Annotated in this window: 62 protein-coding genes and 2 tRNA genes (2 of these 64 only partly in view); 27 read left to right on the top strand and 37 right to left on the bottom strand. The window is 56.7% G+C overall.

Features of this window, described 5'->3' with window-relative positions; translation table 11 throughout:
• The 4 genes in view from L2I46_RS08300 to dolP are tightly spaced (at most 25 nt apart) and all read left to right on the top strand, a layout consistent with a single transcriptional unit that may run on beyond the window.
• On the top strand, nt 1–2,011 hold the 3' portion of the coding sequence (locus L2I46_RS08300; protein WP_236947735.1) for a penicillin-binding protein activator. The gene continues 98 nt to the left of window position 1, outside the view; only the last 2,011 of its 2,109 coding nucleotides appear in the window; its start codon lies off the left edge, out of view; the stop codon is at nt 2,009–2,011.
• The gene (locus tag L2I46_RS08295) at nt 1,969–2,355 is read left to right on the top strand and encodes a YraN family protein (protein ID WP_023291104.1); all 387 of its coding nucleotides are present in this window, start codon (nt 1,969–1,971) and stop codon (nt 2,353–2,355) included. The genes L2I46_RS08300 and L2I46_RS08295 overlap by 43 nt, the downstream gene beginning before the upstream one ends.
• A 25-nt stretch (nt 2,356–2,380) precedes the next feature.
• Nucleotides 2,381–2,971 (top strand): DnaA initiator-associating protein DiaA, encoded by a 591-nt coding sequence (gene diaA, locus L2I46_RS08290; protein WP_002918211.1) that lies wholly within the window; start codon nt 2,381–2,383, stop codon nt 2,969–2,971.
• 9 nt (nt 2,972–2,980) lie between these two features.
• Nucleotides 2,981–3,556, top strand: a complete 576-nt coding sequence (gene dolP, locus L2I46_RS08285) for a division/outer membrane stress-associated lipid-binding lipoprotein (protein ID WP_023291105.1) — start codon at nt 2,981–2,983, stop codon at nt 3,554–3,556.
• 120 nt (nt 3,557–3,676) lie between these two features.
• Here dolP and L2I46_RS08280 read toward each other — a convergent pair whose 3' ends face one another.
• On the bottom strand, nt 3,677–4,717 hold the full coding sequence (locus tag L2I46_RS08280; RefSeq protein WP_023291106.1) for a permease: 1,041 nt from the start codon (nt 4,715–4,717) through the stop codon (nt 3,677–3,679).
• Nucleotides 4,718–4,792: 75 nt separating this feature from the next.
• On the bottom strand, nt 4,793–5,440 hold the full coding sequence (locus L2I46_RS08275; RefSeq protein WP_032454169.1) for an NAD(P)H-binding protein: 648 nt from the start codon (nt 5,438–5,440) through the stop codon (nt 4,793–4,795).
• Nucleotides 5,441–5,568: 128 nt separating this feature from the next.
• On the opposite strand from L2I46_RS08275, the gene L2I46_RS08270 reads away from it, so the two are divergent.
• Complete coding sequence (locus L2I46_RS08270) at nt 5,569–6,105, top strand: type 1 glutamine amidotransferase domain-containing protein (RefSeq protein WP_236947733.1); 537 nt, start codon at nt 5,569–5,571, stop codon at nt 6,103–6,105.
• On the opposite strand, the gene L2I46_RS08265 is transcribed toward L2I46_RS08270, so the two are convergent.
• Nucleotides 6,067–6,510, bottom strand: coding sequence for a YhbP family protein (locus tag L2I46_RS08265; protein ID WP_023291108.1), 444 nt, complete (start codon nt 6,508–6,510; stop codon nt 6,067–6,069). The two genes, L2I46_RS08270 and L2I46_RS08265, sit on opposite strands and share 39 nt — an antisense overlap.
• A 49-nt stretch (nt 6,511–6,559) precedes the next feature.
• Here L2I46_RS08265 and L2I46_RS08260 point away from each other — a divergent pair, with 49 nt between their 5' ends.
• Complete coding sequence (locus tag L2I46_RS08260) at nt 6,560–6,850, top strand: GIY-YIG nuclease family protein (protein WP_032429219.1); 291 nt, start codon at nt 6,560–6,562, stop codon at nt 6,848–6,850.
• Here the strand turns inward: L2I46_RS08260 and L2I46_RS08255 are convergent.
• Nucleotides 6,837–7,340 carry a GNAT family N-acetyltransferase gene (locus L2I46_RS08255; protein ID WP_023291110.1) on the bottom strand — a complete coding sequence of 168 codons (504 nt, stop codon included), beginning with the start codon at nt 7,338–7,340 and terminating at the stop codon, nt 6,837–6,839. The two genes, L2I46_RS08260 and L2I46_RS08255, sit on opposite strands and share 14 nt — an antisense overlap.
• On the bottom strand, nt 7,334–7,858 hold the full coding sequence (gene ubiT / locus L2I46_RS08250; protein ID WP_002918231.1) for a ubiquinone anaerobic biosynthesis accessory factor UbiT: 525 nt from the start codon (nt 7,856–7,858) through the stop codon (nt 7,334–7,336). The genes L2I46_RS08255 and ubiT overlap by 7 nt, the downstream gene beginning before the upstream one ends.
• 221 nt (nt 7,859–8,079) lie before the next feature.
• Between ubiT and ubiU the strand changes: the two genes are divergently transcribed.
• The 3 genes from ubiU to L2I46_RS08235 all read left to right on the top strand — a co-directional run bounded on the left by ubiU (nt 8,080) and on the right by L2I46_RS08235 (nt 11,110).
• The gene (ubiU, locus tag L2I46_RS08245) at nt 8,080–9,075 is read left to right on the top strand and encodes a ubiquinone anaerobic biosynthesis protein UbiU (RefSeq protein WP_004206164.1); all 996 of its coding nucleotides are present in this window, start codon (nt 8,080–8,082) and stop codon (nt 9,073–9,075) included.
• Between the two features lie 5 nt (nt 9,076–9,080).
• Nucleotides 9,081–9,959, top strand: coding sequence for a U32 family peptidase (locus L2I46_RS08240; protein ID WP_023291112.1), 879 nt, complete (start codon nt 9,081–9,083; stop codon nt 9,957–9,959).
• A 143-nt stretch (nt 9,960–10,102) separates the two neighbouring features.
• The gene (locus tag L2I46_RS08235) at nt 10,103–11,110 is read left to right on the top strand and encodes a luciferase-like monooxygenase (RefSeq protein ID WP_017899898.1); all 1,008 of its coding nucleotides are present in this window, start codon (nt 10,103–10,105) and stop codon (nt 11,108–11,110) included.
• A 44-nt stretch (nt 11,111–11,154) separates the two neighbouring features.
• On the opposite strand, the gene mtr is transcribed toward L2I46_RS08235, so the two are convergent.
• The 12 genes from mtr to L2I46_RS08175 form a co-directional block, all read right to left on the bottom strand.
• A complete protein-coding gene (gene mtr, locus L2I46_RS08230; RefSeq protein ID WP_032454170.1) occupies nt 11,155–12,399 on the bottom strand; it encodes a tryptophan permease in 1,245 nt (414 codons plus the stop codon).
• Nucleotides 12,400–12,542: 143 nt separating this feature from the next.
• Nucleotides 12,543–14,474 carry an ATP-dependent RNA helicase DeaD gene (gene deaD, locus L2I46_RS08225; RefSeq protein ID WP_023291114.1) on the bottom strand — a complete coding sequence of 644 codons (1,932 nt, stop codon included), beginning with the start codon at nt 14,472–14,474 and terminating at the stop codon, nt 12,543–12,545.
• Nucleotides 14,467–14,547: a protein YrbN gene (yrbN, locus tag L2I46_RS08220; RefSeq protein WP_085903200.1), complete on the bottom strand. Its 81-nt coding sequence runs from the start codon at nt 14,545–14,547 to the stop codon at nt 14,467–14,469. Before yrbN ends, deaD begins: the two co-directional genes overlap by 8 nt.
• Nucleotides 14,548–14,651: 104 nt before the next feature.
• On the bottom strand, nt 14,652–15,536 hold the full coding sequence (nlpI, locus tag L2I46_RS08215; RefSeq protein WP_004206169.1) for a lipoprotein NlpI: 885 nt from the start codon (nt 15,534–15,536) through the stop codon (nt 14,652–14,654).
• Nucleotides 15,537–15,644: 108 nt separating this feature from the next.
• Entirely contained in the window at nt 15,645–17,780 is a 2,136-nt protein-coding gene (gene pnp / locus L2I46_RS08210; RefSeq protein ID WP_023291115.1) for a polyribonucleotide nucleotidyltransferase, read from the bottom strand.
• A 242-nt stretch (nt 17,781–18,022) separates the two neighbouring features.
• Complete coding sequence (rpsO, locus tag L2I46_RS08205; RefSeq protein WP_002918244.1) at nt 18,023–18,292, bottom strand: 30S ribosomal protein S15; 270 nt, start codon at nt 18,290–18,292, stop codon at nt 18,023–18,025.
• A gap of 147 nt (nt 18,293–18,439) precedes the next feature.
• Complete coding sequence (gene truB / locus L2I46_RS08200) at nt 18,440–19,384, bottom strand: tRNA pseudouridine(55) synthase TruB (protein ID WP_023291116.1); 945 nt, start codon at nt 19,382–19,384, stop codon at nt 18,440–18,442.
• Complete coding sequence (rbfA, locus tag L2I46_RS08195) at nt 19,384–19,785, bottom strand: 30S ribosome-binding factor RbfA (protein WP_002918248.1); 402 nt, start codon at nt 19,783–19,785, stop codon at nt 19,384–19,386. The genes truB and rbfA overlap by 1 nt, the downstream gene beginning before the upstream one ends.
• A 102-nt stretch (nt 19,786–19,887) precedes the next feature.
• On the bottom strand, nt 19,888–22,578 hold the full coding sequence (gene infB, locus L2I46_RS08190; protein ID WP_023291117.1) for a translation initiation factor IF-2: 2,691 nt from the start codon (nt 22,576–22,578) through the stop codon (nt 19,888–19,890).
• A gap of 24 nt (nt 22,579–22,602) precedes the next feature.
• Entirely contained in the window at nt 22,603–24,090 is a 1,488-nt protein-coding gene (nusA, locus tag L2I46_RS08185; protein ID WP_002918252.1) for a transcription termination factor NusA, read from the bottom strand.
• 27 nt (nt 24,091–24,117) lie between these two features.
• Entirely contained in the window at nt 24,118–24,570 is a 453-nt protein-coding gene (gene rimP / locus L2I46_RS08180) for a ribosome maturation factor RimP (protein ID WP_002918364.1), read from the bottom strand.
• 208 nt (nt 24,571–24,778) lie between these two features.
• Nucleotides 24,779–24,855: transfer RNA gene (locus tag L2I46_RS08175), tRNA-Met, on the bottom strand.
• Between the two features lie 307 nt (nt 24,856–25,162).
• On the opposite strand from L2I46_RS08175, the gene argG reads away from it, so the two are divergent.
• From argG to L2I46_RS08160, 3 genes are all read left to right on the top strand, one after another.
• Nucleotides 25,163–26,506 carry an argininosuccinate synthase gene (gene argG / locus L2I46_RS08170; protein ID WP_065805101.1) on the top strand — a complete coding sequence of 448 codons (1,344 nt, stop codon included), beginning with the start codon at nt 25,163–25,165 and terminating at the stop codon, nt 26,504–26,506.
• A 172-nt stretch (nt 26,507–26,678) separates the two neighbouring features.
• Entirely contained in the window at nt 26,679–27,308 is a 630-nt protein-coding gene (locus L2I46_RS08165; protein ID WP_023291118.1) for a winged helix-turn-helix transcriptional regulator, read from the top strand.
• Between the two features lie 348 nt (nt 27,309–27,656).
• The gene (locus tag L2I46_RS08160; protein WP_032454172.1) at nt 27,657–28,208 is read left to right on the top strand and encodes a YfaZ family outer membrane protein; all 552 of its coding nucleotides are present in this window, start codon (nt 27,657–27,659) and stop codon (nt 28,206–28,208) included.
• A 42-nt stretch (nt 28,209–28,250) separates the two neighbouring features.
• Here the strand turns inward: L2I46_RS08160 and L2I46_RS08155 are convergent, their stop codons facing one another.
• The 7 genes from L2I46_RS08155 to rlmE all read right to left on the bottom strand — a co-directional run bounded on the left by L2I46_RS08155 (nt 28,251) and on the right by rlmE (nt 34,390).
• The gene (locus L2I46_RS08155) at nt 28,251–28,499 is read right to left on the bottom strand and encodes a hypothetical protein (RefSeq protein WP_072420646.1); all 249 of its coding nucleotides are present in this window, start codon (nt 28,497–28,499) and stop codon (nt 28,251–28,253) included.
• 297 nt (nt 28,500–28,796) lie between these two features.
• Nucleotides 28,797–28,883, bottom strand: a tRNA-Leu gene (locus tag L2I46_RS08150).
• Nucleotides 28,884–28,892: 9 nt separating this feature from the next.
• Nucleotides 28,893–29,222, bottom strand: a complete 330-nt coding sequence (gene secG, locus L2I46_RS08145) for a preprotein translocase subunit SecG (RefSeq protein ID WP_002918369.1) — start codon at nt 29,220–29,222, stop codon at nt 28,893–28,895.
• 229 nt (nt 29,223–29,451) lie between these two features.
• Entirely contained in the window at nt 29,452–30,789 is a 1,338-nt protein-coding gene (gene glmM / locus L2I46_RS08140) for a phosphoglucosamine mutase (RefSeq protein ID WP_004206179.1), read from the bottom strand.
• Entirely contained in the window at nt 30,782–31,630 is an 849-nt protein-coding gene (folP, locus tag L2I46_RS08135; protein WP_004206182.1) for a dihydropteroate synthase, read from the bottom strand. Before folP ends, glmM begins: the two co-directional genes overlap by 8 nt.
• A 96-nt stretch (nt 31,631–31,726) precedes the next feature.
• Nucleotides 31,727–33,661, bottom strand: coding sequence for an ATP-dependent zinc metalloprotease FtsH (gene ftsH / locus L2I46_RS08130; RefSeq protein ID WP_004206183.1), 1,935 nt, complete (start codon nt 33,659–33,661; stop codon nt 31,727–31,729).
• Nucleotides 33,662–33,760: 99 nt separating this feature from the next.
• Nucleotides 33,761–34,390, bottom strand: a complete 630-nt coding sequence (rlmE, locus tag L2I46_RS08125; RefSeq protein WP_008806638.1) for a 23S rRNA (uridine(2552)-2'-O)-methyltransferase RlmE — start codon at nt 34,388–34,390, stop codon at nt 33,761–33,763.
• Between the two features lie 123 nt (nt 34,391–34,513).
• Here rlmE and yhbY point away from each other — a divergent pair, with 123 nt between their 5' ends.
• Nucleotides 34,514–34,807 carry a ribosome assembly RNA-binding protein YhbY gene (gene yhbY, locus L2I46_RS08120; RefSeq protein ID WP_002918374.1) on the top strand — a complete coding sequence of 98 codons (294 nt, stop codon included), beginning with the start codon at nt 34,514–34,516 and terminating at the stop codon, nt 34,805–34,807.
• Nucleotides 34,808–34,959: 152 nt separating this feature from the next.
• Here the strand turns inward: yhbY and greA are convergent, their stop codons facing one another.
• Nucleotides 34,960–35,436, bottom strand: a complete 477-nt coding sequence (gene greA / locus L2I46_RS08115) for a transcription elongation factor GreA (protein ID WP_002918375.1) — start codon at nt 35,434–35,436, stop codon at nt 34,960–34,962.
• Nucleotides 35,437–35,671: 235 nt separating this feature from the next.
• On the opposite strand from greA, the gene dacB reads away from it, so the two are divergent.
• Entirely contained in the window at nt 35,672–37,105 is a 1,434-nt protein-coding gene (dacB, locus tag L2I46_RS08110; protein ID WP_023291122.1) for a serine-type D-Ala-D-Ala carboxypeptidase, read from the top strand.
• A gap of 52 nt (nt 37,106–37,157) precedes the next feature.
• On the opposite strand, the gene cgtA is transcribed toward dacB, so the two are convergent.
• From cgtA to rplU, 4 genes are all read right to left on the bottom strand, one after another.
• Nucleotides 37,158–38,336, bottom strand: coding sequence for an Obg family GTPase CgtA (gene cgtA, locus L2I46_RS08105; RefSeq protein WP_004206186.1), 1,179 nt, complete (start codon nt 38,334–38,336; stop codon nt 37,158–37,160).
• Nucleotides 38,337–38,351: 15 nt separating this feature from the next.
• Nucleotides 38,352–39,317: a DMT family transporter gene (locus L2I46_RS08100; RefSeq protein WP_236947731.1), complete on the bottom strand. Its 966-nt coding sequence runs from the start codon at nt 39,315–39,317 to the stop codon at nt 38,352–38,354.
• 93 nt (nt 39,318–39,410) lie between these two features.
• Nucleotides 39,411–39,668 (bottom strand): 50S ribosomal protein L27, encoded by a 258-nt coding sequence (rpmA, locus tag L2I46_RS08095; protein ID WP_002434222.1) that lies wholly within the window; start codon nt 39,666–39,668, stop codon nt 39,411–39,413.
• Between the two features lie 20 nt (nt 39,669–39,688).
• Nucleotides 39,689–40,000, bottom strand: coding sequence for a 50S ribosomal protein L21 (gene rplU / locus L2I46_RS08090; protein ID WP_002918379.1), 312 nt, complete (start codon nt 39,998–40,000; stop codon nt 39,689–39,691).
• A gap of 260 nt (nt 40,001–40,260) precedes the next feature.
• Between rplU and ispB the strand changes: the two genes are divergently transcribed.
• Both ispB and sfsB read left to right on the top strand, forming a co-directional pair.
• Complete coding sequence (gene ispB / locus L2I46_RS08085) at nt 40,261–41,232, top strand: octaprenyl diphosphate synthase (RefSeq protein ID WP_023291123.1); 972 nt, start codon at nt 40,261–40,263, stop codon at nt 41,230–41,232.
• Nucleotides 41,233–41,429: 197 nt separating this feature from the next.
• The gene (gene sfsB, locus L2I46_RS08080; RefSeq protein WP_004206189.1) at nt 41,430–41,702 is read left to right on the top strand and encodes a DNA-binding transcriptional regulator SfsB; all 273 of its coding nucleotides are present in this window, start codon (nt 41,430–41,432) and stop codon (nt 41,700–41,702) included.
• Between the two features lie 54 nt (nt 41,703–41,756).
• Here the strand turns inward: sfsB and murA are convergent, their stop codons facing one another.
• The 7 genes from murA to mlaF all read right to left on the bottom strand — a co-directional run bounded on the left by murA (nt 41,757) and on the right by mlaF (nt 46,563).
• A complete protein-coding gene (gene murA / locus L2I46_RS08075; RefSeq protein ID WP_023291124.1) occupies nt 41,757–43,016 on the bottom strand; it encodes a UDP-N-acetylglucosamine 1-carboxyvinyltransferase in 1,260 nt (419 codons plus the stop codon).
• Between the two features lie 53 nt (nt 43,017–43,069).
• Entirely contained in the window at nt 43,070–43,324 is a 255-nt protein-coding gene (gene ibaG / locus L2I46_RS08070) for a BolA family iron metabolism protein IbaG (RefSeq protein WP_004144910.1), read from the bottom strand.
• A 136-nt stretch (nt 43,325–43,460) separates the two neighbouring features.
• Complete coding sequence (gene mlaB, locus L2I46_RS08065) at nt 43,461–43,751, bottom strand: lipid asymmetry maintenance protein MlaB (RefSeq protein WP_023291125.1); 291 nt, start codon at nt 43,749–43,751, stop codon at nt 43,461–43,463.
• A complete protein-coding gene (mlaC, locus tag L2I46_RS08060; protein ID WP_023291126.1) occupies nt 43,751–44,386 on the bottom strand; it encodes a phospholipid-binding protein MlaC in 636 nt (211 codons plus the stop codon). The genes mlaB and mlaC overlap by 1 nt, the downstream gene beginning before the upstream one ends.
• Before the next feature lie 18 nt (nt 44,387–44,404).
• Complete coding sequence (gene mlaD / locus L2I46_RS08055; protein ID WP_004206195.1) at nt 44,405–44,956, bottom strand: outer membrane lipid asymmetry maintenance protein MlaD; 552 nt, start codon at nt 44,954–44,956, stop codon at nt 44,405–44,407.
• 4 nt (nt 44,957–44,960) lie between these two features.
• Complete coding sequence (gene mlaE / locus L2I46_RS08050) at nt 44,961–45,743, bottom strand: lipid asymmetry maintenance ABC transporter permease subunit MlaE (protein WP_004150949.1); 783 nt, start codon at nt 45,741–45,743, stop codon at nt 44,961–44,963.
• A gap of 7 nt (nt 45,744–45,750) precedes the next feature.
• A complete protein-coding gene (gene mlaF / locus L2I46_RS08045) occupies nt 45,751–46,563 on the bottom strand; it encodes a phospholipid ABC transporter ATP-binding protein MlaF (RefSeq protein WP_004206196.1) in 813 nt (270 codons plus the stop codon).
• Between the two features lie 209 nt (nt 46,564–46,772).
• On the opposite strand from mlaF, the gene L2I46_RS08040 reads away from it, so the two are divergent.
• From L2I46_RS08040 to npr, 11 genes are all read left to right on the top strand, one after another.
• The gene (locus L2I46_RS08040; protein ID WP_023291127.1) at nt 46,773–47,750 is read left to right on the top strand and encodes a calcium/sodium antiporter; all 978 of its coding nucleotides are present in this window, start codon (nt 46,773–46,775) and stop codon (nt 47,748–47,750) included.
• Nucleotides 47,747–48,751, top strand: a complete 1,005-nt coding sequence (gene kdsD / locus L2I46_RS08035; protein ID WP_369707981.1) for an arabinose-5-phosphate isomerase KdsD — start codon at nt 47,747–47,749, stop codon at nt 48,749–48,751. Before L2I46_RS08040 ends, kdsD begins: the two co-directional genes overlap by 4 nt.
• Nucleotides 48,752–48,765: 14 nt before the next feature.
• A complete protein-coding gene (kdsC, locus tag L2I46_RS08030) occupies nt 48,766–49,332 on the top strand; it encodes a 3-deoxy-manno-octulosonate-8-phosphatase KdsC (protein WP_072420650.1) in 567 nt (188 codons plus the stop codon).
• Nucleotides 49,329–49,904 carry an LPS export ABC transporter periplasmic protein LptC gene (gene lptC / locus L2I46_RS08025; protein WP_002918413.1) on the top strand — a complete coding sequence of 192 codons (576 nt, stop codon included), beginning with the start codon at nt 49,329–49,331 and terminating at the stop codon, nt 49,902–49,904. Before kdsC ends, lptC begins: the two co-directional genes overlap by 4 nt.
• Entirely contained in the window at nt 49,873–50,418 is a 546-nt protein-coding gene (lptA, locus tag L2I46_RS08020) for a lipopolysaccharide ABC transporter substrate-binding protein LptA (RefSeq protein WP_002918415.1), read from the top strand. The genes lptC and lptA overlap by 32 nt, the downstream gene beginning before the upstream one ends.
• Before the next feature lie 6 nt (nt 50,419–50,424).
• Nucleotides 50,425–51,150 carry an LPS export ABC transporter ATP-binding protein gene (lptB, locus tag L2I46_RS08015; RefSeq protein ID WP_004206203.1) on the top strand — a complete coding sequence of 242 codons (726 nt, stop codon included), beginning with the start codon at nt 50,425–50,427 and terminating at the stop codon, nt 51,148–51,150.
• Nucleotides 51,151–51,197: 47 nt separating this feature from the next.
• A complete protein-coding gene (rpoN, locus tag L2I46_RS08010; protein WP_004206204.1) occupies nt 51,198–52,631 on the top strand; it encodes an RNA polymerase factor sigma-54 in 1,434 nt (477 codons plus the stop codon).
• A gap of 22 nt (nt 52,632–52,653) precedes the next feature.
• Entirely contained in the window at nt 52,654–52,941 is a 288-nt protein-coding gene (hpf, locus tag L2I46_RS08005) for a ribosome hibernation promoting factor (RefSeq protein WP_004206206.1), read from the top strand.
• Nucleotides 52,942–53,011: 70 nt separating this feature from the next.
• The gene (ptsN, locus tag L2I46_RS08000) at nt 53,012–53,500 is read left to right on the top strand and encodes a PTS IIA-like nitrogen regulatory protein PtsN (protein WP_004144926.1); all 489 of its coding nucleotides are present in this window, start codon (nt 53,012–53,014) and stop codon (nt 53,498–53,500) included.
• A gap of 45 nt (nt 53,501–53,545) precedes the next feature.
• On the top strand, nt 53,546–54,400 hold the full coding sequence (rapZ, locus tag L2I46_RS07995) for an RNase adapter RapZ (protein ID WP_004206208.1): 855 nt from the start codon (nt 53,546–53,548) through the stop codon (nt 54,398–54,400).
• Nucleotides 54,397–54,669, top strand: coding sequence for a PTS phosphocarrier protein NPr (gene npr, locus L2I46_RS07990; protein WP_002918431.1), 273 nt, complete (start codon nt 54,397–54,399; stop codon nt 54,667–54,669). The genes rapZ and npr overlap by 4 nt, the downstream gene beginning before the upstream one ends.
• A 63-nt stretch (nt 54,670–54,732) precedes the next feature.
• Here the strand turns inward: npr and mtgA are convergent, their stop codons facing one another.
• Nucleotides 54,733–55,447: the 3' portion of a monofunctional biosynthetic peptidoglycan transglycosylase gene (mtgA, locus tag L2I46_RS07985; RefSeq protein WP_023291131.1), read on the bottom strand. It continues 11 nt past the right edge of the window; only the last 715 of its 726 coding nucleotides appear in the window; its start codon lies off the right edge, out of view — the gene reads right to left on this strand; the stop codon is at nt 54,733–54,735.

The following is a 55,447-nucleotide window of genomic DNA, read 5'->3' as shown; positions in this document are numbered from 1 at the left end:
TCAAAGTACGGCGTTTATGCAGGGTACGTCGCAGGCCAACTCCAGTTTCTACTTGCAGCAGATGCAGCAAAGCACGAATGATAGCAAGACCAACTGGCAATTACTCGCCATTCGTGCATTGCTGCAGGAAGGAAAGAAGCAGCAGGCCATCGACCTGTTTAACCAGCTGCCGTCGAACCTGGACAGCACCCAGGCCCGTGAACAGTCACTGCTGGCGATAGAAGTGAAGCTGGCGCAGAACGACTATCAGGGGGCCCGTACTCTGTTGGCTAAGCTTGACCCGGCAAGCCTGGAGCAGCCTCAGCAGGCGCGCTACTGGCAGGCGCAAATCGATGCCAGCCAGGGTAAACCATCGGTTACGCTTCTGCGCGCCTTAATCGCCCAGCAGCCGCTGCTGAGCGATGCCAAACAGCGCCAGCAAAATATTGACGCAACCTGGCAAGCGCTGACCGCGATGACCCAGGATCAGGCCAATGCGCTGGTGATCAATGCCGATGAAAATACCCTCCAGGGCTGGCTGGATCTGCAGCGGATGTGGTTTGACAACCGCAACGATCCCACGCTGCTGAAAGCCGGCGTCAAAGACTGGCAGACGCGCTACCCGCAAAACCCGGGCGCCAAAATGCTGCCGACGGCGCTGGTGAACATGCAAAACTATAAGCCCGCCTCCATCAACAAGATTGCGCTTTTCCTGCCGCTGAACGGCCAGGCGTCGATCTTCGGCCGCACCATCCAGCAGGGCTTCGAAGCCGCCAAAAACGGCGCGCCGTCGGTGACGGGCAGCGCGGTTCCCGCTCAGGTCGCCCAGGCGGCGAACACGTCCGGTAATGATGACGTGGTAAGCCCGTCGCAGGCGGAAATTAGCGATCTTACGGCTACCGGAAGTCGCGCTGAACCGGTGCAGGCCCCGGCGCAAACCCAGGCAACGCCAGCCGCGGAGCCGGCCGCTCAGGCCCCGGCAGCGGTCGCCGCGCCGCAGACCACCGCCTCTCCGGCCACCCAGCCGGTCACTGCCCCGGCCGCACAGCCGCAGCCAGTGGTCGCCACCGCCGCCAACCCCTCTGCAGAACTGAAAATTTACGATACCACCAGCCAGCCGATCGGCCAGCTGCTTGCTCAGGCTCAGCAGGACGGCGCCACCCTCGTCGTCGGACCGCTGCTGAAAGAGAACGTCGAAGATGTTATCAAGAGCAATACGCCGCTCAACGTGCTGGCGCTCAACCAGCCGGAGAAGGTCGAAGGCCGCGCTAATATCTGCTATTTCGCGCTGTCGCCGGAAGACGAAGCGCGTGACGCCGCCCGACATATCCATCAACAGGGCAAACAGACGCCGTTGCTGCTGGTTCCGCGCGGCGCGCTGGGCGATCGTGTGGTCAGCGCGTTTGCCGACGAGTGGCTGAAGCTGGGCGGCGCCAGCGTTCTGCAGCAGCGTTTTGGCTCCACGGCGGAGCTGCGCGCCGGCGTTAACGGCGGAGGGGGCATTGCGCTGAGCGGCACCCCGGTCTCCACCCTGCCATCAGCGCAGAACAGCGTCCTCGGCAGTGCGGATGAGATGCCGGTTAGCAGCGGCGGCAGCGTCGACGCGGCCTACATCCTCGCCACCCCGGAACAGATTGGCTATATCAAACCCATGATCGCGATGCGCAACGGCAGCCAGAGCAATGTCACCCTGTACGCCAGCTCGCGCAGCGCGCAGGGCACCGCCGGTCCGGATTTCCGTCTGGAGATGGAAGGCCTGCAGTATAGCGAAATCCCGATGCTGGCTGGCAGCAACCCGGCGCTGATGCAGCAGGCGCTGTCTGCGGTGCGCAATGACTACTCGCTGGCGCGTCTGTATGCGATGGGCGCTGACGCCTGGTCGCTGGCAAACCACTTCACGCAAATGCGCCAGACGCCGGGCTTCGAGCTGAACGGGAATACCGGCGATCTGACGGCGACTCAGGACTGCGTGATTAACAGGAAACTGTCATGGCTCAAGTACCAGCAGGGACAAATCGTCCCGGCCAGCTAAGCAAACAGACCGGCGATGCATGGGAACACCGTGCTCGCCGCTGGCTGGAAGGCCAGGGCCTGCGTTTTATCGCCGCCAACGCCCGCGAGCGTGGCGGCGAAATTGACCTCATCATGCGCGACGGCGCCGTCACCGTCTTTGTCGAGGTGCGCTACCGCCGCAGCGCCCTGTACGGTGACGCGGCGGCCAGCGTCACCCCGCAAAAACAGCAACGCCTCCTTAAAGCCGCCCGTTTGTGGCTCTGCCGACAGAATGGGAGCTTTGAGACTGTGGATTGCCGTTTCGATGTGGTAGCCTTCACCGGAAACGACATCCAATGGCTAAAAAACGCCTTTGGCGAATAGCGTAATACCAGAAGTAAGGGATCCCGTGCTCGACAGAATCAAAGCCTGCTTTACCGAAAGCATTCAAACCCAAATTGCCGCAGCAGAAGCACTCCCGGACGCCATCTCCCGGGCGGCGATGACGCTCGTGCAGTCCCTGCTCAACGGCAACAAAATCCTCTGTTGTGGTAATGGCACTTCCGCCGCCAACGCACAGCATTTTGCTGCCAGCATGATTAATCGTTTTGAAACGGAACGCCCTGGTTTACCCGCCATTGCACTAAACACCGATAATGTGGTCTTAACTGCCATCGCTAACGATCGCCTGCATGACGAGATTTACGCCAAGCAGGTGCGCGCCCTGGGACACGCCGGCGATGTGCTGCTGGCAATCTCCACGCGCGGTAACAGCCGGGACATCGTCAAGGCAGTGGAAGCCGCCGTGACCCGCGACATGACCATCGTCGCGTTGACCGGCTATGACGGCGGTGAGCTGGCGGGCCTGTTAGGTCAGCAGGATGTCGAAATTCGCATCCCCTCGCACCGCAGCGCGCGTATCCAGGAGATGCATATGCTGACCGTCAACTGTCTGTGCGATTTGATAGATAACACTCTTTTTCCACACCAGGACGATTAAGGAGAACACATGAAGGCTCTCTCGCCCCTCGCCATCCTGCTTTCTGCACTACTGCTGCAGGGCTGCGTTGCCGCCGCGGTAGTCGGAACGGCAGCAGTCGGCACTAAAGCCGCAACGGACCCGCGTACGGTGGGAACCCAGGTCGATGACAGCACCCTGGAACTGCGCGTCAATAGCGCCTTGTCGAAAGATGAACAGATTAAGAAACAGGCCCGCATCAACGTTACCGCTTATCAGGGCAAAGTCCTGCTGACCGGTCAGTCGCCGACGCCGGACCTCTCAGCCCGCGCCAAGCAAATCGCCATGGGCGTGGAAGGAACCACGGAAGTGTTTAACGAAGTGCGCCAGGGCCAGCCGATTGGTTTAGGCACCGCCTCTTCTGATACCTGGATTACCACCAAGGTGCGTTCGCAGCTGCTGGGCACCGATCAGGTCAAATCCTCGAACGTGAAGGTGACCACGGAAAACAGCGAAGTCTTCCTGATGGGGCTGGTGACCGACCGTGAAGGCCGCGCGGCGGCGGATATCGCCAGCCGGGTGAGCGGCGTGTCCCGGGTGACTACCGCCTTTACATACATCAAATAAAGCTGCAGTTTCCCGGCTGGCGCTACGCTTAGCCGGGCTGCAGTCCCCTGTTCGTTATGTGCCGGATTAGGCGTAGCGCCGCCCGGCACACCATCCGGCTATCCGTACGTTTACAGCACACTACACCAGCGCCAGCGCACCGACAATCGCGCCGCACAGCGCCACCAGCCCGCCGGTCAGCCACAGTGCTTTGGCCGGGAAGGCTTTGCGCAGCATAATCAGCGACGGCACGCTCACCGCCGGCAACGTAATCAGCAGCGCCAGCGCCGGCGCGACGCCCATCCCTGCCAGCATCATCGTCTGGACAATCGGAATTTCCGCCGCGGTAGGGATCACAAACAGGCAGCCGGCGATCGCCATCGCGATGACCCAGAACAAGGTATTATCCACCACGCCATCGGCGTGCGGGAACAGCCAGACGCGCGCCGCCCCCAGCACCAGTACCGCGAGGATATAAACCGGGATGGTGTTCCAGAACAACGTCCACAGCGCCCGCAGCCAGCGGCTAAAGAAACCGCCCTGGGCCGCTTCCGGTTGCGCTTCAGGCACCACGGCAGGCTGCGTCGCCGCCTCTTTTACCCATTTCTGCACCAGCGTTGCGACAATCAGCACCGTCGCCAGGCCCGCCACCAGGCGAACCAGCGCAAACTGCCAGCCCAGAACAAAGCCCATAAACACCAATGTCGCCGGGTTGAGCAGCGGATTGCCCATCCAGAACGCCAGCGCCCCGCCCATCGACACCTGCTGTTTGCGCATCCCGGCCGCGACCGGCGCGGCGCAGCAGGTGCACATCATGCCTGGCAGCGAGAAAATCGCCCCCAGCAGCGTCCCCTGAAAACGCGATTGCCCCAGGGTGCGCAGCAGCCAGTCGCGCGGGATCAGCACCTGAATCAGCGACCCGAGCAGCACGCCGAGCACCGCCGCCTTCCAGACGGCAAGGAAGTAAACCATCGCGTAGTCCCACGCCGCCTTTAACGGATTAGCGTCGGCCTGGGCGAGAATGGATTTACCGATACTGTGGGTTTCCGCCGCGGTGAAGGCTTTCCCGTAGTACGGCTGCCATTTGACGAACCACAGGCCGACAATCACGACGAGAAAGAAAAGCGCGGGTTTCCACCATTGAAATGGTGACGCCGCCTGAGATGAAGACTGACCAGCCATAGCATTCCCCAGCAAGAAATGTGGATATGAATTGAAGCCGTGAATACTACGCCGGAAGCCTGCGTTTGCAAACCGCTATTCCGCCTGCCGCGCGGCGCGCTCCCGCAGCTCGGACGATGACAGAATTTGCACCCCTTCGTGAGTGGGCGACAGCGCCTCCTCCAGCAGGGCAATCGCCACGTCGCGGGCCGCAATGGATTTCCAGTTCCCCGGTAAGAGTCGGAACAGCGGTTCGAGGAAGGTCTCATTGGTCCGTTTTTTTTCCCGCTCGCCTGACAGCATCGACGGCCGGGCAATGGTCAGCCGCGGCCATCCTTGCTCGATCAGCGCCGCCTCCATTTCCCCCTTCACCCGATTGTAGAAAAACGGCGAGTGGGCGTTAGCGCCCATCGCGCTGACCACCAGCATATGCTGAGCGCCTAGCCGTTTGCCGGTCAGCGCCGTATCAACAACCAGCGTAAAGTCGGCATGGACAAAGGCCTCTTTACTTCCCGCTTCCCGGCGCGTCGTTCCCAGACAGCAGAAGACAATGTCGACCGGGTCGACCACCTGCGCCAGGGCATCGGTCAGCTGCGGATCGTACGGATTAAACACGCCTTCCGCCGGCGCCAGTGGGCGACGCGTCGGGGCGGCGATGGTGCTGATGCGGGGTTCATTCTGCAGCAGCCGGAGTAAGTGACCGCCAACTAACCCGGTCGCGCCGGTCAATAATACCTGACTCATTGATTCTCCTTTACGGAATTCTCTGCCTTGCACTTTCGCGCTCATGTTCCAGGCTTAATACCTTACAAGGTAAGTATCCACCATCATCATGGAATTACCTCATTGACCATCCAGACAGCGGAGGAAGCATGAGTAAAAAGATAGCCGTGCTCATTACCGACGACTTTGAAGATTCTGAATTTACCTCTCCCGCCGAGGCGTTTAAGCTCGCCGGGCATCAGGTCGTGACGATCGAAAAGCAGGCTGGCAAGACGGTGAAGGGTAAACAGGGAGAAGCAGAGGTCGCCATCGATCGGGCCATTGATGACGTCACACCGGGTGAATTTGATGCCTTGTTGCTGCCAGGGGGCTATTCCCCGGACCAGCTGCGCGGGGATGAACGCTTTGTCACCTTTACGCGCGATTTTGTCAACGGCGGGAAGCCGGTCTTCGCCATCTGCCACGGCCCGCAGCTGCTGATCAGCGCCGATGTGATCCGCGGGCGCAAGCTCACGGCGGTAAAACCGATCGTGGTGGATGTGAAAAACGCCGGGGGCGAGTTTTACGACCAGGAGGTGGTGGCCGATAACGAACAGCTGGTCACCAGCAGAACGCCGGACGATCTGCCGGCCTTCAATCGCGAAGCGCTACGCCTGCTCGGCGCCGGCATCGCGCCGCCAGTGTAGCTTTTTCCCGAATCCCAGCGTGTTGTCGGTAAACTTGATTTCGTCCGGACGAATCTCCCAGACCGGCGCCGACAGCATGCGGGCCACCGGGAAGCGCTTGACGTAGCGCTGGCGCATTCGCGCCTCTTCGTCGCCGCGCAGACGACGGATCTCGCCCTGGAACTGCACGCCGCGGATCAGGGCCACGGTCTTGGGCTGACCGTTGACCGTCCCGGCCACCTTCGCCCGCTCGCCGGTCATCTGGCCGTGGCGGGTGTGCTCCTCGCTGAGCAGATAAAAGGCCACGGTATCCGGGTCATAGACGTAAAAGGCATTCGCACACCACAGCTCGTCGTCACGGGAGACGCACCAGGTGACGACGTGCTGTTTACTCAGCCAGCGGCCAATGGCGGCAAGCGTATCCATCTTTCTTCTCCGTTATGCTATGGTGCATACACCTTACCATAGTGACTTTGTGACCGTGTGCTGGTTTCTGTATCTCATTCGAACCGCGGATAATCGCCTCTATACCGGCATCACCACCGATGTGCCGCGCCGCTTTCGCCAGCATCAGGCAGGGAAAGGCGCGAAGGCGTTGCGCGGCAAAGGCGACCTGCGACTGGCCTTTAGTCATGAAGTTGGTGAACACTCACTTGCTTTGCGGCTGGAATACCGCATTAAGCAGCTAACGAAGCGCGAAAAAGAGCGCCTCGTTGCCGGAGAGGATACCGTTGAAACCCTGCTGGCAAGGCTTAAAAACGATTAAAGTGGTCGCTGTATTCGACCTGGCCGTGGACACCTTCGAGGGCGTCATCCGCCAGGCGATGCACCTGGAACGCCTCCGCGCTGTCCGGCCAGCGGCAGCGGAGATCGAAGCGCGCGGCCGGTTCAAAACCAAAGCGACGGTATAACGCCGGGTCCCCCAGCGTCACCACCGCGGCATAGCCAAACTCATTCAGCGAATCCAGCCCTTCATAGACCAGCTGCCGGCCAATGCCCTGTCCGCGATAGCGTTCATCCACCGCCAGCGGCGCCAGGCCGACCCACTGCAGCTCTTCACCTTCCACCGCAACCGGGCTGAAGGCAACGTAGCCGATCACCTGGCCTTCATCATCCGTTGCCACTACCCCCAGCGTGATCAGTCCATCTTCACGCAGATCGTGCACCAGCTGCGCTTCGGCATCGCGGCCGAAGGTACGACGCAGCAGCGCGTCGATTCCCGGTGCATCAATCCCAATTTCCACTCGAATCAGCATGCCTCACCTACCGATGTCTGTTCAGGTTTCTGCGGGCTCTTCAGTCCAGCTTCGACAAAATCCGCCAGTTGCAGCAACATCACGCGCAGCGCTTTGGGCATCTGCTCGAGCTCAATGGCGTCCATCAAATTTTTTACATACAGCCCCAGCTCCGTATCGCCTTCAATAACCAGACGACGCTGGAAGAATAGCGTATCCGGATCCTGCTTGCGCGCGGCGATCATTAACAGATCGCTGGCGTCGGCGCTGAAGCTGACGTCGGCGTCGGCCTGCTGGCTGACCACCAGGCGACCATCGACTACCGAGGTATACCACAGCAGACCGATGTCACGCACATGAATACTTAACCAGCGCCCCTCGAGAAACTCCAGCTCACCCTCCGCCAGCGCCTGGCGAAACTGCCAGCTAAGCACCTGCTCCAGCACCTGGCGCTTGAGGGCAAAAGGCGCCAGCTTAACCGGCACGCTCATTAAAGACGGGCCAAAGTGGACCAGCCGGGAACGCAGTTTATCCAACACAAGCTTTACTCCATGAATGCAATTGTGCCGCTATTGTGCCATATCACATAAACAACATAGCGGCGTAAATCAACAAAAACGCGATGACGGCAGCCAGTTATTGGCGCCGCCAATACACTTTTAACTGCCTCAAATCAAAAATTGTCACCAGAAGGTTAACTAAAATCCCTGCTCGTTAACCATTCAGCGTCCCTGACGGGCCGCATTTTTCAGGAAAAATTATGGAGCTGCTCTGCCCAGCCGGTAACCTTCCGGCGCTTAAGGCGGCCATCGAAAACGGCGCCGATGCCGTCTATATCGGGCTGAAAGATGACACCAACGCCCGCCACTTTGCCGGCCTTAATTTCACCGAAAAGAAACTGCAGGAAGCCGTCAGCTTTGTGCATCAGCACCGTCGTAAGCTGCATATCGCCATCAACACCTTCGCCCACCCCGACGGCTACGCCCGCTGGCAGCGCGCGGTGGATATGGCGGCTCAGCTGGGCGCCGATGCGCTCATTCTGGCCGATATTGCCATGCTGGAGTACGCCGCGGAGCGCTATCCTCATATAGAACGCCATGTGTCGGTACAGGCTTCCGCCACCAATGAAGAGGCCATTCGCTTCTATCATCGCAACTTCGACGTGGCGCGCGTCGTACTACCGCGGGTGTTATCTATTCACCAGGTGAAACAGCTGGCCCGCGCCACGCCGGTGCCGCTGGAAGTCTTTGCCTTCGGCAGCCTGTGCATCATGGCGGAAGGCCGCTGCTATCTCTCTTCCTACCTGACCGGCGAATCGCCCAACACCGTCGGCGCCTGTTCGCCTGCGCGCTTCGTGCGCTGGCAGCAAACTCCGCAGGGGCTGGAATCGCGTCTCAATGAGGTGCTGATTGACCGCTATCAGGATGGGGAAAACGCGGGCTACCCAACGTTGTGTAAAGGCCGCTACCTGGTCGATGGCGAGCGCTATCACGCGCTGGAGGAGCCCACCAGCCTCAACACTCTGGAACTGTTGCCGGAGCTGATGGCCGCCAATATCGCCTCAGTGAAAATCGAAGGCCGTCAGCGCAGCCCAGCCTACGTCACCCAGGTGGCGAAAGTCTGGCGCCAGGCGATCGATCGCTGCAAAGCCGATCCGCAGAATTTCGTGCCGCAATCCGCATGGATGGAAACCCTTGGCTCCATGTCCGAAGGGACACAAACCACCCTTGGCGCCTATCACCGTAAATGGCAGTGAGAAACATGAAATATTCATTAGGGCCGGTCCTTTACTACTGGCCAAAAGAGACGCTGGAAGATTTTTACCAGCAGGCGGCAAACTGCAGCGCCGACACCATTTATCTCGGCGAAGCGGTGTGCAGCAAACGCCGCGCCACCAAAGTCGGCGACTGGATCGAGATGGCGAAAGCGCTGGCCGGCAGCGGCAAGCAGGTGGTGCTGTCTACCCTCGCGCTGGTGCAGGCCTCCTCTGAACTGGGCGAGCTGAAGCGCTATGTCGATAACGGTGAGTTCCTGATTGAGGCCAGCGATTTGGGCGTGGTGAACCTCTGCGCCGAACGCAAGCTGCCGTTCGTCGCCGGGCATGCGCTGAACTGCTACAACGCCGTCACTCTGCGTCTGCTGCTTAAGCAAGGTATGGTGCGCTGGTGCATGCCGGTGGAGCTTTCCCGCGACTGGCTGGCTAATTTACTGACCCAGTGCGAAGAGCTGGGTATTCGCAATCAGTTTGAAGTCGAAGTGCTGAGCTACGGCCATCTGCCGCTGGCTTATTCCGCCCGCTGCTTTACCGCCCGCTCGGAAGATCGGCCAAAGGATGAGTGCGAGACCTGCTGCATCAAGTACCCAACCGGGCGCAGCATGCTGTCCCAGGAGAACCAGCAGGTGTTCGTGCTCAACGGTATCCAGACCATGAGCGGCTATGTCTACAACCTGGGCAATGAGCTGACGTCCATGCACGGCCTGGTGGATATGGTGCGCCTGTCGCCGATGGGCAACGAGACCTTCGCCATGCTCGACGCCTTCCGCGCCAATGAAAACGGCGCTGCGCCGCTGGCGCTCACCGGCAACAGCGATTGCAACGGCTACTGGAAACGGCTGCCTGGGCTGGCGCTGCAGGCCTGATAAACCGCTCACTTTGTTAACAGCAGTGCTCAGATTTTAATGCATTATTAAAGATGCAGCTTTTCTGGCTGGCGCGTCCTGGATGCGCCAGGCTGGAAGAAGACCTTCAATCTGATGACGATGCTGTAGCAAAGTGAGCCTTTATGACTGACAAATCTGTTCCGTTCTCGGTGCTCGATCTGGCGCCGATCCCGCAAGGATCTTCTGCTAAAGAAGCCTTTACCCACTCTCTGGATCTCGCCCGGCTGGCCGAATCGCGCGGCTATCACCGCTACTGGCTGGCGGAGCACCACAATATGGTCGGCATTGCCAGCGCAGCGACCTCGGTGCTAATTGGCTATCTCGCAGCCAATACCACCACCCTGCATCTGGGGTCCGGCGGGGTGATGCTGCCCAACCACTCTCCGCTGGTGATTGCCGAGCAGTTCGGTACGCTCAATACGCTCTATCCGGGACGCATCGATCTCGGCCTTGGCCGCGCGCCGGGCAGCGATCAGCCCACCATGCGCGCCCTGCGTCGCCATATGAGCGGCGATGTCGATAACTTCCCGCGCGATGTGGCGGAACTGGTGGACTGGTTTGACGCCCGCGATCCGAACCCGCACGTGCGCCCGGTTCCCGGCTATGGCGAACGAATTCCGGTGTGGCTGCTGGGCTCAAGCCTCTACAGCGCCCAGCTGGCGGCGCAGCTCGGCCTGCCGTTCGCATTCGCTTCGCACTTCGCGCCGGATATGCTGTTCCAGGCCCTGCACCTGTATCGCAGCAACTTTACGCCCTCAGCGCGGCTGGAAAAACCGTATGCCATGGTGTGCATTAATATCATCGCCGCCGACAGCAACCGCGATGCGGAGTTTCTCTTCACTTCCATGCAGCAGGCGTTTGTGAAGCTACGTCGCGGCGAAACCGGACAGCTACCGCCGCCGGTGGAAAATATGCATCAGCTGTGGTCAGCGTCCGAGCAGTATGGCGTGCAGCAGGCGCTGCGCATGTCGCTGGTGGGTGATAAAACCAAAGTCCGCCACGGCTTAGAGTCGATTTTGCGGGAAACCGAGGCGGACGAAATCATGGTCAATGGCCAGATCTTCGACCACCAGGCGCGCCTGCATTCTTTCGATTTAGCGATGCAGGTGAAAGAGGAATTGTTGGGTTAATCAAAATCCAGGCCCGGTGGACGTCGCGCCACCGGGTAAGCCTCTTACTGGTAAACCGGCAGCAGATTAACGCTCGACAGAATGTGCACGACCGCATTGCCCAGGCCAAACAGCAGGATCAGCACAATCATCGGTGTTCCGCCCCATACGCGGAACTGTGGGCTGCCGAAGCGTTTACGCGAGGCGCGAGCCAGCAGCGCCGGTACAATCGCCGCCCAGATCGTCGCCGCCAGGCCGGCGTAGCCGATGGCGTAGAGGAAGCCATCGGGTTTCACCAACCCGCCAATCATCGGCGGAATAAAGGTCAGCAGCGCAGTTTTAAAACGCCCCAGCGCGCTGTCGTCAAAGCCAAACAGATCCGCCAGGTAGTCGAACAGCCCCAGCGTGACGCCAAGGAACGAGCTGGCGACGGCAAAGTTAGAGAACACCACCAGCAGCAGATCCAGGCTCCGGCTGTTCAGCACCCCGCTCAGGGCCTGCACCAGCACATCAATGTTGCCGCCCTTCTGCGCGATGTCGATAAACTGCGGGCGCGGGATATTGCCCATCGTCACCAGCAGCCAGACCACGTACAGACCCAGCGCCAGCAACGTACCGTAGGTTAAACAGCGGATGATGGTACGTGGATCTTTTCCGTAGTATTTCATCAGGCTCGGCACGTTGCCGTGGTAGCCAAACGAGGCCAGGCAGAACGGCAGCGTCATCAGCAAGTATGGCGCATAGGAGGCGTTCTTTTCCGCGACGTTAAACAGCGTCGTCGGCTCGACGTGCCCCAGCAGACTGCCGAAGGTCAGGAAGAAAGTGATCACCTTGGCGCCAAGCACGATAGCCGTCATGCGGCTCACCGCTTTGGTGCTCATCCAGACGATAAATGCCACCAGCAGCGCAAAGCCAAAACCCGCCGCCCGCGCCGGTACGTTCAGCGACATCTCGCTAAACGTATGATGCAGTATCGAGCCGCTGGCTGAAATATAGGCGTAGGTCAGAATATACAGCACAAAGGCGATCGACACGCCGTTGACCAGGTTCCAGCCCTTACCGAGCAGATCTTTGGTAATGGTGTCGAAGCTGGAGCCGATCCGGTAGTTAAGGTTGGCCTCGAGGATCATCAGACCGGAGTGCAACATGCAGAACCAGGTGAAGACCAGCGCCGCCAGCGACCAGAAAAACCACGCGCCGGACATCACCACCGGCAGCGAGAACATGCCCGCGCCGATAATCGTGCCGCCGATGATCACCACGCCGCCAAACAGGGACGGACGGGTTGCCGTAGTGGTTAGTGTCGCCATTTACCGAAATCTCCAGTCAAAAATACTTTCCCACGATGGGTGTGACGCACTGTACCAGTACACGAGTACAAAAGAAATAAAAAAAGCCCCAATCATGACGATCGGGGCTGTATTATTTAGTTTACGCTAGCGGGCTGCGTTAATTACGCATCGCCACCGAAGCGACGGCGACCAGCAGAGTCATCGCGGCGCGGCGCGGATGCATCGTCACGACGCGGCGCACGGCCTTCACGACGTTCGCCGCTGAAACGACGACCATCACCACGACCACCTTCACGACGCTCGCCACCGAAGCCACGACCGCCTTCACGACGCTCACCGCCGAAGCTACGACCGCCTTCACGACGTTCACCGCCGCCACGACGTTCGGTGCGCGGCTGCGCATCGCCCAGCAGCTGCATGTTCATCGGCTTGTTCAGGATGCGGGTACGAGTAAAGTGCTGCAGCACTTCGCCCGGCATCCCTTTCGGCAGTTCGATGGTGGAGTGAGAAGCGAACAGCTTGATGTTACCGATGTAACGGCTGCTGATATCGCCTTCGTTAGCGATCGCGCCAACGATATGACGTACTTCAACACCGTCATCGCGACCCACTTCAATGCGATACAGTTCCATATCGCCTACGTCACGACGCTCACGCTTCGGACGATCTTCGCGATCGCCACGCGGAGCGCGGTCGTTGCGGTCGCCACGACGCTCGAAGCGATCGTCACGGTCACGGAACTCACGACGCGGACGCATCGGCGCATCCGGCGGCACGATCAGCGAGCGTTCGCCCTGGGCCATTTTCAGCAGCGCAGCAGCCAGCGTTTCCACGTCCAGCTCTTCGCCTTCCGCCGTCGGCTGGATTTTCGCCAGCAGCGCACGGTACTGGTCCAGATCGCTGCTTTCCAGCTGTTGCTGGACTTTCGCGGCGAATTTTTCCAGACGACGTTTGCTCAGCAGCTCTGCGTTCGGCAGTTCAACTTCCGGAATGGTCAGCTTCATCGTACGTTCGATGTTGCGCAGCAGACGACGCTCGCGGTTCTCAACGAACAGCAGCGCGCGGCCGGCGCGGCCCGCACGACCGGTACGGCCGATACGGTGAACGTAAGACTCGGAATCCATCGGGATGTCGTAGTTCACCACCAGGCTGATACGCTCAACGTCCAGACCACGGGCTGCAACGTCAGTCGCAATCAGGATATCCAGACGACCGTCTTTCAGACGCTCCAGGGTCTGCTCACGCAGCGCCTGGTTCATGTCGCCGTTCAGCGCCGCGCTGTTGTAGCCGTTACGCTCCAGCGCTTCAGCCACTTCCAGGGTCGCGTTTTTGGTACGGACGAAGATAATCGCCGCATCAAAATCTTCCGCTTCCAGGAAACGCACCAGCGCTTCGTTTTTACGCATGCCGTAGGCAGTCCAGTAGCTCTGGCTGATGTCCGGACGAGTCGTCACGCTGGACTGAATACGCACTTCCTGCGGCTCTTTCATAAAGCGGCGGGTAATGCGACGGATCGCTTCCGGCATGGTGGCGGAGAACAGCGCGGTCTGATGCCCTTCCGGGATCTGCGCCATAATGGTTTCTACGTCTTCGATAAAGCCCATGCGCAGCATTTCATCTGCTTCATCCAGTACCAGGCCGCTCAGTTTAGAGAGGTCCAGGGTGCCGCGCTTCAGGTGGTCCAGCAGACGACCCGGGGTACCGACAACGATCTGCGGACCCTGACGCAGGGCGCGCAGCTGCACGTCATAACGCTGGCCGCCGTACAGGGCAACCACGTTTACGCCGCGCATATGTTTAGAGAATTCCGTCATTGCTTCAGCAACCTGTACCGCCAGCTCGCGGGTCGGCGCCAGCACCAGGATCTGTGGTGCTCTCAGCTCAGGATCGATGTTGTTCAGCAGCGGTAAAGAGAACGCTGCGGTTTTACCGCTACCGGTCTGGGCCATACCCAGAACGTCGCGGCCGTCCAGCAGATGCGGAATGCACTCAGCCTGGATCGGAGATGGTTTTTCGTAACCCAGATCGGTAAGCGCTTCAAGGATAGGAGCCTTCAGGCCCAGATCTGCAAAAGTGGTTTCGAATTCAGCCATGTAGTACGTGTGCCTCAAAATTAATGGCGGCCAGTCTACATAACTCATCGTGAAAATTTACGGTAATTTTCATTGAAAAGTGTGAACCGGCTCAAAGTAGGTGTATTAACGAACAACAACGCCCTCACCCGCGAAGGTGATGGCAAGCAAAAAACTATGGGCTGATGTGTTCGTCAGCTATTGCTGGTCCGATTCTGCCAGGTCATCTTGCTCCTGGCCCAAGAGCGATAATTCCAACAATGCGTATCGGTGCTCAACGTAGTTATGTACGTTGTTGGCGACCGCCAGTTTGAACAGTGCCGTAGCGCTGTCCTTGTCCCCCAGACTTAGGTAGTACTTACCTAAATAGAAGTTGGTTTCACTGAGATGCTCAGCGAGCGAGGTGTTATCCGTTGCGTCTGCCTTCAGACGAGTCATCAGCTCTTTTTCGCTAATGTCGCCAAGGTAGAACTCGACAATGTTCCATCCCCATTGCTCTTTGTCCGACTTGTCTAAGCGCTCTCTGAGTGCTTCAAGCGCCCGCTTCTCGTCGAGTTTACGCTCGGCGATATAAAGCCACAGGCTACGGAAAGGATCATTGGGATCGTCTTGATAAAACGCCAGCAGATCATCTTGCGCTAACTTAGCCCGGCCGCCGTAATACAGGGCGATACCGCGGTTCAAGTGCGCGTAGTTGTAAGTTGGATCAAGCTCAAGTACAGAATCAAACGCTTCATAGGCAGCATCAAAATTGCCTGCCTGCGTTAAGTAAATGCCTAAGTAATTGAATACTTCAGGCATATCGGGTCGGATTGCCAGCGCTTGTGAAAAATCATTTCGCGCTAATGCCCTCAGACCGAGACTATCATACAACACTCCGCGCTCATATAAAAGCTGTGCGCGTTCGTCATCGGATAAAGCCCGACTGGCAAGAATTTGTTCCATACGTGCCAGAATCACTTCTTGCTGTAAAGTCGGTTGCAATGGTACTGCGAGGACGGCGTCCTTACGCCAGGCGGTGCTACTGCATCCTGCCAGCGTGAGAGCTGTCGCCACGAAACACCAGCGCAAAAAAGGCTTCATTTCCCACTCCCGAAGACAACGATTGGATGAACGTCCTGTTCCCCGGCTGCAAACGAGGCGTCCTGCCCGTAAAACGCCCTCCGCAAAAGCGGAGGGCTAACGGCAACCTTACTCGCCCTGCTCGGCAGCCGGAACTTCCGGCGCTGCGGCAGACGGAGTCTGTTCAGTTGCTTCTTTGATGCTCAGACGGACACGGCCCTGGCGGTCAACTTCCAGAACCTTAACCGGTACTTCCTGACCCATCTGCAGGTAGTCAGTCACTTTCTCAACGCGCTTGTCGGCGATCTGCGAGATGTGAACCAGACCTTCTTTACCGCCGCCGATGGCAACGAACGCGCCAAAGTCAACGATACGGGTCACTTTACCATTGTAGATACGGCCAACTTCGATCTCAGCGGTGATCTCTTCGATACGACGGATAGCATGTTGTGCTTTGTCGCCGTCGGTCGCTGCGATCTTCACGGTACCGTCATCTTCGATTTCGATGGTGGTGCCGGTCTCTTCGGTCAGGGCACGGATAACAGAACCGCCTTTACCGATAACGTCTTTGATCTTGTCCGGGTTGATCTTAATGGTGTGGATACGCGGTGCGAATTCAGAGATGTCGCCGCGCGGCGCGTTAATCGCCTGCTCCATCACGCCCAGGATGTGCAGACGCGCACCTTTAGCCTGGTTCAATGCAACCTGCATGATTTCTTTGGTGATACCTTCAATTTTGATATCCATCTGCAGCGCAGAGATACCGTCGCGGGAACCCGCTACTTTGAAGTCCATATCGCCAAGGTGGTCTTCGTCACCGAGGATGTCAGACAGCACGACGAAGTTGTCGCCTTCTTTCACCAGGCCCATGGCGATACCCGCCACGGCGGCTTTCACCGGCACACCAGCGTCCATCAGCGCCAGAGAGGCACCACAGACGGAAGCCATGGAAGAAGAGCCGTTGGATTCGGTGATTTCAGACACCACGCGAACGGTGTACGGGAATTCGTCGATAGTCGGCATCACGGCCAGAACGCCGCGCTTAGCCAGACGACCGTGACCGATTTCACGACGCTTCGGAGATCCCACCATGCCAGTTTCGCCTACGGAGTACGGAGGGAAGTTGTAGTGGAACAGGAAGGAGTCGGTACGCTCGCCCATCAGTTCGTCGATGTTCTGCGCATCGCGTGCGGTACCCAGAGTCGCGGTAACCAGCGCCTGCGTTTCGCCACGGGTGAACAGTGCGGAACCGTGAGTACGCGGCAGAACGCCGGTACGAACGTCCAGACCACGGATCATATCTTTTTCGCGGCCATCGATACGCGGCTCACCGGCCAGCACGCGGCTACGAACCACGTTTTTCTCGATAGCGTGCAGGATTTCACCCAGTTCGTTAGCGTCCAGGGTTTCATCTTCTGCAACCAGCGTAGCGATGGTTTCAGATTTGATCACATCAACCTGAGCGTAACGCTCTTGTTTGTCGGTGATACGGTAAGCATCGCTCAGGCGGGATTCAGCCAGCGCAGCCACGCGCGCGTTCAGCGCTTCGTTGACGGCTTCCGGCTGCCAGTCCCAACGCGGTTTACCGGCTTCTTTCACCAGGTCGTTGATGTTCTGAATAACAATCTGCTGCTGCTCGTGGCCAAAGACCACCGCGCCCAGCATCTGGTCTTCGCTCAGCAGTTCCGCTTCGGATTCCACCATCAGCACGGCCGCTTCGGTACCGGCAACCACCAGATCCAGTTTGCTGGACTTCAGCTCTTCCTGGGTTGGGTTCAGTACGTACTGGTCGTTGATGTAACCCACGCGCGCGGCGCCGATTGGGCCATTGAACGGAATACCAGACAGGGACAGCGCTGCGGAAGCGCCGATCATCGCGACGATATCCGGGTTAACCTGCGGGTTAACGGAAACCACGGTGGCGATAACCTGAACTTCGTTAACGAAGCCTTCCGGGAACAGCGGGCGAACCGGGCGGTCAATCAGACGCGCGATCAGGGTTTCGCCTTCGCTTGGGCGGCCTTCACGACGGAAGAAACCACCCGGGATTTTACCGGCAGCGTAGGTACGCTCCTGGTAGTTAACCGTCAGCGGGAAAAAGTCCTGGCCTGGCTTCGCTTTTTTCTGGCCCACAACGGTCACGAATACCGCAGTGTCATCCATGCTAACCATCACAGCGGCCGTTGCCTGGCGCGCCATCATGCCGGTTTCCAGGGTCACGGTATGCTGGCCGTACTGGAATTTACGAACGATCGGATTAAGCAAAATTCTATCCTTTTTATCTATAAATCACGCCATATCCACGACATAGCGTCTATTGACCCGATCCTCTGCATCCTCGCGACTAATGACAACCTTTACCCGCCCCTGCGGATGAAGCCTCTCATTAGCCGCGCGAACCTCTGCATGAAGATCATTACTAGCAACAATACATGAGTTTTGAATGAATTGCTGCCGCCCGGTCGAAAAAAGGGGCCGTCAGGCCCCTTTTTCTGAAACTCGCAGAATTAGCGACGCAGACCCAGACGCTCGATCAGCGCAGAGTAACGTGCAACATCTTTACGTTTCAGGTAGTCGAGCAGTTTACGACGCTGAGAAACCATGCGCAGCAGACCACGACGGCTGTGGTGATCTTTTTTGTGCTCTGCAAAGTGGCCCTGCAGGTGGTTGATCTGTGCAGTCAGCAGTGCAACCTGAACTTCGGTAGAACCGCTGTCGTTTTCGCCACGACCAAACTCAGAAACGATTTTTGCTTTAGCTTCAACGCTTAGAGACATTTTAGAACTCCAAAATTAAAAGAAAGAAAGGGTGCCGATCTCTAATTCAGCGACCCCTGATGCAACGCCCGAAAATGTTAAAACACTTTAGCGGACGTTAAGCGGCGATATTCTACTCGTAGCAGGCTTTTATCGCAAGAAAAGCGCTTACGCCGGGTATTCCACCACCAGACGACGCGGCGCCACGCGGCCTTCATCGTCAATTTCGCCCATGCCGAGAAACTTGCCGGATTCGCTTTCCATCACCCGCACCAGCCCGTTAAGCGGCGCGCCTGACTGACGTACCGGGTTGCCGTTTTTAAAGTAGACCGCGGAGGTCTCCGGGATCGTCACCAGCGGATAGTCCGACGCCGGGCTGTCCATCGGCATCAGCAGCGGATCGAGCAGCTGCGCGGCAGGAATATCCTGCGCCGCCGCCTGATCGACCAGCGCCTGCAGCTGCTCGAGGGTCACCATCCGCTCAACCGGGTATTTGCTCACCGCCAGGCGACGCAGGAAAATCACGTGCGCGCCGCAGCCGAGCTTCTCACCTAAATCATCGATAATCGTCCGGATGTAGGTGCCTTTCGAGCAGTGGATCTCCAGCTCCAGTTCATCGCCTTCATGGCGAATAAACAGCAGCTCATAAACGGTAATCGGCCGAGCTTCACGCGGGACCTCAATCCCCTGACGGGCATATTCGTACAGCTTCTTGCCCTGATATTTCAGCGCCGAATACATCGACGGCACCTGCTGCGTCTCGCCGCGGAAGCTGTCCAGCGCCGCCGCCAGCTGTTCATCGCTAAAGGTCAGCGGGCGCTCTTCCACCACCTGGCCATCGGCATCGGAGGTATCGGTGCGCTGGCCAAGTTTAGCTATCACGCGGTAGCGCTTATCGGAGTCCAGCAGGTATTGGGAAAACTTGGTCGCTTCGCCAAGGCAGATCGGCAGCATACCGGTCGCCAGCGGATCCAGCGCGCCGGTGTGTCCGGCGCGATTGGCGTTATATATACGCTTTACTTTCTGCAGCACATCGTTGCTGGAGGCGCCCTGAGGCTTATCCAGCAGCAATACGCCGTGCACGTCGCGGCCGCGACGACGAGGACGACTCATCAGTCCTCCTTGCTGTCGTCCGGGTTCACACGACGCTCATCGTCGTGTTTCACCACGCTGGTGACCAGGTTGGACATACGCATCCCTTCCACCAGTGAGTTGTCGTAGAAGAAGGTCAGCTCCGGCACGATGCGCAGGCGCATCGCTTTCCCCAGCAGAGAGCGGATAAAGCCAGAGGCTTCCTGCAGCGCTTTGATGCCCGCTTTCACCGCGGCTTCATCTTTGTCGTTGAGGAAGGTGACATACACCTTGGCATAGGCCAGGTCACGGGACATTTCCACACCGGAAACGGTGGTCATCATGCCCAGACGCGGATCTTTAATTTCACGCTGCAGGATGATAGCAATCTCTTTTTGCATCTCCTGGGCCACGCGCTGCGGGCGACCAAATTCTTTCGCCATAATAAATTCTCCAGAATAAAGACAAAAAAGGGGCCTAAAGCCCCTTTTTAAAATGATTGCCGGGTGGCGCTTCGCTTCCCCGGCGGCTTAGCCATCCGATGATTAATCGATGCTACGCTGGATTTCGATGATTTCGAACACTTCGATCATATCGCCAACGCGAACGTCGTTGTAGTTCTTCACACCGATACCACATTCCATGCCGTTACGGACTTCGTTAACGTCATCTTTGAAGCGGCGCAGGGATTCCAGCTCGCCTTCATAGATAACCACGTTGTCACGCAGCACGCGGATTGGGTTGTGACGTTTGATCGTCCCTTCGGTAACCATACAGCCCGCGATGGCGCCGAATTTCGGCGATTTAAAGACATCACGCACTTCAGCCAGACCGATGATCTGCTGTTTCAGTTCCGGAGACAGCATGCCGCTCATCGCCGCTTTCACTTCGTCGATCAGGTTATAGATGACGGAGTAGTAACGCAGATCCAGGCTTTCCGCTTCGATAACTTTACGCGCAGAGGCATCGGCACGAACGTTGAAGCCAACCAGAATCGCGTTGGATGCTGCAGCCAGGGTGGCGTCGGTTTCGGTGATACCACCTACGCCGGAACCGATGATCTTCACTTTCACTTCGTCGGTAGACAGTTTCAGTAAGGAATCGGAAATCGCTTCGACAGAACCCTGTACGTCCGCTTTCAGCACGATGTTCACTTCGTGAACTTCGCCTTCGGTCATGTTAGCGAACATGTTTTCCAGTTTAGATTTCTGCTGACGCGCCAGCTTAACTTCACGGAATTTGCCCTGACGATACAGCGCCACTTCACGCGCTTTTTTCTCGTCACGAACCACGGTCACTTCATCACCGGCAGCCGGCACACCGGACAGGCCGAGGATTTCCACCGGAATGGACGGACCCGCTTCCAGCACTTCGCGACCCAGTTCGTCACGCATCGCACGCACACGACCGTATTCGAAGCCGCACAGAACGATATCGCCCTTGTGCAGCGTACCTTCGCGAACCAGAACGGTAGCGACCGGACCACGACCTTTATCAAGGAAGGATTCGATCACCGCGCCGCTCGCCATCCCGTTACGGACCGCTTTCAGCTCGAGTACTTCAGCCTGCAGCAGGATCGCGTCCAGCAGGTCGTCGATACCGGTACCGGCTTTCGCGGAGACGTGGACGAACTGGCTCTCGCCGCCCCACTCTTCCGGCAGGATGCCGTACTGGGACAGTTCGTTCTTCACACGGTCCGGATCGGCTTCAGGCTTATCGATCTTGTTCACCGCAACCACCACCGGCACCTGCGCCGCTTTGGCGTGCTGGATAGCTTCGATAGTCTGCGGCATCACGCCGTCGTCTGCCGCCACCACCAGAACCACGATATCCGTCGCCTGCGCACCACGAGCACGCATGGAGGTAAACGCGGCGTGGCCCGGGGTATCCAGGAAGGTGATCATGCCGTTGTCGGTTTCTACGTGGTAAGCACCGATGTGCTGGGTAATGCCACCCGCTTCGCCGGAAGCAACCTTAGTGGAACGAATGTAGTCCAGCAGCGAGGTTTTACCGTGGTCAACGTGACCCATGATGGTCACAACCGGTGCGCGCGGTTCAGCCGCCGCGCCGGTGTCACGGTCGCTCATTACCGCTTCTTCCAGCTCGTTTTCACGACGCAGGATAACTTTGTGGCCCATCTCTTCGGCAACCAGCTGTGCGGTTTCCTGGTCGATGACCTGGTTGATGGTCGCCATGGCGCCCAGCTTCATCATCGCTTTGATGACCTGCGAACCTTTCACCGCCATCTTGTTAGCCAGTTCGCCAACGGTGATGGTTTCGCCGATCACGACGTCACGGTTAACGGCCTGCGCCGGCTTCTGGAAGCCCTGCTGCAGAGCGGAACCTTTACGGTGCTTACCGCCTTTGCCGCCGCGAACGGCCGCACGGGCTTCTTCACGATCGGCTTTAGATTCAGCGTGTTTGTTGCCTTTCTTCGCCGGACGCGCCGCTTTGCTGCTACGGCTGCGGCTGCGGCCGCCTTCGACTTCACGATCGTTATCATCTTCAGCCTGACGAGCATGCTGTGACGTGGTGACGTGATAGTCGCTGGTGTCTTCCGGGCTGTCTGAAGTTTCAGACCAATTTTTTTCGTTTTCTTCTGCCATACGGCGTGCTTCTTCCGCTACACGGCGCGCTTCTTCTTCAAGTTTGCGGCGTGCTTCTTCTTCCGATTTGCGCTTCAGTTCCGCGGCTTCGTTCTCGCGACGGATCTTTTCAGCCTGGGCGGTTTTGGTCATTTCGTCGGTATGTTGATTGCTCACTTTGTCTTTTTCCGCAGCTTCACGTTTCGCTTTATCAGCGACTTCACGTTTAGCTTGTTCTGCGGCCTCACGTTCAGCTTTTAATTGCGCCTCGCGTTTCGCTGCTTCTTCAGCTTCACGACGGGCCTGCTCTTCCGCTTCACGCTGCGCCTGCTCTTCCGCGGCCAGGCGTTCAGCCTCTTGCGGATCGCGTTTCACAAAGGTGCGTTTCTTGCGGACTTCGATTTGTACCGATTTACTCTTTCCACCGGTACCTGGAATATTCAACGTACTGCGCGTCTTACGCTGTAACGTCAGCTTGTCTGGCGCCGAACCGTGCTCACGGTTCAGGTGCGTCAACAAAGTTTGTTTCTCTTGCGAGGTCACAGAATCATCAGCCGTTTTGCGGATGCCTGCGTCAGCAAATTGCTGTATCAGGCGATCCACAGAGGTCTGAATCTCTGAGGCCAGCGCTTTAATAGTCACATCTGTCATGCTGTTCCTTCCTGCTACAGTTTATTACGCTTCGTCGCCGAACCAACAAATGTTGCGAGCGGCCATGATGAGCTCGCCAGCTTTCTCGTCGGTCATCCCTTCGATATCAGCCAGGTCATCAACGCCCTGCTCGGCGAGATCTTCCAGCGTACAAACACCACGGGCAGCCAGTTTGAATGCCAGGGCACGATCCAGACCTTCGAGATTCAACAGATCATCGGCAGGTTTGTTATCTCCCAGGCTTTCTTCCTGAGCCAGCGCCAGCGTAGTCAGTGCGTTTTTCGCACGCTCACGAAGTGCTTCAACGGTGGCTTCATCCAGACCGTCGATTTCCAGCAGTTCTTTCATCGGCACATAGGCCAGCTCTTCCAGTGAGGAGAAGCCTTCTTCAACCAGCACTGTCGCGAAATCTTCATCAATATCGAGATATTTGGTGAAGGTATCGATAGCGGCATGCGCTTCCGCCTGGTGCTTAGCCTGCAGATCGTCAACGGTCATCACGTTGAGTTCCCAGCCGCTAAGCTGCGAGGCCAGGCGGACGTTCTGACCGTTACGGCCAATCGCCTGCGCCAGGTTGCCCGCTTCTACCGCGATATCCATGGTGTGTTTATCTTCATCCACCACGATGGACGCGACGTCTGCCGGCGCCATAGCGTTAATCACGAACTGCGCCGGGTTATCATCCCAGAGGACGATATCGATACGCTCGCCGCCCAGCTCGGTGGATACCGCCTGCACGCGCGCGCCGCGCATACCGACGCAAGCGCCAACCGGGTCGATACGCTTGTCGTTGGTTTTCACCGCGATTTTGGCACGAGAGCCCGGATCGCGAGCTGCCGCTTTGATCTCCAGCACTTCTTCACCGATTTCCGGCACTTCGATGCGGAACAGTTCGATCAGCATCTCAGGTTTGGAACGGGTCACGAACAGCTGGGCGCCACGCGCTTCCGGACGGACGGCGTACAGTACGCCGCGAATGCGGTCGCCCGGACGGAAGTTTTCACGCGGCAGCATATCTTCACGCAGGATCACGGCTTCAGCGTTGTTGCCCAGATCCAGAGTGATGTTGTCGCGGTTCACTTTTTTCACCACGCCGGTGATGATCTCACCTTCGTGCTCGCGGAACTGATCGACCACCATCGCGCGCTCGGCTTCGCGAACTTTCTGCACGATAACCTGTTTAGCGGTCTGGGTGGTGATGCGGTCGAAGGTGACAGATTCAATCTGATCTTCGACGTAGTCGCCGACGTTCATGCTTTCATCTTCGAAACGCGCGGCTTCCAGCGTGATCTCGCGCGTCGGCTGGGTGACTTCTTCTACAACCAGCCAGCGACGGAAAGTGTCGAAATCGCCGCTCTTACGGTCGATTTCAACGCGAACGTCGATCTCTTGTTCGTATTTTTTCTTGGTGGCCGTTGCCAGCGCGCTTTCCAGCGCTTCGAAAATTTTCTCACGCGGCAGCGCTTTTTCGTTGGAAACGGCTTCAACAACAGCCAAAATTTCTTTGTTCATCGGGGCCTTTCACCTCAATCCAGACTGTTAAAAGTGGGGAACCAGGTTCGCCTTCTGGATGTTACTCAGCGCGAACACTTCATCTTTGCCTTCGACGGTTACCGTGATCATTTCACCGTCTACCGCTTTGATAATGCCCTGCCATTTGCGACGGTTCTGAACCGCCATGCGCAGCACCAGCGCAACTTCTTCGCCAGTGAAACGTTGATAGTGTTCGGCGGTGAACATCGGACGGTCGAGACCAGGCGAAGAGACTTCCAGGTTGTAAGCGACAGTGATCGGGTCTTCGACATCCATGACGGCGCTTACCTGGTGGCTCACATCAGCACAATCATCAACGTTGATGCCATCTTCACTATCAATATAGATGCGCAGTGTGGATGTGCGACCGCGAATAAATTCGATGCCGACCAGCTCAAAGCCAAGCGCTTCAACCGGCGCAGTGAGCATCTCTGTCAATTTTTGCTCTAATGTGGACAAACCCACCCCCAAGACATAAAAAAAGGGCGTATAGCCCAGTTATTCTGAAGTCAGATAACAAAAAACCCCGATAAATCGGGGCTTTAGATAACTGAACCCTGAGATCGCCATGGCGATCTGGAACACCTTCCGCAAGAATTCTTTCAAATTCGGCTACGAAGGACACCTAGTCCTCACAGTATATTTGAAAAAGTACTTAATGGGAAAGTGGTTGCGGGGGCCGGATTTGAACCGACGACCTTCGGGTTATGAGCCCGACGAGCTACCAGGCTGCTCCACCCCGCGCCTGAAACGTGGCATATTTTACTCTTTTTGAGCAAAAGACGCAAATACTGCTGGGATTTGGTACCGAAGACGGGACATAAAATCGGGATGAATTGTAACGACAATTAGTATATTTTGTCAACATGCATTTTATCGCCCCCGATTGCCGTTTGTGCTGGTATTTCAGGCTTTTTTAGCAAAAAGATGATGAAGCCCTTCCTGTCACCAGTAAAAGATGGTTAAATGAATACTCACAATTAATGCATAAAAATGCAGTTAAGGTTGTTGGGTCGAACTCACCACAGTCTATCGAGCAGGGTTTTATTTTATGACGACGATTCTCAAGCATCTCCCGGTTGGTCAACGTATTGGTATCGCTTTCTCTGGTGGACTGGATACCAGCGCCGCGCTGTTATGGATGCGCAAAAAAGGCGCCGTGCCTTATGCATATACCGCTAACCTGGGTCAACCGGACGAAGACGACTACGATGCTATTCCGCGCCGCGCGAAAGAGTACGGCGCCGAAGGCGCCCGTCTGATCGACTGCCGCAAACAGCTGGTCGCAGAAGGGATCGCCGCGATTCAGTGTGGCGCTTTCCATAACACCACCGGCGGGTTGACCTACTTCAACACCACGCCGCTGGGCCGCGCGGTCACCGGCACCATGCTGGTAGCGGCAATGAAAGAAGACGGCGTCAACATCTGGGGCGATGGCAGCACCTATAAAGGCAACGATATCGAACGTTTCTATCGCTACGGCCTGCTGACCAACGCTGAACTGCAGATCTACAAACCGTGGCTGGACAGCGATTTCATCAATGAACTCGGCGGCCGTCACGAAATGTCCGAATTTATGATCGCCTGCGGCTTTGACTACAAAATGTCGGTCGAGAAAGCCTATTCCACCGACTCCAACATGCTCGGCGCTACCCACGAAGCGAAAGATCTGGAGTATCTGAATTCCAGCGTCAAGATCGTCAACCCGATTATGGGCGTAAAGTTCTGGGACGAAAACGTGAAGATCCCTGCGGAAGAGGTCACCGTACGTTTTGAGCAGGGTCACCCGGTAGCGCTTAATGGCAAAACCTTCGCCGATGACGTCGAGATGATGCTGGAAGCCAACCGCATCGGCGGTCGTCACGGCCTGGGCATGAGCGACCAGATCGAAAACCGGATTATCGAAGCGAAAAGCCGCGGCATTTATGAAGCCCCGGGGATGGCGCTGCTGCATATCGCTTACGAGCGTCTGCTGACCGGTATTCATAACGAAGATACTATCGAGCAATATCACGCTCACGGTCGCCAGCTGGGCCGTCTGCTGTATCAGGGCCGCTGGTTTGATTCCCAGGCGCTGATGCTGCGTGATTCGCTGCAGCGCTGGGTCGCCAGCCAGATCACCGGCGAAGTCACCCTTGAGCTGCGTCGCGGCAACGACTACTCGATCCTCAATACGGTATCAGACAACCTGACCTATAAAGCAGAGCGTCTGACCATGGAAAAAGGCGATTCCATGTTTACCGCTGAAGACCGTATCGGCCAGCTGACCATGCGTAATCTGGATATCACCGATACCCGCGAGAAGCTGTTCGGCTACGCGCAGTCTGGCCTGCTGAGCGCCTCCTCAGCGACGGGTTTACCGCAGGTTGAAAATCTGGAAAACAAAGGCAAATAATCGCCTGACGATGTTTGCTCTCTGCCGGCGGCTCTCCGCCGGCTTTTTTATTTTTTGTTACCAGTCTGCACCAGAAAATTCGAAAAGAGGCATTATTTCCTTATCGCCTGGTCAGCAAAATTGTTGACTATAATATCCTCAATTGATTAATTCGTATCTGGTGATAAACATCATGAATATTAAACCGCCTATCAGGCCGCAGAAGGCCATTGACCGATTGATCGATGTGCTTGAGCCACACGCGACGCCCGTTAACGCGATCGCCAGAAAAAGACTCACGTGGGAATATAAAGGCAAAACCCAGCTCTTTATTTTTAAAAAAGGCGAGTTGTCGATTATTCGTAATTCCGACAGGCTCTTGATGGTGACCGTCTATGAACCCCACCTTTTCGGCGTGGCGGAAATGCTGCAGCCCAGCCGCAGTCATAGCCTGCGTGCAGAGGTCTCATCCGAGCTACTACGTATCGACTACGATCTGGCGTCGGCGCTATTTCGTCAGCATAATCTGTGGGAAGAAGTGACAATCCTGCTGGCCTATCATACCTCGTATATGGTGTATCGTGACGATTTGGTCTTGCAACAGCGAACCTATTCGGTGATCCGTAACCATCTGCTGGAAATGATGCTCTTAACCGAAGAGACACGACAGCGCGTATCTATTCTTGAATATATTCAGGACCGGACTCATCTCTCACGCAGCAGTATTCTTAATGTCTTGTCAGCCTTAAAGAAAGGCGGTTATATTGCCTTTGCCCGGGGGGGTTATTTACAAAGCATTGCCTCACTTCCTGAAAAATTCTGACTCGCGCCAACCTCTGTCATTTGTGGCTATTCATCTCACAGCTGAAGTTGTTTAAATTTAAACCAATAAACGCTAACGGTAACAAAAAAATAATTTTAAGCTAACTACCTGAGTTACCGGAGGACATCCTGTGCCGGGCACGACCAGCAGACAGCCATACAAGGCGTGCATCGCCGGGCCTGCGCAGGTGCAGGATATGCCGCCGGCAATCGGCCAGGCGTGAGCAGCGGTAGCGGGAGTTGATCCCCTCTCCTACCGCCTGCTCGACCATAACGATGAGATCCAAAAACCCGTTAATTTTGCCCGAACACCCGTATCGGGCTTTTTTTTATCTGAAGGAATTCAACAATGAAGTCTATTGCTCCAAAAATGGTAGCCCTGATGATCGCCGTGGGGGCCAGCGGCGCCGCCTGCGCATCCGTTAATCTGCATGGTGAAGCCGGTAGCGAGTTTACCAATCTGTCTGCCAGCTTTGGCGCCGGGGAACCTGGAATGACGTTCAATACCCAGTGGGCGCATAGTGACAATGACGGCGACACCATTGGACTGGGTATGGGTTATAACTTCAACCTCGGGCCTTTCCTTATGACGCTGGGCGGTAAAGGCATCTATCTGAACCCTAAAGATGGGGATGAAGGCTACGCCATCGCCGCGGGTGGCGGAGCAGAGCTCCCTCTCGGCCAGTACTTCACGCTCTTCGGTGAGGGCTATTACTCGCCGGACTCGATGTCCAGCGGCGTCGATGATTATGTGGAGGCCAATGCCGGGGTACGCCTTAACGTGCTGCCGTCGCTGAATATCGAAGCAGGCTATCGATATATCGATATGGCGGGGAAAGACGGCCATCGCGACAACACCCTCGCCGACGGGGCCTACGCCGGGGTTAACTTCCGCTTTTAATCCATGCACAGGGATTGCCATCCGGCAGTCCCTGCTTCATTCTTAACTGGCCTGCGGCACGCTTTTCAGTACGCGGTTAATCTCCTGCAGGCCAGCAACATTATTCTCTTTGCGGTAAACCTCATTCATGGACGCCATCTGCTCCAGGCGGGTCAGAGCGCCATACACCTGATACGCCTCGCTGTGTCTGTCGAACACATCGCGGCGCTCAACATCCTGCAGATAATGGCTTTTCAATGAATGGTTAAGGCGGCCAATCAGTGCCGTATTGTCCTGGAAATAGCGCGTCACCGCCTGGGGATTATTCGCTGCAACGCCAGGCTCACTGTATGATACCGGTACGGTTAGCGCATTAATCGTCTCCACCGTTTTGGATGGCGATGTTGAACTGCATCCCGCTAAACCGAGCGCGCCGGCGACGATAAGCAACCCGATCTTGTTCATTGTGTCACTTCACCTCTGTTGATTAGACGTGGCGACTTTAACGACAGTAAAAGGCGGGAGCCAGTGAAGAGATGTTTATTAATAAATGACCGGTGGGGATAAAAACAAAAAAAGACGCTTTTCAGCGTCTTTTTTCTGGAATATTGGTACCGAGGATGGGACTCGAACCCACAAGCCCGTTAGGGCACTACCACCTCAAGGTAGCGTGTCTACCAATTCCACCACCTCGGTACAGAATACTTAGTGCGGGATATCGCTGGTCGGCTGAGCCGGCGCAGTTGGCTGAGTTTGCTCTGTTTTCGGCGCGCTCAGGTTATCCCACTCACTTCCTTTACTGGTCTTGTTGCTGTTGATGTTACCCAGCGCCAGACTGATGATGAAGAACAGCGCAGCCAGGATGCCGGTCATACGGGTCATGAAGTTACCAGAACCGCTGGACCCAAACAGTGTGCCGGAAGCGCCTGCACCGAAGGAGGCTCCCATATCAGCGCCTTTACCTTGCTGCAGCATAACCAGACCTACGAGGCCAATCGCTACAATAAGGAAAACAACCAAAAGAGCTTCGTACATAATCAACCTGTTCCTTGCGGATTCGCCGCATACCAAGTGCTTCGACCAATAAAGCGGGACGTTTTAACGTTTCCCACTGAAGCGGGTGTGAATACTAACCAAAGCGAATGACCTTCGCAAGGGCAATTTCGACACATTGTATCAACTGCAGAAAAAAACAGCAAAAAGCCGGTGTTCGATCATAAAAAAGGCGGCAAGCGCCGCCTTTTTAACCACTTAGCCGACAAGCTTAGACGCTTTTTACCGCTTCGGCGATGCGATGCGCAAACTCGTGCACCTGATCTTCATGCTCGCCTTCCACCATGACGCGGATCAGCGGTTCCGTACCCGATTTACGCAGCAGGACGCGGCCACGCTTACCTAACGCCGCTTCCACTTCTGCGGTCACCGCTTTGACATGCTCATTCTCCAGAGGGTTACCGCTGCCCTCGGTAAAGCGCACATTCACCAGCAGCTGAGGGAACATCTTCATGCCGCTGCACAGGTCATGCAGGCTCATATGGTTGCGTACCATCGCCGCAACCACCTGCAAACTGGCGACAATGCCATCGCCGGTGGTGGTTTTATCCAGCAGGATCACGTGGCCGGAGTTTTCCGCACCGATGCGCCAGCCTTTTTCCTGGAGCATCTCCAGCACATAGCGGTCACCCACCTTAGCGCGGGCAAACGGGATGCCCAGCTGCTTGAGCGCCAGCTCCAGGCCCATATTGCTCATCAGCGTACCGACGGCGCCGCCGCGCAGCTGTCCCTGACGCAGCCCTTCCCGGGCGATGATGTAGAGGATCTGGTCACCATCGACTTTATTGCCTTCGTGGTCAACCATGATCACCCGATCGCCATCGCCATCGTAGGCAATGCCCAGATCGGCTTTTTCCGCCAGCACGCGCGCCTGCAGCGCCCGCACGTCGGTGGCCCCGACCTCTTCGTTGATGTTGAGGCCATCAGGCTCGCAGCCCATCGCGATAACCTGGGCGCCCAGTTCGCGGAAAACATTGGGCGCAATGTGGTAGGTTGCGCCGTGCGCACAGTCCACCACCACTTTCAGCGTGGAGAGGCTCAGCTCGTTAGGAAAGGTGCCTTTACAAAACTCAATGTAGCGGCCCGCGGCATCGACGATGCGGCTGGCTTTACCCAGCTCAGCCGAGTCCACACAGGTGAGTTCTTTCTCCATTTCGGCTTCAATCGCCTCTTCCACATCATCCGGCAGCTTGGTGCCCTCAATGGAGAAGAACTTGATGCCGTTGTCGTAGAAAGGGTTATGTGAAGCGGAGATGACGATCCCCGCCTCGGCGCGAAAGGCGCGCGTCAGGTAGGCGATCGCCGGCGTTGGCATTGGCCCGGTGAACGACGCAGAGAGCCCCGCTGCCGCCAGCCCGGCTTCCAGCGCCGATTCCAGCATATAGCCCGAAATACGGGTATCCTTGCCGATGATAATTTTACGCGAGCCGTGACGCGCTAACACTTTGCCCGCCGCCCAGCCGAGCTTAAGCACAAATTCCGGAGTGATCGGCGCATCGCCGACGCGGCCACGAATACCATCGGTGCCAAAATACTTGCGGTTACTCATAACGTTTTTTTCCCTTAGCGGCGAGAGTGGCTTCCACCACGCGCAGCGCTTCTACCGTTTCTTTGACATCATGGACGCGGATAATCTGCGCGCCCTGCATTGCTGCAATGACGGCACACGCCAGGCTGCCGTTCAGCCGTTCCGACGGCCCGACGTTCAGCAACTGACCTACCATCGACTTACGCGACATACCGACCAGCAGCGGCAGACCAAAGTGATGAAACTCTCCCAGCCTGGCCAGCAGTTGATAATTGTGGGTGAGATTTTTACCGAAACCGAATCCCGGGTCGAGCAGCAATTTTTCTTTTGCGATCCCTGCCTGTTCGCAGCGCACGATGTGTTCATTAAAAAAGCGCTCCACATCGGCGAAGACATCCTCATACTTCGGCGCCTCCTGCATGGTTTTCGGCTGTCCCTGCATATGCATCAGACACACCGGCAGCCCGGTTTCCGCCGCAGCCTGCAACGCGCCGGGTTCGGTCAGCGAACGAATATCGTTAATGATATGCGCCCCTGCCCGGGCGGATTCGCGGATAACCTCCGCTTTGGAGGTATCCACGGAGATCCACACCTCAAAGCGCTGGGCGATAGCCTCCACCACCGGGATCACCCGCGCAAGCTCCTCTTCCACGCTAACCTCAGCCGCCCCTGGCCGCGTCGATTCACCGCCGATATCAATGATGGTCGCCCCGGCGTTGATCATCAGATTGGCATGCTTCACCGCCTCAATCAGCGAATTATGGGCGCCGCCATCGGAGAAGGAGTCAGGCGTCACATTAAGAATACCCATCACGTGGGGGTGAGAGAGATCGAGGGTTGAGCCCTGGGCTACAAGTTTCATCACAAAATCCCTGAGACTGAAGAGGTTAAAAAAGAAAAACCCCGGAGCGGGCGCCCCGGGGTTTTAAGGTTAAAACAAGACATCAACAGCGGCAGCTTATTTGTCGCCCAGCTGCTCTGACATGGTGTTGCCCGGGTTCGGCGTACGCGGTTCATCGACCGGACGCGGCGCACGAGGCGTGCCATTGTTGTCAGAGTTGTTAGAAGAACCGGGTTCTTCCCAACCCGCTGGCGGACGAACATCGCGACGAGCCATCAGGTCGTCAATCTGCGGCGCATCGATGGTCTCATACTTCATGAGCGCATCTTTCATCGCGTGCAGAATGTCCATGTTGTCGTTCAGCAGCTGGCGAGCACGACCGTAGTTACGCTCAATCAGCGATTTCACTTCCTGGTCGATGATACGTGCGGTTTCATCGGACATATGCTTCGCTTTCGCGACGCTGCGGCCGAGGAACACTTCACCCTCTTCTTCCGCGTACAGCAGCGGACCAAGTTTGTCGGAGAAGCCCCACTGGGTCACCATGTTACGCGCCAGGTTCGTCGCCACTTTAATGTCGTTAGACGCGCCGGTAGAAACATGTTCCGGACCGTAGATAATCTCTTCCGCCAGACGACCGCCGTACAGGGTGGAGATCTGACTTTCCAGTTTCTGACGGCTGGCGCTGATCGCATCGCCTTCCGGCAGGAAGAAGGTCACACCCAGCGCACGACCGCGCGGGATAATCGTCACTTTGTGCACCGGATCGTGCTCCGGCACCAGACGACCGATAATCGCGTGGCCCGCTTCGTGGTAAGCGGTGGACTCTTTCTGCGCTTCCGTCATCACCATGGAGCGGCGTTCCGCACCCATCATGATTTTGTCTTTCGCTTTTTCGAACTCAACCATCGATACGACGCGTTTGTTGCCGCGGGCAGCAAACAGGGCCGCTTCGTTGACCAGGTTGGCCAGGTCCGCACCAGAGAAGCCAGGGGTACCGCGAGCAATGATTGCCGCATCGATATCCGGTGCCAGCGGAACGCGACGCATATGCACTTTCAGGATCTGCTCACGACCGCGAACATCCGGCAGGCCAACCACCACCTGGCGGTCAAAACGGCCCGGACGCAGCAGCGCGGGGTCAAGAACGTCCGGACGGTTAGTCGCCGCGATAACGATAATACCTTCGTTACCTTCGAAGCCGTCCATCTCAACCAGCATCTGGTTCAGGGTCTGCTCACGTTCATCGTGACCACCGCCAAGACCGGCGCCACGCTGGCGGCCGACGGCGTCGATTTCATCGATGAAGATGATGCAAGGCGCTGCTTTCTTAGCCTGTTCGAACATGTCACGCACACGAGATGCACCAACACCGACGAACATTTCTACGAAGTCAGAACCGGAAATAGTAAAGAACGGCACTTTTGCTTCGCCAGCGATCGCTTTCGCCAGCAGCGTTTTACCGGTACCCGGAGGACCGACCATCAGGACGCCTTTCGGGATCTTACCGCCCAGTTTCTGGAAGCGGCTCGGCTCACGCAGGTATTCCACCAGTTCGCCGACTTCCTCTTTCGCTTCGTCACACCCGGCAACGTCAGCAAAAGTGGTTTTGATCTGATCTTCCGTCAGCATACGGGCTTTGCTTTTGCCGAAGGACATCGCGCCCTTTCCGCCGCCGCCCTGCATTTGCCGCATAAAAAAGATCCAGACGCCGATCAACAGCAGCATTGGGAACCAGGAGATGAAGATGGAAGCCAGCAGGCTTGGCTCTTCTGGTGGTTCACCAACAACTTTGACGTTTTTAGTCAACAGGTTATCGAGCAGCTTCGGATCGTTAACCGGAATGTAAGTCGTGTAACGGTTACTATCTTTCTTGGTAACGTTGATCTCACGTCCGTTGATACGCGCTTCGCGAACCTGGTCCTGATTGACCTCTTGCAGGAAGGTAGAATAATCCACCTTGCGGCCATTCGACTCGCTGGGCCCAAAGCTCTGGAATACTGACATCAGCACAACGGCAATGACCAGCCAGAGTATTAGGTTTTTCGCCATGTCACTCAAGGGATTAACCTCTTATTACAACTGTGTTAAAAACAGCGTCAGGATACGCTATATCCAGTTTCTTTCAAACTTTCATTTGAAATCTGCCGGTTATGGTTTACGCCCGGTCGCTACAATATACACTTCACGCGAACGAGCGCGGGAAGAGTCCGGCTTACGAACTTTGACCTTCGTAAACAGGGAGCGAATTTCTCGAAGATACTCATCGAAGCCTTCGCCCTGGAACACCTTCACTACAAAACTACCACCTGGCGCTAATACATCACGAGACATTTCAAGCGCCAGTTCTACCAGATACATCGCCCGGGGAATATCCACCGCCGGTGTTCCGCACATATTCGGCGCCATATCGGACATGACCACTTGTACTTTACTGTCGCCTACTCGCTCAAGTAACGCTTTCAGGACTAATTCATCACGAAAGTCGCCCTGAAGGAAGTCCACACCAACGATTGGATCCATTGGTAAAAGATCGCAAGCGATGATGCGGCCGCTGTTGCCGATCTGCGTGACCGCATACTGCGACCAGCCCCCGGGAGCAGCGCCGAGGTCAACTATCGTCATCCCCGGCTTAAAAATTTTGTCACTTTGCTGTATTTCATCAAGTTTAAACCAGGCACGGGAACGTAACCCCTTTTTCTGTGCCTGTTGAACATATTTATCGCTAAAGTGTTCCTGAAGCCAGCGGCTTGAGCTGGCAGAACGCTTTTTACCTGTCATTTAACATTCCCGTTCGGGTTCATCGTACTTTACTGCGTAAAAATCGACGCGGTAGTTTGGCGATATATGGGAGATGGCGGTAGAATGACCCGTTTTCAATCCCAACGTAAGCAAAAAAATACGATGAATCTGAGTACTAAACAAAAACAGCACCTGAAAGGTCTGGCACATCCGCTCAAGCCGGTAGTTATGCTTGGCAACAATGGTTTGACCGAAGGGGTACTGGCCGAGATCGAACAAGCGTTAGGGCACCATGAACTCATCAAGGTGAAGATCGCCTCAGAAGATCGCGAAACTAAAGCCTTGATCGTGGAAGCCATCGTGCGCGAAACCGGCGCCTGTAACGTACAGGTCATCGGTAAAACGCTGGTTCTGTACCGCCCAACGCCAGAGCGTAAAATCTCGCTGCCACGCTAAGAATATCCTCAATCCCGACACAACTTTGTGTAAAACGAGGGATTTCTGTGGCCAGGCGAGCAAAATGCCATGCTCGTGACGTTGATAAAAGGCCGCTATGCGGCCTTTTTCCTTTCTTTACAATCTATAAACATCGTAGCGGGAAATACGCCTTACAGGTATTCAACCTTGGTAATTTCGTATTCCACTTCCCCACCCGGTGTACGGATAGTCACGACGTCATCCTGCTCTTTACCGATCAGACCACGGGCAATCGGCGAGTTCACGGAGATCAGATTCTGCTTAAAATCAGCTTCGTCATCGCCCACGATACGGTAGGTCTGTTCCTCGTCAGTATCGAGGTTCAGCACGCTGACAGTAGAGCCAAAAATCACCCGACCATTGTTCGGCATTTTGGTGATATCGATAACCTGCGCATTGGACAGCTTCGCTTCGATATCCTTGATGCGCCCTTCGCAGAAGCCCTGCTGTTCACGCGCGGCGTGATACTCGGCATTCTCTTTCAGATCGCCGTGTTCACGGGCCTCAGCAATAGCGGCAATGATTTCAGGACGACGCACAGACTTCAGATAATCCAGTTCTTCGCGCAGTTTTTCAGCGCCACGTAAGGTCATCGGAATCGCTTGCATTAGTTATACCTCTTTATCATTCCTTCAGGAAACGGATAGCTCCGCTCCGCCACCTGTCCTGTCCACGGGCAGGACACGAGCAAAAAGAAACCGACCCGGGAAACACTCCCCAGGTCAGCAGCAATTTTTCATTTGATAGGTATTTTACCCCGAAGTTCATTATGGGTCATCGTTTACTTTACTGGGCGTTGCACCGTAGTATGACGGCCTGGCTTCAGGTTGTTAGCGCGAGATTATGCGATTTCCCAGATTTATCATCGGATTGACTGCCGGTATAGCGCTTAGCGCTCAGGCGGCGAATATTGACGAGTACATCACCCAGCTTCCCGCCGGTGCGAACCTTGCCTTTATGGCGCAAAAGGTCGGCGCATCGACGCCGGAAATCGACTATCACAGCCAGCAAATGGCGCTTCCGGCCAGTACGCAAAAGGTCATCACCGCGCTGGCGGCCCTGCTGCAGTTGGGTCCCGATTTTCGCTTCACCACCACGCTGGAAACCAAAGGCTCACTGGACGGCGGCGTGCTGAAAGGCGATCTGATCGCCCGCTTCGGCGGCGACCCGACGCTGAAGCGGCAGGATATTCGCAACATGGTGGCGACGCTGAAAAAAGCTGGCGTGCAACGTATCGACGGCAATGTGCTTATCGATACCTCGGTCTTCGCCAGCCATGATAAAGCGCCGGGGTGGCCGTGGAACGACCTGACGCAATGCTTCAGCGCTCCGCCTGCGGCGGCGATTGTCGACCGCAACTGCTTCTCGGTCTCGCTGTATAGCGCGCAGAAGCCGGGCGATCTCGCCTTCATTCGCGTCGCCTCCTATTATCCGGTCACCATGTTCAGTCAGGTTCGCACCCTGGCGCGTGGCTCATCGGAAGCCCAGTATTGCGAACTGGACGTGGTGCCGGGCGACCTCAATCGCTATACCCTCACCGGCTGCCTGCCGCAGCGTAGCGAACCGCTGCCGCTGGCCTTCGCGATACAGGATGGCGCCAGCTACGCCGGGGCGATCCTTAAAGCGGAGCTGAAGCAGGCGGGGATCGCCTATAGCGGCACGCTGCTGCGTCAGACGCTGGCCAATGAGCCCGGCACGGTATTAGCCACCACCCAGTCAGCGCCGCTGCACGATCTGCTACGGATCATGCTGAAGAAATCCGACAACATGATTGCGGATACCGTTTTTCGTACCATCGGTCATGCCCGGTTCGGCGTACCAGGGACCTGGCGGGCAGGATCCGATGCCGTACGTCAGATCCTGCGTCAACAGGCTGGGGTTGATCTCGGCAACACCATCATCGCCGACGGCTCTGGCCTGTCGCGCCACAACCTGATCGCCCCGGCGACCATGATGCAGGTGTTGCAGTATATCGCCCAGCACGACACCGAGCTCAACTTCATCTCTATGCTGCCGCTGGCGGGCCATGACGGCTCGCTGCAGTATCGCGCCGGCCTCCATCAGGCGGGCGTCGATGGCAAAGTCTCGGCGAAAACCGGGTCGCTGCAGGGGGTTTATAACCTTGCGGGCTTCATCACTACCGCCAGCGGGCAAAAGGTGGCCTTCGTGCAATACCTCTCCGGCTACGCCGTGGAGCCAGCCGATCAGCGTAACCGCCGCATACCGTTGGTGCGCTTTGAAAGCCGGCTTTATAAAGATTTGTACCAGAACAACTAAAAACAAAAGGGCCGCATCAGATGCGGCCCTTTTTGATCCAGAGAAGTCAGGATTAACGTTTGTAGATGAATTCAACGCCTTCTTCGTCGTCTTCGTCCCAGTCGTCATCCCAGTCTTCGTCATCTTCCACTTCGGCTTCGGCCTCTTCAAGCTGCTGACGGTGATAGTCGTCCCACATAAACTCGACTTTCTCCGGCTTCTGCTCTTCTTCCGCCTGCACGATGGGGTTTTCGATGATGAAGGTCATCACGTCCCAGCACAGATCTTTTACGCCCTGCTGGCTGGCGGCGGAAATCAGGTAGAATTTCTCTTCCCAACCCAGCGCTTCAGCAATCGCCTTCGCTTTAGCTTCGGCTTCCGCTTTGTCCATCAGGTCAATCTTGTTAAAGACTAACCAGCGCGGTTTGGAGGCCAGCTTCTCGCTGTATTTCTCCAGCTCGCCGATGATGATGCGCGCGTTCTCAACCGGATCGGAACCGTCGATAGGCTCGATGTCGATCAGGTGCAGCAATACGCGGCAGCGCTCAAGGTGCTTGAGGAAGCGGATGCCGAGGCCTGCGCCTTCCGCTGCGCCTTCAATCAGCCCCGGGATATCGGCGACCACAAAGCTCTTCTCATTGTCCATACGCACCACGCCCAGGCTTGGCACCAGGGTGGTAAACGGATAGTCAGCCACTTTCGGCTTGGCGGCGGAGACCGCACGGATGAAGGTGGATTTACCGGCGTTCGGCATCCCGAGCATTCCGACGTCCGCCAGCAGCATCAGCTCCAGCTGCAGGTCGCGCTTATCACCCGGCGTACCCATGGTCTTCTGACGCGGCGTACGGTTAACGGATGATTTAAAACGGGTGTTGCCCAGACCGTGCCAGCCGCCCTTCGCCACCATCAGACGCTGACCGTGTTTGGTCATATCGCCCATGGTCTCGCCGGTGCCCTGGTCGATAACCCGGGTCCCGACCGGCACTTTTACCGTCACGTCTTTACCACGCTTACCGGTACAGTCGCGGCTCTGGCCATTCTGCCCGCGTTCGGCGCGGAAAGATTTTTCAAAACGGTAGTCGATCAGGGTATTCAGGTTTTCGTCCGCTTCCAGCCAGACATCGCCGCCGTCACCGCCATCGCCGCCGTCCGGGCCGCCTTTCGGAATATATTTTTCGCGGCGGAAGCTTACGCAACCATTGCCGCCGTCACCTGCTACGACCAGGATCGTTGCTTCATCTACAAACTTCATTTTACTCTCCGTAAATCATTCGCCTGAGCGGGGCAGCGGTACTACCGCCTCTCGCTTACGCCAACGTCCCCAAAGACGATGGCCGATGGCGGAATACATCGCGCCCGCAACCACGACAAACGCACCGAGATAACCAATCAGGTTTAACATCGGTCTGGCGAAAACATCGGGCCAGGCCATTGATAATAAATCAGAAAACAGTAGCGTAAACAGTGGCGTCAAGGTGATTAACGCGCTGACCTGCGCCGCCTGCCAGCGCGCCATGGCTTCCGCCAGCGCCCCGTAGCCGACCAGGGTATTCAGCCCGCAAAAAATCAGGCATGCCAGTTGCCAGCTGCTTAACCGGGATATCACCCCAGGCTCAGCGAGCGGCAGTAATGCAATCGTACATAAAGTGTACAGCAAAAATAGTATCTGCTGTGATGCCAGACGGCGCAATAACACCTTTTGCGCGACGCCGTAGCTTACCCACACCGTGGCGGCAGCAACGCCGAAAATTACCCCCCACGTGTAGTCCGTCAGGCGGGTAAAGATTTCAATCAGGCTGGTGTTGAAGAACATCACCAACCCGCTGAGCAGCTTCAACGCGCCCACCACCTGGGTGCCGCGCATGCGCTCTTTCAGAATCACGACGCTAGCCACCATCATGCCTACCGGCGATAGCTGGCCGATGACCTGAGAAGCCGTGGGGCTGAGATACTGCAGGGAAGAACTGAACAGGATGAAGTTACCGAACAGGCCGCCGGTGGCAATCGCTAATAAGACCAGCCAGCGCGGCTTGCGAAAAATTCGCAGCGGCGGCAGTTTGCCTTTGATCGCGAGGATCGCGCCAAGACCAATACTGGCCATCAGGAAGCGATAAAACACCACCGTTGGCGGCGCCATCACCTCAAGAACCTGCTTCATTGCAATCGGCAACGCTCCCCAACACATCGCGGTGGTAAGCGCCAGAATAATGCCAATCCCAGCCTGCTGCTTCATGCCTGTTTCCCTGCAAAAATTTTCCGGTAGACGAATGTAAAAAGCCCCGCAACGTGTTGCGGGGCTTTCATCCGTTACCGGGACGCGAAAAACTTATTCAGCAACGATGCTGATGAATTTACGGTTTTTCGGGCCTTTAACTTCGAACTTGACTTTACCGTCAGTCAAAGCGAACAGAGTGTGGTCACGGCCGCAACCAACGTTGGTGCCAGCGTGGAATTTGGTACCACGTTGACGAACGATGATGCTACCTGCCAGAACTGCTTCACCGCCGAAACGTTTTACGCCCAGACGTTTAGCTTCTGAATCGCGACCGTTACGAGTCGAGCCGCCAGCCTTTTTATGTGCCATTTAAATCTACTCCTCAGGTCTTAGGCGCTGATGCCAGTGATTTTCACATCAGTGAACCACTGACGATGGCCCTGCTGCTTACGATAGTGTTTACGACGACGAAACTTAACGATTTTAACTTTCTCGCCACGACCGTGAGCAACAACTTCAGCTTTGATTACGCCGCCCTCAACGAAAGGAACGCCGATCTTGATTTCTTCACCGTTTGCGATCATCAGCACTTCAGCGAACTCAACAGCTTCGCCAGTTGCGATGTCCAGCTTTTCCAGGCGAACGGTCTGACCTTCGCTTACTCGGTGTTGTTTACCACCACTTTGGAAAACCGCGTACATATAAAACTCCGCTTCCGCGCACCTCTTCGTGTGATTCAGAGTGCGCTATAAATATTCACAATAGGGCGCGAATATTACGCAAAACGCGAGCCTTTGACAAGAGCGATTAGCGATCAATGCAGAAAAAAAACACAACTTTCACGACAACGTTTATCTACGGCAATTTTTCAGTACAATCATAACTTCTTTTAATTCTGTCTTAATCCTTCTGTGATCCCACCTGGATTCATGGTAACAGGACATTTGGCCCGGCTTTTGCGATGAATTTAGAAAAAATCAATGAGTTAACCGCGCAAGATATGGCGGGTGTCAATGCGACGATTCTTGAGCAACTCAACTCCGATGTTCAGCTTATCAATCAGTTAGGCTATTACATCGTCAGCGGCGGCGGCAAACGCATTCGCCCGATGATTGCTGTGCTCGCCGCCCGCGCGGTGGGCTATCAGGGGAGCGCGCATGTCACCATTGCTGCGCTGATTGAATTTATTCATACCGCCACCCTGCTGCATGACGACGTCGTCGATGAGTCTGATATGCGTCGCGGCAAAGCCACGGCAAATGCGGCGTTTGGCAATGCCGCCAGCGTGCTGGTCGGCGATTTTATCTATACCCGCGCCTTTCAGATGATGACCCAGTTGGGCTCGCTGAAGATCCTCGAGGTCATGTCGGAAGCGGTGAACGTCATTGCCGAAGGCGAAGTGCTGCAGCTGATGAACGTCAATGACCCGGATATCACGGAAGAGAACTACATGCGCGTCATCTACAGCAAGACGGCGCGTCTGTTTGAGGCTGCCTCGCAGTGTGCGGGATTACTGGCCGACTGCACTGCGGAAGAAGAGCGCGCGTTGCAGGATTATGGCCGCTATCTCGGCACCGCTTTCCAGCTGATCGACGATTTACTCGATTACAGCTCCGACGGAGAGCGGCTTGGTAAAAACGTCGGTGACGACCTCAACGAAGGCAAACCGACGCTACCGCTGCTGCACGCCATGCACCATGGTACCGCCGATCAATCGGCGATGATTCGCGGGGCAATCGAGCAGGGCAACGGCCGCCATCTGCTGGATGCCGTCCTGGAAACGATGGCTGCCTGCGGTTCGCTGGAATGGACGCAGAAACGTGCCGAAGAAGAAGCTGACAAAGCGATTGCCGCGCTGCAGGTTCTCCCTGACACCCCCTGGCGTGAAGCCTTGATCGGGCTGGCGCATATCGCGGTTCAGCGCGATCATTAATCTCCTCCCCCTTCCCGCGCAATGCGCGGGAAAGTTCCAGTAAAAACCCATTCCCTACCGTAAATTTCCGGATACCTTGATACATTCTGAATATTCCGGCGCTTTAACAGAACTTGTTAGAACCTTACCTGGTGCGCAGGTATAGTGTCCCCGTCGCCCATATGGGCCGATCAGGATCTTTATCACCAGGAGAATTTATGGATAAGTTCATCGACTGGCATCCCGCAGATATTGTTGCGGGATTACGTAAACGGGGAACATCGCTGGCGGCAGAGTCGCGACGGCACGGTCTGAGTTCTTCAACGCTGGCGAACGCCCTGACCCGCCCCTGGCCGAAAGGCGAATTAATCATCGCCACGGCGCTGGATACACAGCCGTGGGTCATCTGGCCGTCACGCTACCATGATCCGGTAACGCATGAGTTTATCGACAGAACGCAGATGATGCGTCAAAAGAAGATGGACAAGTGATGTGATTGTTCGACAAGGACCCGGGATAGACGCCCGGGCCCTGACAGGATGCGGTTACTCGCCTTTCACGCGCTGAATATTGGCACCCAGCGCCTGCAGTTTATCTTCGATACGCTCATAGCCACGATCGATATGATAGATGCGATCGACGATGGTGGTTCCCTCAGCGATACAACCTGCCAGTACGAGGCTCGCCGAAGCACGCAAATCGGTCGCCATCACCTGCGCGCCCGAAAGCTGCTCCACGCCGTGACAGATCGCGGTATTGCTCTCGATCTCCGCGTGGGCGCCCATACGGATCAGTTCCGGAATGTGCATAAAGCGGTTTTCAAAGATCGTTTCGGTGATCACGCCGGTCCCTTCCGCGACCAGGTTGAGCAGCGTGAACTGGGCCTGCATATCGGTCGGGAAGCCCGGATGCGGCGCGGTACGCACGTTAACCGCTTTCGGACGGTTGCCGTGCATATCAAGGCTGATCCAGTCTTCGCCCGTTTCGATGTCCGCTCCGGCGTCGCGCAGCTTCGCCAGTACGGCGTCCAGGGTATCTGGTTGCGCGTGACGGCAGAGGATCTTGCCGCCGGAAATGGCTGCGGCAACCAGGAAGGTCCCGGTTTCAATACGGTCCGGCAGCACGCGGTAAACGCCGCCGCCCAGACGCTGCACGCCTTCGATGGTGATGCGATCGGTGCCCTGGCCGCTGATTTTTGCGCCCAGCGCGTTAAGGAAGTTCGCGGTATCGACGATCTCCGGCTCGCGAGCGGCGTTTTCGATAATCGTCGTCCCTTCGGCGAGGGTCGCTGCGCTCATGATAGTGACGGTGGCGCCGACGCTCACTTTATCCATCACGATATGCGCGCCTTTCAGACGACCATTGACCGAGGCTTTAACATAACCTTCTTCCAGTTTGATCTCGGCGCCCAGCTGTTCCAGCCCGCTAATATGCAGATCGACCGGACGCGCGCCGATGGCGCAGCCGCCAGGCAGAGAGACTTGTCCCTGACCGAAACGCGCCACCAGCGGGCCCAGCGCCCAGATGGAGGCGCGCATGGTTTTCACCAGATCGTACGGAGCACAGAATACATCGACCGGGCCGGCGTCAATCCACACCGAACCATTGCGCTCTACCTTCGCGCCCAGCTGACTCAGCAGCTTCATGGTGGTATCGATGTCTTTCAGCTTAGGTACGTTCTGGATCTCTACCGGCTCTTCGGCAAGCAGCGCGGAAAAGAGGATTGGCAGGGCGGCGTTTTTTGCACCGGAGATGGTGACTTCGCCCTGAAGGCGAGTCGGCCCCTGAACACGGAATTTATCCATTGATTCTGTTCTCTATTAAAAATTCACATACGCTGCAGGGGATCCCCCACAGCTTAGAAGCCATTTAGTTTGCGGTCTCGCGCCCACTCCTGCGGAGTAAAGGCCTTGATCGACAGCGCATGGATGCGGTTGTCAGCAATATATTCCATCAGCGGCGCGTAGACGCTCTGCTGCTTTTTAACCCGACTCATGCCATCGAACATCTCACCCACAGCAATAACCTGAAAGTGGCTGCCATCGCCAGAGACGTGGACTTCCTGGAGGGGGAGTGCGTTCATCAGCACGGTCTGAATTTCATGATTTTCCATGGGCTCAAATTTATCTGATAGTGAAAACAGCCCAACATCTTAGAGGAAAGTGGCGCGGTCTTAAACAAGCAAAAAGCCCCGGCGAAAAGATTGCCGGGGCTTTCGGAATAGCTTCAACGCTAAGGCACTGAAAAGATTATGGGATCATATCGGCAGGCAGGTTGTAAAGACCGACCAGCGTTTGCAGATTTTCGCTCTTGCCGATCAGCTGCGCTTCCCGGCCCTGGCGGCGAATCAGCGCGACAAAATGCACTAACAGCGCCAGGCCCGCCGTGTCCACGCGCGTGGTCTGGCTGAGATCGATGATCGCTGTCCCCGCCGTCGCCTGGGCACGTGCCTCCCAGAGCGGGACCAGCAGATCCTGATCCAGCTCTCCGTGCAGCGCCAGCGTCTCGCCATCACGAGTCCAGCTCAGCTGCCCGCTCATTATTTTTTCTGTTCCAGGGTGATCGGCTGAGCGGAGATCGCTTTCAGCTGCGCGGTCAGGCCATCAACGCCCTTGGTACGCAGCAGATCGCTCCACTCATTTTGTTTGGTGGTGATCATGCTGACCCCTTCCGCGATCATATCGTAGGCCTGCCAGTTGCCGGTCTGGGTGTTTTTACGCCACTGGAAGTCGAGACGTACCGGCGGACGGCCATTCGGGTCGAGGATGGTGACGCGGATCGGAATGATGGTCGCGCTGCCCAGCGGCTGTTCCGGGGCAATCTGGTAGGTCTGACCATGGTACATGGCCAGCGCCTGGCCATAGGCCTGCTTCAGGTATTCACGGAAGGCGGCAAAATAGGCTTCACGCTGCGCCGGGGTGGCTTCTTTGTAATAGCGGCCCAGCACCAGCGCGCCGGCATACTTCACCTGCACATACGGCAGAAGCTCCTGGTCGACGATGTCGCGCAGATAGTTAGGGTTGGCCTTGATCTTCGGCTGTTCATTCTTCAGGCGATCGAAGGTTTTCTGCGCCGCTTCATTCATCAGCTTATACGGATTGGACTGGTCTGCCGCCTGGACCGCGGTCAGCGGGGCAATCACCAGCATGGCGACCATGAGTAAGCGTTTAAACATATCGTATTTCTCCTGAAATTAATGCGTCGTGCCGGCTGCCGGCGTCGCGTCAGTATGACCTTCTGCCTCGGCCTTATCATTGCCAGAATTCTGATTGTCGCCGCCCTTGCTGTTATAAAGGAACTGACCAATCAGATCTTCCAGCACCATGGCGGACTTGGTGTCCTGGATAGTACCGCCGTCTTTAAGGATAGTCGTCCCGAGGTCCGGGTCTTCAAAACCGACGTTCAGCGCCAGATACTGCTCGCCCAGCAGGCCAGAGGTGCGGATCGCCAGCGAACTGGTATCGGGGATATGGTTGTAGCGCTCATCAATATCGAGCTCCACGCGCGGCAGATAGGTTTTCGGGTCGAGGGTGATGTCCGCCACGCGGCCAACAACCACACCGCCGATGCGCACCGGCGAGCGCGCTTTCAGGCCGCCGATATTATCGAAGGTCGCGTAAAGACGGTAAGTCGGCTCGGTACGTAACGAGGTGACGTTTGCCGCCTTCAGGCAGACAAACAGCGCCGCCAGCAGCGCCACCAGTAAGAACACCCCTACCCAGATTTCATTTTTTTTCGTTTGCATGAACTCAATTCCCAAACATCAGCGCAGTCAGCACAAAATCCAGCCCCAGAACCGCCAGCGACGCATGCACCACGGTGCGTGTAGTCGCCCGGCTAATCCCGGCGGAAGTGGGGATAGCGTCATAACCATTGAATAACGCAATCCAGGTTACCGTAATGGCGAATACCAGGCTCTTAATCAGGCAGTTCACCAGATCCATTCGCCAGTCGACGGCATTTTGCATCGCGGTCCAGAAAAAACCACCGTCAATGCCCTTCCAGCTCACGCCCACCAGCGCGCCACCCCAGATCCCCACCGCGACGAAGATAATCGTCAGCAGCGGCAGCGAAATGACGCCGGCCCAGAAACGGGGAGAAATGACGCGGCGCAGCGGATCCACCGCCATCATCTCCATACTGGAGAGCTGTTCCGTGGCCCGCATCAGGCCAATCTCGGCGGTCAGCGCCGACCCGGCGCGACCTGCAAACAGCAGCGCGGCGACCACCGGCCCCAGCTCGCGCAGCAGCGACAACGCCACCAGCATGCCAAGACTGGTCTCAGCGCTGTAGGTGGTTAAGACCAGATACCCCTGCAGCCCGAGCACCATACCGATAAACAGGCCCGATACAATGATAATCAGCATCGACAGAACGCCGACGTTGTAGAGTTGACGAACCAGCAGCGGCGCGTGCTTGCGAAACTCTGGTTTGCCGACAACGGCGTTAAACAGCATTAATCCGGCGCGTCCAAAGGTCGCGGTGGTTTTAATACCGCGATGACCTAGCGCGGCCAGCGCATTAAACAGCATCAGTCGCTCAACTCCCTATGCCTAATAAATCATGGTGATAGTCGCCAGCCGGATAACGGAACGGCACCGGGCCGTCGGCAATACCATCAATGAACTGACGAACCCGAGGGTCGGCATTCTCCCGTAGCGACTGGGCGCTGCCGTGGGCGACAATCTTTTTATCCGCCACGATATACGCATAGTCCGCAATGCTCAGCACCTCAGGCACATCGTGCGAAACCACGATGCAGGTGACGCCCAGCGTGCTGTTGAGTTCAGAAATCAGCTTCACCAGCACGCCCATGGTGATGGGATCCTGCCCGACGAACGGTTCGTCGAACATAATGAGATCCGGCTCCAGGGCGATGGCCCTCGCCAGGGCGGCGCGGCGCGCCATGCCGCCGGAAAGCTCGGAGGGCATTAACTTCGCCGCACCGCGCAGCCCCACCGCCTCCAGCTTCATCATCACCGTCGTATGCAGCAGCGCAGGCGGCAGATGCGTATGTTCGCGCAGCGGGTAGGCGACGTTGTCAAAAACATTGAGGTCGGTAAACAGCGCCCCAGACTGGAACAGCATGCTCATCCGCTTACGCACCGTGTACAGACGTGAACGGGTCATCTGCGGCACGTTCTCGCCATCGAACAGGATCTCTCCCCTGTCCGGCGGGATCTGTCCGCCGATCAGGCGTAACAGGGTAGTCTTGCCGATCCCCGAAGGTCCCATAATCGCAGTAATTTTACCGCGCGGCACCGACAGCGAGATGTCGTCGAAGATCACGCGATCGCCGCGAGAAAAGCGGATACCGCGTACTTCAACTAAATTCGCCTGAGTTTGGCTCATAAAATCATCCTTACTAAGCACCTGATGGGCAAGCATCGCCCTTTCTTACGCCACAATCACAACATTTTTACAGAATCTTACCTGCACAGGTTAGCGAAAGCTGGCATTTGTTTTACTTTTGGCACGCATAAAGTCAAAATTAAGAATTCGTTACGCTGCGTAGGGATAACCCAGCGAGGCGACGATTATACCTGAAGAAAGGACTTTAGATGCTCTTAGCGACGGCTCTGTTAATTATTGGTTTATTGCTGGTTGTCTACAGCGCCGATCGTCTGGTCTATGCCGCCTCCATCCTTTGTCGCATGTTGGGGATCCCGCCGCTGATCATCGGTATGACGGTGGTGAGTATTGGCACCAGCCTGCCAGAGATCATGGTTTCCACCGCGGCCTCGCTGCATGGGCAGACCGATCTGGCGGTGGGCACCGCGCTCGGCTCCAATATCACCAATATTCTCCTGATCCTCGGTCTGGCTGCCTTACTCAGGCCATTTACCGTGCATTCTGATATTCTGCGCCGCGAATTACCGCTAATGTTGCTGGTCAGCGTGCTGGCGGGGCTGGTGCTCTATGATGGTCAACTGTCCCGTCTCGACGGCCTGTTTTTACTGGCGCTGGCGCTGCTATGGCTGCTGTTCACCATCAAGATTGCCCGTCTGGCGGAACGCCAGGGAAGCGATAGCCTGACCCGCGAACAGCTGGCGGAACTGCCGCGTGAAGGGTCGCTGCCGGTCGCTCTGCTGTGGTTAGGGGTGGCGATGATCGTCATGCCGATGGCCACCCGCATGGTGGTGGATAACAGCACGGTGCTGGCAAACTATTTTGCCATCAGCGAACTGACCGTCGGCCTGACGGTAGTGGCGATAGGCACCAGCCTGCCGGAGCTGGCCACCGCCATCGCCGGGGCGCGCAAAGGGGAAGATGACATTGCCATCGGCAATATCATCGGCGCGAATATCCTCAATATTGCGCTGGTGCTGGGTTTGCCGGCGCTGATCGCGCCGGGAGCCTTTGCGGCGGAAGCCTTTACCCGCGACTATGGCGTGATGTTGCTGGTCAGCCTGATCTTCGCGGTGCTGTGCTGGCGCCGTAGGCAGCAGCCGGGACGACTGGTTGGCGCGCTGCTGGTCGGTGGTTTTGTGGTTTGGTTGGCGATGCTGTTCTGGACAGCGCCGCTCTTCGTTGAATGACTCGGGATAACATCATGTCGCAAATAGATTTGCCCACGGATTTTGACTTTCAACAGGCCGGCCGTCAGGTGCTGGAAATTGAACGTGAAGGTCTGGCCCAGCTCGATCAATATATAAATGAAGATTTCACCCGCGCCTGCGAAACGATTTTCCGCTGCGGCGGGAAAGTCGTGGTGATGGGGATGGGCAAATCCGGCCATATTGGCCGCAAGATGGCGGCAACCTTCGCCAGTACCGGCACGTCGGCATTTTTTGTCCACCCTGGCGAAGCCGCGCACGGCGATTTGGGCATGGTTACGCCGCAGGACGTGGTGATTGCGCTGTCGAACTCCGGCGAATCGAACGAAATCCTCGCGCTGATCCCGGTCCTGAAACGCCAGCAGGTGAAGCTTATCTGCATCACCAGCCGGCCTGAAAGCAGCATGGCGCGCGCGGCGGATATCCATCTGTGCGTGAAAGTGCCGAAAGAGGCTTGTCCATTAGGGCTGGCCCCCACCTCCAGCACCACCGCCGCGCTGGTGATGGGCGATGCCCTCGCCGTCGCCCTGCTGGAGGCTCGCGGCTTTACCGCTGAGGATTTCGCTCTCTCGCATCCGGGCGGCGCACTCGGTCGTAAGCTGTTGCTGCGCGTCAATGATATTATGCATACCGGTGATGAGATCCCGCACGTCGGCCTGCAGGCCACCCTGCGCGATGCGCTGCTGGAAATCACTCGTAAAAATTTAGGTATGACCGCTATCTGCGATGACGACATGAACATCATCGGTATCTTTACCGATGGTGACCTGCGCCGGGTCTTCGACACCGGCGTCGATATGCGCGATGCCAGCATTGCCGACGTCATGACCCGGGGAGGGATCCGCATCCGTCCCGGCACCCTGGCGGTGGATGCGCTAAACCTGATGCAATCCCGTCATATCACCTGCGTGCTGGTTGCCGATGGCGACCATCTGCTGGGTGTGGTACATATGCACGATCTCCTGCGCGCGGGCGTAGTGTAAGTAAGGAAAAAATAATGAATAATGCTGATGCTCAGTTAGCGACCTGCTATGGGCCGGTAAGCCAGACGTTTCTCGATCGCGCGGCTAAGATCCGTCTACTGATCCTCGATGTCGACGGTGTATTATCCGACGGGCTTATCTATATGGGTAATCACGGCGAGGAGCTGAAAGCGTTCAACGTCCGCGATGGCTATGGTATCCGCTGCGCGCTGACCTCTGGCATTGAAGTGGCGATTATTACCGGACGAAAAGCTAAACTGGTAGAAGATCGCTGTCAGACGCTGGGCATTACGCATTTGTATCAGGGGCAGTCGGACAAGCTGCTGGCGTTCCGCGATCTCATTGACAAACTGGGCGTGCGGCCAGAGGAAGTCGCCTACATCGGCGACGATCTGATTGACTGGCCGGTGATGGCCGAAGTGGGCCTCAGCGTCGCCGTCGCGGATGCGCATCCGCTGCTGCTGCCGCGCGCCGATTACATCACCCGGATTAATGGCGGACGCGGCGCGGTACGCGAAGTCTGCGATTTGTTACTATTGGCGCAGGGCAAGCTGGATGAGGCCAAAGGGCAATCAATATGAGTAAAACCAGACGTTGGGTTATCATTTTACTGTCGCTGCTTGCGCTGATCCTCATCGGCCTGAATCTGGCGAATACGGACGACACGGCCCAGCCGGAGGTCAATCCCAACGACCCGACGTATAAAAGCGAACACACTGACACCGTGGTGTACAGTCCGGAAGGCGCCCTGAGCTATCGGCTGATCGCCGAGCACGTGGAGTATTTTTCCGATCAGGAGGTCTCCTGGTTTACCAAACCGGTGATGACCACCTTTGATACCAATAAGGTGCCGACCTGGTCAGTCAGGGCTGATAAAGCGAAGCTGACAAATGACCGGATGCTCTATCTTTACGGGCACGTTGAGGTGAATGCGCTCGCGCCAGACTCTCAACTGCGCAAAATTACGACGGATAACGCCCAGATAAATCTGGTAACGCAGGACGTTACCTCCGATGACATGGTGACGTTATACGGCACCACATTTAATTCCAGCGGCCTGAAAATGCGTGGAAACCTTCGCAGCAAAAATGCCGAGCTGATTGAAAAGGTGAGAACCTCTTATGAAATTCAGAACAAACAAACTCAGCCTTAAGATTGCGCTCGCCGGCGCGTTACTGGCCGCCAGCCTGCCGGCCCTCGCCAAGACGGGCGATACCGATCAGCCGATCCATATCGAATCCGATCAGCAGTCGCTGGATATGCAGGGCAACGTCGTCACCTTCACCGGTAACGTGGTCGTGACTCAGGGGACGATCAAGATTAACGCTGATAAAGTGGTAGTCACCCGTCCGGGCAATGAAAAAGGCAAAGAGGTGATCGAAGGTTTCGGTAACCCGGCCACCTTCTACCAGATGCAGGATAACGGCAAACCGGTAAAAGGCCGGGCGTCGAAAATGCGCTATGAGCTGCAGAACGATTACGTCGTGCTGACCGGCAACGCGTACCTTGAACAGCTCGACAGTAACATCAAGGGCGACAAGATCACCTATCTGGTGAAAGAGCAAAAAATGCAGGCCTTCAGCGACAAAGGTCGACGCGTCACCACCGTTCTGGTGCCGTCCGAGCTGCAGGACAAAAGCGGCAACCAGCAAAAGAAGAGTAACTAATCCGTTATGGCAACCTTAACTGCGAAGAATCTCGCTAAAGCGTATAAAGGCCGCCGCGTGGTGGAAGATGTCAGTCTCACCGTTAACTCGGGGGAGATTGTCGGCTTGCTCGGCCCCAACGGCGCCGGTAAAACCACCACCTTCTACATGGTGGTCGGGATTGTGCCGCGCGACGCGGGCAATATCATCATTGATGACGAAGACATCAGCCTGCTGCCGCTGCACGCGCGCGCGCGCCGGGGGATCGGCTATCTGCCGCAGGAAGCCTCGATTTTCCGTCGCCTGAGCGTCTATGACAACCTGATGGCGGTCCTGCAGATCCGTGACGATTTGAGCAGCGAACAGCGGGAAGATCGCGCCAAAGAGCTGATGGAAGAGTTTCATATTGAGCACCTGCGTGACAGCCTCGGTCAGGCGCTCTCCGGTGGCGAACGCCGCCGCGTCGAAATCGCTCGCGCGCTGGCGGCAAACCCGAAATTTATTCTTCTGGATGAACCCTTTGCCGGCGTGGATCCGATCTCGGTTATCGATATCAAACGCATCATTGAGCATTTGCGCGACAGCGGCCTCGGCGTACTGATTACCGATCATAACGTCAGAGAGACGCTCGCCGTCTGCGAACGCGCGTATATTGTCAGTCAGGGACACCTTATCGCTCATGGTACACCGCAGCAGATCCTCGAAGATGAGCAGGTTAAGCGCGTGTATCTTGGGGAAGACTTCAGACTCTGATAGGGTAGAGGTTACAGACGTTTTAGCCGGAGATATTTACCCTGAACATGAAGCAAGGTTTGCAATTAAGGCTTAGCCAACAGCTTGCCATGACGCCGCAGTTGCAGCAGGCGATTCGTTTGCTGCAGTTGTCCACGTTAGAACTCCAGCAAGAGCTCCAGCAAGCGCTGGAAAGTAACCCGTTGCTTGAGCAAACCGATCTTCACGACGAGGTAGAGGCGAAAGAGGTGGAGGACCGCGAGTCTCTCGATACCGTCGACGCGCTTGAGCAAAAAGAGATGCCCGACGAGCTTCCTCTCGATGCCAGCTGGGATGAAATCTATACCGCCGGTACGCCGTCAGGCAACGGCGTGGACTATCAGGACGACGAACTCCCCGTTTATCAAGGCGAGACTACCCAGACGCTGCAGGATTACCTGATGTGGCAGGTCGAGCTGACGCCCTTCACCGATACCGACCGCGCCATCGCCACCTCCATTGTCGACGCCGTCGACGATACGGGCTACCTCACCGTTCAGATTGAAGATATCGTCGACAGCATCGGCGATGAGGAGATCGGCCTCGAAGAAGTGGAAGCCGTCCTGAAGCGCATCCAGCGTTTCGATCCGGTTGGCGTCGCGGCGAAAGATCTGCGCGACTGCCTGCTGATCCAGCTCTCGCAGTTCGCCAAAGAGACGCCATGGCTGGAAGAGGCCCGGCTGATTATCAGCGATCATCTCGATCTTCTGGCCAACCATGATTTCCGCACCCTGATGCGGGTGACCCGCCTGAAAGAAGAGGTGCTGAAAGAGGCGGTAAATCTGATCCAGTCCCTGGATCCCCGTCCTGGCCAGTCCATTCAAACCAGCGAACCGGAATATGTCATTCCCGACGTGCTGGTGCGCAAGGTCAGCGGCCGCTGGACCGTGGAGCTCAACGCCGACAGCATTCCACGGCTGAAAATTAATCAGCAGTATGCGGCAATGGGCAACAGCGCCCGCAATGACGCCGACGGCCAGTTCATTCGCAGCAATCTTCAGGAAGCCCGCTGGCTGATCAAAAGTCTTGAAAGCCGCAACGATACCCTGCTTCGCGTCAGCCGCTGCATCGTAGAACAGCAGCAGGCTTTTTTCGAACAGGGTGAAGAGTATATGAAGCCGATGGTGCTGGCCGATATCGCCCAGGCCGTCGAGATGCATGAATCGACGATTTCCCGTGTCACCACGCAAAAATATCTGCACAGTCCGCGCGGTATTTTTGAACTGAAGTATTTCTTCTCCAGCCATGTTAATACCGAAGGCGGCGGCGAAGCCTCGTCGACGGCGATTCGCGCGCTGGTGAAGAAACTCATCGCCGCGGAAAACCCCGCGAAGCCGTTGAGCGACAGTAAGCTCACCTCCATGTTGTCCGAGCAGGGTATCATGGTCGCGCGCCGCACTGTCGCGAAGTACAGAGAGTCTTTATCCATCCCGCCGTCAAACCAGCGTAAACAACTGGTCTGACACAACCGATAAGGAAGACACTATGCAGCTCAACATTACAGGACACAACGTCGAGATCACTCCCGCGATGCGCGACTTCGTCACGGCGAAGTTCAGCAAGCTGGAACAATTTTTCGACCGGATCAATCAGGTCTATATTGTGTTAAAAGTAGAGAAAGTGACGCAAATTGCGGACGCGAATCTGCATGTCAACGGTGGCGAAATCCATGCCAGTGCGGAAGGGCAGGATATGTATGCGGCTGTCGATGGTCTTATCGACAAGCTGGCAAGGCAGTTAACGAAGCATAAAGATAAACTAAAACAACACTAATTGTCCGGGCCCCCCTGCGTCCGCCGTCAGTTAACATCGGCGACGGGCGCGGGGGCGCTCAGGTGAAATTATGATGAACAACGATTCGGCTCTACAACTGAGCAACGTCCTGAACCAGGAATGTACCCGTAGCCAGGTTCACTGCCAGAGCAAGAAGCGTGCTCTGGAAATCATTAGCGAACTGGCCGCCAAACAGTTAAGTTTGCCGCCGCAGGTGGTGTTCGAAGCGATCCTCACCCGCGAAAAAATGGGCAGTACCGGGATTGGCAATGGTATCGCCATTCCCCACGGAAAACTGGAAGAGGATACGCTGCGTGCTGTCGGCGTTTTTGTCCAGCTGGAAACCCCCATCGCCTTCGACGCGATCGACAATCAGCCTGTCGACCTGCTGTTCGCGCTGCTGGTGCCGGCCGATCAGACAAAAACCCACCTGCATACGCTCTCCCTGGTGGCCAAACGACTGGCCGACAAAGCGATTTGTCGTCGCCTGCGCGCGGCGCAGAGCGATGAAGAGTTGTATGAGATCATCACCGAAGCAGGAAGCAGCGATGACGCATAACGGCAGTCGCACCTTATCCTTTATCGTACTGAGGAGAAACGGTACATGGTACTGATGATCGTCAGCGGCCGCTCGGGCTCGGGTAAATCCGTCGCTCTGCGAGCGCTGGAAGATATGGGCTTTTACTGCGTGGATAACCTGCCGGTCGTGCTGCTGCCCGATCTGGCACGGTCGCTGGCTGACCGCAATATTTCGGCGGCCGTAAGCATCGACGTGCGGAACATGCCGGAATCACCGGAGATCTTCGAGCAGGCCATGAAAAACCTGCCGGAGTGCTTTTCGCCGCAGCTGCTGTTTCTCGATGCCGATCGCAACACGCTGATCCGTCGATACAGCGACACCCGTCGCCTGCATCCGCTGTCGAGCAAGAATTTGTCGCTGGAAAGCGCCATCGACGAAGAGAGCGATCTGCTGGAGCCCCTGCGCTCGCGGGCCGACCTGATTGTCGATACCTCGGAGATGTCGGTTCACGAGCTGGCGGAAATGTTGCGCACCCGGCTGCTGGGTAAACGTGAACGCGAACTGACCATGGTCTTCGAATCCTTCGGCTTTAAGCACGGTATCCCGATCGATGCCGATTACGTCTTTGACGTGCGCTTTCTGCCAAACCCGCACTGGGATCCGAAGCTGCGTCCTATGACAGGTCTGGATAAACCGGTGGCCGCCTTCCTCGATCGGCACACCGAAGTGCACAACTTTATTTACCAGACCCGGAGCTATCTTGAGCTATGGTTACCGATGCTGGAGACCAACAATCGCAGCTATCTGACGGTGGCCATTGGCTGTACCGGCGGTAAACATCGTTCGGTTTATATTGCTGAACAACTGGCTGACTACTTCCGCTCGCGCGGCAAAAACGTACAGTCTCGTCATCGGACGCTGGAAAAACGTAAATCATGACCGTAAAGCAGACCGTTGAAATCACCAATAAGCTGGGCATGCACGCCCGCCCGGCGATGAAGCTGTTCGAACTAATGCAGAATTTCGATGCCGAAGTGTTGCTGCGCAATGATGAAGGCACTGAGGCGGAAGCCAACAGCGTCATTGCCCTGCTGATGCTGGACTCGGCGAAAGGACGGCAGATAGAGGTGGAGGCCAGCGGTCCGCAGGAAGTGGAAGCCCTCGCCGCGGTGATTGCCCTGTTTAATGCCGGGTTTGACGAAGATTAAACGTGATGCTTCCCGGCGACGGACGACTGGCGACTGTACCAGCCCCGGCGCCGGATTAACCCGCTAATAGAGCTTATGCTCACGCATGAACCCTTCTCCACCCAGCTGTCGCATCTGACGTAAGATCCAGGCCTGGCGGTTGCGCACATAGCCCGAAGGCGCGTCGGCGCGATAGCGGATCGGGTTTGGCAGCACCGCGGCCAGCAGAGCCGCTTCCCCCGGCGTCAACTGGCTGGCGGGCTTATGAAAATAGCGCTGGGCGGCCGCTTCCACGCCAAAAATCCCATCGCCAAACTCGGCAATATTCAGGTAGACGGTCAGGATCCGCTTTTTACTCCACACGGTTTCCATGCCGACGGTCAACCCGGCCTCCAGTCCCTTGCGCAGCCAGCTACGTCCATCCCACAGAAACAGGTTTTTCGCCGTCTGCTGCGACAGCGTTGATGCGCCGCGAATGCGGGTATCGTGACGCTCATTGTGCGCCAGCGCCTTTTCTATCGCCGGGACGTCAAACCCCCAGTGTTCCGGGAACTTCTGATCTTCGGCGGCAATCACCGCCAGCCCCATCCACGGGGAGATGTTATCCATGGCGACCCAGTCGGAGTGCGCCAGATAGTGGACATCTCCGGACAGCCAGGCGCTAACCTGCCGCTCAAGCATGACCGCCGAAAAGGGCACCGGCAGCACGCTAAACAGCGCGATCCCCCCGCCCCAGAAGACGGCGGCGATCAGCAGCAGACGCAGCGCCAGTCGTTTAAGCAGCGCGAAGGGCGCAATG

The organism is Klebsiella sp. 2019SCSN059 (genome assembly GCF_021739525.1).
Taxonomy (GTDB): domain Bacteria; phylum Pseudomonadota; class Gammaproteobacteria; order Enterobacterales; family Enterobacteriaceae; genus Klebsiella; species Klebsiella quasipneumoniae.
This window is presented reverse-complemented; position numbering and strand designations above follow the sequence as displayed.

Excerpts from the sequence above, each read along its gene's own strand:
- L2I46_RS08295 (WP_023291104.1), top strand. The coding sequence starts at position 1,969 with ATGGCTCAAGTACCAGCAGGGACAAATCGTCCCGGCCAGCTAAGCAAA.
- dolP (WP_023291105.1), top strand. The coding sequence starts at position 2,981 with ATGAAGGCTCTCTCGCCCCTCGCCATCCTGCTTTCTGCACTACTGCTG.
- L2I46_RS08280 (WP_023291106.1), bottom strand. The coding sequence starts at position 4,717 with ATGGCTGGTCAGTCTTCATCTCAGGCGGCGTCACCATTTCAATGGTGG.
- L2I46_RS08275 (WP_032454169.1), bottom strand. The coding sequence starts at position 5,440 with ATGAGTCAGGTATTATTGACCGGCGCGACCGGGTTAGTTGGCGGTCAC.
- L2I46_RS08270 (WP_236947733.1), top strand. The coding sequence starts at position 5,569 with ATGAGTAAAAAGATAGCCGTGCTCATTACCGACGACTTTGAAGATTCT.
- L2I46_RS08265 (WP_023291108.1), bottom strand. The coding sequence starts at position 6,510 with ATGGATACGCTTGCCGCCATTGGCCGCTGGCTGAGTAAACAGCACGTC.
- L2I46_RS08255 (WP_023291110.1), bottom strand. The coding sequence starts at position 7,340 with ATGCTGATTCGAGTGGAAATTGGGATTGATGCACCGGGAATCGACGCG.
- ubiU (WP_004206164.1), top strand. The coding sequence starts at position 8,080 with ATGGAGCTGCTCTGCCCAGCCGGTAACCTTCCGGCGCTTAAGGCGGCC.
- L2I46_RS08240 (WP_023291112.1), top strand. The coding sequence starts at position 9,081 with ATGAAATATTCATTAGGGCCGGTCCTTTACTACTGGCCAAAAGAGACG.
- L2I46_RS08235 (WP_017899898.1), top strand. The coding sequence starts at position 10,103 with ATGACTGACAAATCTGTTCCGTTCTCGGTGCTCGATCTGGCGCCGATC.
- mtr (WP_032454170.1), bottom strand. The coding sequence starts at position 12,399 with ATGGCGACACTAACCACTACGGCAACCCGTCCGTCCCTGTTTGGCGGC.
- deaD (WP_023291114.1), bottom strand. The coding sequence starts at position 14,474 with ATGGCTGAATTCGAAACCACTTTTGCAGATCTGGGCCTGAAGGCTCCT.
- yrbN (WP_085903200.1), bottom strand. The coding sequence starts at position 14,547 with ATGAAAATTACCGTAAATTTTCACGATGAGTTATGTAGACTGGCCGCC.
- nlpI (WP_004206169.1), bottom strand. The coding sequence starts at position 15,536 with ATGAAGCCTTTTTTGCGCTGGTGTTTCGTGGCGACAGCTCTCACGCTG.
- rpsO (WP_002918244.1), bottom strand. The coding sequence starts at position 18,292 with ATGTCTCTAAGCGTTGAAGCTAAAGCAAAAATCGTTTCTGAGTTTGGT.
- truB (WP_023291116.1), bottom strand. The coding sequence starts at position 19,384 with ATGAGTCGTCCTCGTCGTCGCGGCCGCGACGTGCACGGCGTATTGCTG.
- rbfA (WP_002918248.1), bottom strand. The coding sequence starts at position 19,785 with ATGGCGAAAGAATTTGGTCGCCCGCAGCGCGTGGCCCAGGAGATGCAA.
- infB (WP_023291117.1), bottom strand. The coding sequence starts at position 22,578 with ATGACAGATGTGACTATTAAAGCGCTGGCCTCAGAGATTCAGACCTCT.
- nusA (WP_002918252.1), bottom strand. The coding sequence starts at position 24,090 with ATGAACAAAGAAATTTTGGCTGTTGTTGAAGCCGTTTCCAACGAAAAA.
- argG (WP_065805101.1), top strand. The coding sequence starts at position 25,163 with ATGACGACGATTCTCAAGCATCTCCCGGTTGGTCAACGTATTGGTATC.
- L2I46_RS08165 (WP_023291118.1), top strand. The coding sequence starts at position 26,679 with ATGAATATTAAACCGCCTATCAGGCCGCAGAAGGCCATTGACCGATTG.
- L2I46_RS08160 (WP_032454172.1), top strand. The coding sequence starts at position 27,657 with ATGAAGTCTATTGCTCCAAAAATGGTAGCCCTGATGATCGCCGTGGGG.
- secG (WP_002918369.1), bottom strand. The coding sequence starts at position 29,222 with ATGTACGAAGCTCTTTTGGTTGTTTTCCTTATTGTAGCGATTGGCCTC.
- glmM (WP_004206179.1), bottom strand. The coding sequence starts at position 30,789 with ATGAGTAACCGCAAGTATTTTGGCACCGATGGTATTCGTGGCCGCGTC.
- folP (WP_004206182.1), bottom strand. The coding sequence starts at position 31,630 with ATGAAACTTGTAGCCCAGGGCTCAACCCTCGATCTCTCTCACCCCCAC.
- ftsH (WP_004206183.1), bottom strand. The coding sequence starts at position 33,661 with ATGGCGAAAAACCTAATACTCTGGCTGGTCATTGCCGTTGTGCTGATG.
- rlmE (WP_008806638.1), bottom strand. The coding sequence starts at position 34,390 with ATGACAGGTAAAAAGCGTTCTGCCAGCTCAAGCCGCTGGCTTCAGGAA.
- yhbY (WP_002918374.1), top strand. The coding sequence starts at position 34,514 with ATGAATCTGAGTACTAAACAAAAACAGCACCTGAAAGGTCTGGCACAT.
- greA (WP_002918375.1), bottom strand. The coding sequence starts at position 35,436 with ATGCAAGCGATTCCGATGACCTTACGTGGCGCTGAAAAACTGCGCGAA.
- dacB (WP_023291122.1), top strand. The coding sequence starts at position 35,672 with ATGCGATTTCCCAGATTTATCATCGGATTGACTGCCGGTATAGCGCTT.
- cgtA (WP_004206186.1), bottom strand. The coding sequence starts at position 38,336 with ATGAAGTTTGTAGATGAAGCAACGATCCTGGTCGTAGCAGGTGACGGC.
- L2I46_RS08100 (WP_236947731.1), bottom strand. The coding sequence starts at position 39,317 with ATGAAGCAGCAGGCTGGGATTGGCATTATTCTGGCGCTTACCACCGCG.
- rpmA (WP_002434222.1), bottom strand. The coding sequence starts at position 39,668 with ATGGCACATAAAAAGGCTGGCGGCTCGACTCGTAACGGTCGCGATTCA.
- rplU (WP_002918379.1), bottom strand. The coding sequence starts at position 40,000 with ATGTACGCGGTTTTCCAAAGTGGTGGTAAACAACACCGAGTAAGCGAA.
- ispB (WP_023291123.1), top strand. The coding sequence starts at position 40,261 with ATGAATTTAGAAAAAATCAATGAGTTAACCGCGCAAGATATGGCGGGT.
- sfsB (WP_004206189.1), top strand. The coding sequence starts at position 41,430 with ATGGATAAGTTCATCGACTGGCATCCCGCAGATATTGTTGCGGGATTA.
- murA (WP_023291124.1), bottom strand. The coding sequence starts at position 43,016 with ATGGATAAATTCCGTGTTCAGGGGCCGACTCGCCTTCAGGGCGAAGTC.
- ibaG (WP_004144910.1), bottom strand. The coding sequence starts at position 43,324 with ATGGAAAATCATGAAATTCAGACCGTGCTGATGAACGCACTCCCCCTC.
- mlaB (WP_023291125.1), bottom strand. The coding sequence starts at position 43,751 with ATGAGCGGGCAGCTGAGCTGGACTCGTGATGGCGAGACGCTGGCGCTG.
- mlaC (WP_023291126.1), bottom strand. The coding sequence starts at position 44,386 with ATGTTTAAACGCTTACTCATGGTCGCCATGCTGGTGATTGCCCCGCTG.
- mlaD (WP_004206195.1), bottom strand. The coding sequence starts at position 44,956 with ATGCAAACGAAAAAAAATGAAATCTGGGTAGGGGTGTTCTTACTGGTG.
- mlaE (WP_004150949.1), bottom strand. The coding sequence starts at position 45,743 with ATGCTGTTTAATGCGCTGGCCGCGCTAGGTCATCGCGGTATTAAAACC.
- mlaF (WP_004206196.1), bottom strand. The coding sequence starts at position 46,563 with ATGAGCCAAACTCAGGCGAATTTAGTTGAAGTACGCGGTATCCGCTTT.
- L2I46_RS08040 (WP_023291127.1), top strand. The coding sequence starts at position 46,773 with ATGCTCTTAGCGACGGCTCTGTTAATTATTGGTTTATTGCTGGTTGTC.
- kdsD (WP_369707981.1), top strand. The coding sequence starts at position 47,747 with ATGACTCGGGATAACATCATGTCGCAAATAGATTTGCCCACGGATTTT.
- kdsC (WP_072420650.1), top strand. The coding sequence starts at position 48,766 with ATGAATAATGCTGATGCTCAGTTAGCGACCTGCTATGGGCCGGTAAGC.
- lptC (WP_002918413.1), top strand. The coding sequence starts at position 49,329 with ATGAGTAAAACCAGACGTTGGGTTATCATTTTACTGTCGCTGCTTGCG.
- lptA (WP_002918415.1), top strand. The coding sequence starts at position 49,873 with ATGAAATTCAGAACAAACAAACTCAGCCTTAAGATTGCGCTCGCCGGC.
- lptB (WP_004206203.1), top strand. The coding sequence starts at position 50,425 with ATGGCAACCTTAACTGCGAAGAATCTCGCTAAAGCGTATAAAGGCCGC.
- rpoN (WP_004206204.1), top strand. The coding sequence starts at position 51,198 with ATGAAGCAAGGTTTGCAATTAAGGCTTAGCCAACAGCTTGCCATGACG.
- hpf (WP_004206206.1), top strand. The coding sequence starts at position 52,654 with ATGCAGCTCAACATTACAGGACACAACGTCGAGATCACTCCCGCGATG.
- ptsN (WP_004144926.1), top strand. The coding sequence starts at position 53,012 with ATGATGAACAACGATTCGGCTCTACAACTGAGCAACGTCCTGAACCAG.
- rapZ (WP_004206208.1), top strand. The coding sequence starts at position 53,546 with ATGGTACTGATGATCGTCAGCGGCCGCTCGGGCTCGGGTAAATCCGTC.
- npr (WP_002918431.1), top strand. The coding sequence starts at position 54,397 with ATGACCGTAAAGCAGACCGTTGAAATCACCAATAAGCTGGGCATGCAC.